The sequence below is a fragment of the Herbaspirillum sp. SJZ106 genome (genome assembly GCF_006715495.1).
Taxonomy (GTDB): domain Bacteria; phylum Pseudomonadota; class Gammaproteobacteria; order Burkholderiales; family Burkholderiaceae_D; genus Herbaspirillum.
In genome coordinates this window covers 1-56,269 of the sequence record NZ_VFNI01000008.1, presented here as the reverse complement: position 1 = coordinate 56,269, position 56,269 = coordinate 1, and the positions used below count along the sequence as shown (strand labels likewise).

Below are 56,269 nucleotides of genomic sequence, written 5' to 3'. Positions count from 1 at the left end.
AGTGCCACGGCAGCATCCATCATCTGCAATGCAGCGACGACTGCACCGGTGCGATCTGGCCTGCAGATGCGGTAACGCCGCAAGTGGACATGGCGCATTGCCGGTTGAGCTCGCCCTTGCCACTGTGCCTGTCATGCGGTGCGGTGGCGCGGCCGAATATTCTGATGTTCAACGACTACCGCTGGAACGAGCGCCGCACCGATGCGCAGTACGCCCGTATGCGCGCTTGGATGGATGCGGCAAAGCGCCCGATGGTGATCGAGCTTGGCGCCGGTACGGCTGTGCCATCCGTGCGGCGCATGAGTGAAAATTTGGGAGCGCCGCTGATACGCATCAATCCGCGAGAATGGTTGGTGAAAGGCGCAAACAAGGTCGGTTTGCCTTGCGGCGCACTAGAGGGTTTGAGATTGTTGCTCTCCTAACCGTCAACCTTCCGTAACACAGCCACAGCCTCCTCCTCCAACAACGGCCCCTCCACACTAACCCCAGGTACCGCCCCCACAACAACCCCAGCCGCCCGCAACGGCAACGTCGCCCCACCCAATATCTCTCCCATCAACGGCGTAGGCGCCCCAAACACCACCCTCTTCACCCCTCCCCAAAACATCGCCCCCGCACACATCGCACAAGGCTCCCCGCTTGCATATACGGTAGCACCGCGCATCGCCGCCAGCCCCAGTTCCTTCTGCGCCCGCCGCACCAGCACCATCTCCGCATGCCCCGTGCAATCCTGTGCGGTGTTCTGGTTATTCATCTCCACCATCAGCACTTCGCCGGCAGGCGAAACCAGCGTCGCGCCAAATGGCATGTCGCCGCGCTTCAATGCCTGTTCGGATGCGTCGATCGCCAGCCGCATCGCGGCAATATCCTGCTCGGTAAATCTAGTCACGGGTTTGTCGTTCATAGTGGCCTCACATTTCATCAATCTGGGTAGATGCGGTTTGCGCTTTGTCCAGCGTAAATCGCCCGCTGGAGTTGAGATAGAAGCTGGCGCCAAAGCGGCCGACCGGGTGGTAGTCCTGCAACCTTACCCGCCATTGCTCGGTGTCGACCAGGCCGTCGCGCGCGGCCAGCCATTGCACGCGGCCGATGAAGATGTAGCGGCTGGGCGTTTCCAGTTTCTCGTGCAGCACGCATTCGAAGGCGACCGGCGCTTCGGCGATGCGCGGCGGGGCGATGGTGCGTGATGGCACGGCGTGCAGTCCGGCATGCTCCAGCTCGCTCTGGTGCGGCGGCAGCGTGGCGCCGCAGGCGTCCATTTGCGTGCACATCGCTTCGTCGGTGAGGTGGACGACGAACTCTCCTGTGCGCAGGATGTTGGCGGCGGTGTCTTTCAGCGCGCCGTCGTGCAGGCGGTTGATGCTGACCATCATGATCGGCGGGTCTTCGCCCAGCATGTTGAACATCGAGAACGGCGCGGCGTTGACGGTGCCGTCTTGGCCCAGCGTGGTGATGAGTGCGATCGGGCGCGGCACGATCAGGCTGGCCATCAACTTGTAGCGCTGGTAGACGCCGATCTCGGAAAAGTCGATTTCAGTCATGGCGGTTCATGTGGATGCGGCCTGTTGCGGGGCGTGGCGGGCGGTCACGGTTGCTTGCCCTGGATGCCTTCCACGTACCATTTCATGGTCCACAGTTCGGATTCGGGGACGGCCTTGCCGGCGGCAACCTGCAGCTGGCCGGCCTGGTTGTTGATGGGGCCGGCGAACGGCTGCAGCGTGCCTGCGACGATGGCCTTGCGGCGTTCTTCCGCCTGCGCCACTACGTCCTTGGGCAGCGCGGCGTTGTAGGGGGCGAGCTGGACGATGCCTTCCTTCATGCCCCATTTGGTGTCCTCCGCTTTCCATTTGCCTTCCAGCGCCTGGCGCACCTTGTGCACGTAGTACACGCCCCAGTTGAGGGTGTTGCCGGTCAGGTGCGCCTTGGGGCCGAAGCGGCTCATGTCGGAGTCCTGGCCGAAGGCGTAGAGACCTTTGCTTTCCGCCACCTGTATCGGGGCCGGCGAGTCGGTGTTCTGGTAGAACACGTCGGCGCCCTGCCCGGCCAGCGTCTGCGCGGCGTCGCGCTCCAGGCTGGGGTCGTACCAGGCATTGATCCACACCACCTTGGCGTTGACCTTGGGGTTGACGCTGCGCGCGCCCAGCACGAAGGCGTCCAGGTTGCGGATCACTTCGGGGATGGGGATCGGCGCTATATAGCCCAGCGTGTTGGTCTTGGTCATGCGGCCGGCGATGGTGCCGAGCACGTAGGCGCCTTCGTAGAAGCGCGTCTGGTACAGGCCGACGTTGCGCGCCATGGTGTAGCCCGAGCAGTGTTCGAAGATCACGTCCGGGTTTTCCTTGGCCACGCGCAGCACCGGGTTCATGAAGCCGAACGAGGTGGCGAAGATCATCTTGCAGCCGTCGTCGATCAGCTGGCGCATGACGCGCTCGGCTTCCGGCGTTTCCGGCACGCGTTCGACGAACACGGTTTCGATGCGCGCGCCGAATTCCTTCTCCAGCATGCGGCGCCCAAGGTCGTGCTGGAACGACCAGCCGATGTCGGCCACCGGGCCGGGGTAGATGAAGCCGATTTTGAGCTTGGGTGCCGCGGCCAGCGCGGCGAAGGGTTGCGACGAGGCGGCCAGGGCGGCGCCCGTGGCGAGCAAGAATTGACGGCGGTTCATGGCGGCAAGACTCCTTGATTGGATGGATCGATCGGTGGCGAAAGATCGCCATTGATCGTATACATGCAAATTGGATGCCAGCCATGAAATGCAATTAACTAGTTGATTTAAAAGGGTTTAACGTATTTATATGGATTGTATACATTTTGGCATTCGCACGCAAAATGGGCAAGGGAGATGAGGTTGGCGGACGGATGCACCGCCAGCGGGCAGGCGCCGCATCGGTCGCATTGGCAGCACCAGCCGCATCGTCCGGAGATGGCGGGCGGGAAATCAGAACGCGCGGCGCAGCGCTTCGGTGTTGTCTTGCGGCAGGCGCAGCCGGGCTTCCAGCGCCAGCAGGTGGTTGTCCATTTCAGCGGCGGCGCCGTTGCCGTCGCGCAGCGCCAGCAGGTCGACCAGGCGCGCATGTTCGTCGTGCTCGCAACTGGCTTCGCCCGGTACTTCATAGAGCGCCACGATCAATGAGCAGCGCGTCATCAGCTCGGTCAGCATGCGTTGCAGGACCTGGTTGCCGGAGAGCTCGGCCAGCGCCAGGTGGAAGCCGCCGGCCAGCGCCACCCAGCGCGGGTGGTCGCCCTCGTGCAGGGCGGCGTGTTCGGCTTGCATGCGCTGCCTGAGTTTGGCGACGTCGCCGTGGTCGATGCTGCGCGCCACTTCGCGCACGATGGCGCTTTCGATGGCGCGGCGCGCGGCGAACACGTCGCGCGTTTCCTTCGGGCCCGGCGTGGCCACCGCGGCGCCCTTGTTGGGCACGATGTCGACGATGCGCAATTCCGCCAGTCGCCGCAGCGCTTGCCGCACCACCGTGCGGCTGACGCCGAACTGTTCGCACAGGCTGGCTTCCTGCAGCCGCGTGCCGGGCTTCAGCCGCCCGTGCATGACGGCGTTGAAGATCGCCTCGTACACGTTCTGGTCGAGGGTTTCCGGGTTGTCGGCGGGGGCGCGTTGGGGTTTCATGGACGGTGGACGACGGCGGGATGCATGAGGATGGGCGATATCATAACGTGTCGGTATTCGTTGCAGAGGTTCTGTCTATCGAAGCAACCGATCGCACACCCATCTAAAATTTACATGCTCCTGTTCCAGCCGCAGATTCTCACGGATGCTGTCATACCGAAGATCGTCGTAAAGAGATGCTTTTGCGGAAGTTGGCTGCTTCAAGTCGACGCGTAGATGTCGTTCTTTCATACCCGACAACGGCTGATGCGCTGTTAGCGTTTCACGATCCATCAGAAACGAAGAAACATGGCTGAAGTGGGATCGTAGTCCATCCAGAATGGCGAATCCGTGGGTGTCCGATGCGGCCATGGCCAGCATGAGCGCCATCAGCAGGCCGAATCCCAGCCATAAGCGTACGGATTGTTACGTTGGAATTTTGCCGGCGCTCAATCGCCCAGGTCGATGGTACCGGCCAGCGTCACGCCTTCCGGCGCTTCATACAAGGCCACCACCCAGGCTTGGCGCGGGTTGTCCGATTGCGCGTCGAGGGTTTGCGTGACGAAGTTGATCGAGGCGCGGTCCAGCCCGGCAAAGGGATCGTCCAGCAGGTTCAGCGCGGCGCCGGCGGCAAAGGCGGCGGCCAGGTAGACCTTGCGCTTGCTGCCGGTCGAGAGCATGAACAGTTTCTTTTCCAGGTGCGGCGCCAGCGACAGGCCGTCGATCAGCGCCGGCAGGCGCGCATGGTCGAAGCCGGGAAAGCGCTTCTCCATGGCGTCGAAAAATTCCGGCGGCGTCAATTGGTCGTAGGCCTCGGTACGCGGATCGACGTGGAATACGTGGCGCCGATAAGCTTCGCTGTCTTCATCCAGGCGGATGCCGTCCAGTTCCAGCACCCCGTCCTTGACCGGCATCAGCCCGCCCAGCAATTGCAGCAGGGTGGTCTTGCCGCGGCCGTCGCCGCCGCGCACCAGCGTGACTCCGGGCGGGATCGCGGCGGACAGGTCCTTGAAGAGTGCATGCCCGGGATAGGCGAAATTGAGTTTGCGGACCAGCAACAGCGCGGGGCGGTCTTGTGATGTCGTCATGGAAGTCTGGCGTGGAAGCGCCGGGCGGCGGAGCGGTCCGGCAATGCGGCTGGGGCGGGTCAGCGCCGGCGTTGCTGTGCGGCCTGTTTTTCCCGGCGAGCGTCGGCCAGCATGGCGATCGCCAGCGCGATTGGGGGATACAGCAGGATCAGGCCGCTCCAGTCATGGCCGGAGAGAAACATCAGGCCGGCGATGCACAGGTCGAGCGCCATCAGCAACATCAATGGCCAGCCCACGGGCGCGCCAAGGAAGGTCTTCGGTCTCTTGTTCTTGAAATACAGTGCCATGCCATTCACCGTCGTTGTTCGCGCCATGCCGTCTTGTCTGCCTGCCATCCATGCTGCCTGGTGGGCGCGATGGCGAAGCGGCAGGCATGCCGCGAGGGGTTGTCTCCTGTGGGCGATTATAAAAGATGTTGGCAGCGCGGGCGACGCTGGCGGGAGATATTCCTGCGCCGCATTCCCTGGCGGCAAGATGCGCGCAGCAAGGCGCGGCCGCGATGGCGCTCAGAAATCGACCTGTAGCGACAACAGCAACGTGCGCGGCGCCGCCACCGTGGCGTAGGGGCTGGCGAGCAGCCAATAGTCGCGGTTGAACAGGTTTTCCACGTTGGCGCGCAACACCACCGGCTTGCCGGCCAGGCGGGTCTGGTAGCGCGCGCCGATGTCGGCGCGGGTCCAGCCGGGCAGGCTCAGGGTGTTCTCGGCGTTGAAGTAGACCGACGAGGTATGGACTACGCGCGCATTCAGGGCCAGTCCGGCCAGCCATGGGGTATCCCAGTCGGCCGCCAGGCTGAATGCGTATCTCGGCACGCCGACGGCGTTCTTGCCGTCATTGGCGCCGTTGGCCGTGCGCGTCAGCTTGGCGTCGAAGAATGCGCCGCTGGCTATCAGGCGCAGGCCCGATGCCGCTTCGCCATAGGCCGAAAGCTCCAGCCCGCGGTTGCGCTGTTGGCCGTCGTAGCCGTAGAGGCTGGCGCCCGGCGGGTTGGGCAACATGGTGATGACCGCGCTCGGGTTGGTGATCTGGAATACCGACGCGCTGGTGGTCATGCGGCCCCAGTCGACCTTGACGCCGGCCTCGTATTGCCTGGAGCGGTAGGGCGGCAGGACCTGGCCGGCATTGAGCACGCCGGTCGGCACCACCGTGCCGCGGGTCAGGCCGGCCGTGTAGTTGGCATACAGCGAAACTGCTCCGGACGGCTTGAGCACCACGCCCAGCAGCGGCGAAACCGCGCCGGCGCTGTAGGAAGAGGTCTGCAGCCCGGTGACGGTATCGAAGCTGTCGTAGCGCACCTGCTGCTGGCGCGCCCCGGCGAAGATGTTCAGCCGGCCTTCCAGCATGGACAAGGTGTCGGCCAGCGTTACGCTGGTGAGCACCATGTCGTAGGACTTCCTGGGCGAGGTGCGCGCATCGGTGATGGCCGGCAGCGGCGTGGCGCCGTAGATGCTGTAGGTGGCGGTGCCGCCGGAGGGGATGTAGGCGTTGCCGGCTTCCTGCTGCAGCCGCGTCATGCCGATGGCCAGCGCATGGCCGATGCCGGCCGTGTCGAAGCGTATGCGCAGGCCGGCGTCGGCGGTGATGGTCTTGCTGTAGGTGTCGTAATAGCTGTTGCGCAGCGTGCCGATGCCGGCGGCATCGACCGCGCCGGTCGCCAGGTTCTGCCAGGACGCGCCGTAGCGATAGCCGATGGCGCCGTAGGCGGTCATGTCGCCATCGATGTCGTATTCGAGGCGCGACACCGTGGCCGCATCTTCCAGCCGCAACTGGCTGCCGCGATAGAAGTTCGCATCCGCCGGCGGCGGCGAAGGCAGCGATGTCACCTCAGGCAGGAAGCCGACCTGCGGGCGGAAATTGTCGGTGTCCTCATGCTGCGCATAGGTGTCCAGCGACCAGCGCAACTGGCGACCGCGGTAGTCCAGCGCCAGCGCGCCGACCGCCAGTTGCTGGTTGCCGTCCCTGATGCTGGCCTCCCCATCCTTGTAGACGCCATTGACGCGGATGCCCCACGCGTTGTCGGCGCCGAAACGGCGGCTGGCATCGGCCTGCACGCCGGCCTGCCCCTTGCCCTGGAAGGACGTGGTCAGGCGCGCGAGCGGCTCGTCGCCGGCGCGTTTGGTGACGATGTTGATGCTGCCGCCGATGCTGCCGTCGGGGTTGATGCCGTTCATCAGGGTGCCGGGGCCCTTGAGCACCTCCACTCTTTCCATGATGGCGGCCGGCATGTGGCTGGCCGACGCCAGGCCGAACAGGCCGTTGAAACCGACATCGCCGCTGGAAAGGCTGTAGCCGCGGATCTGGAAGGTATCGCCGAAGCCGCCGGCGGAAGTGAGCATGCGTACCGAGGCGTCGTTCTCCACCACGTCGGCCAGCGTGCGCGCCTGCTGGTTGTCCAGCAGGGCGGCGGTGTAGTTCACGGTGCTGAACGGAACATCCATCGCATTGCCGGCGCCGAGGATGCCCAGGCTGCCGCCTTTGGCGATCTGGCCGCCGGCGTAGGGCGCGGTGGCATCCTGGTCTGCGGTGGACATGATGGTGACCGTGGGCAGCGGCCGGCTGGCCATGCCGAAGGCGGGCTTGTCCAGCAGATAGCCGCCATTGGCCTGGCGGCGCGTCTGGATGCCGGTGTCGGCCAGCAGCGCGGCCAGGCCGCCGTCGACGCTATAACTGCCGCGCAGCCCGTTGCTGTGGAGGCCGGCGGCGATGTCCGGCCGGAACGACAAGAGGATGCCGGCATCGTGGCCGAAACGGCCCAGCACCTCGTCCAGCGGGCCGGCGGGAATGTCATAGGTGCGCACCGCGGCCATGGTTTGCGCGAAGGCGGGAGCGGGGATCAGCTGCGCCGACATGGCGGCGACGGCGGCAACGGCGCGGCAGATGAATGCCGCACGCCGCAGCCCCCGCTGCATTGCCTGCATGGCGTGTGCATAGCGCGCCCTCGCCTGCTCCATGTCGATGCGACCTTTCCGGATAAGAAATTGACGTCCCTGTTGCGATGACCCGCGAAAACCGGAAACGGATCAGCCGCGTTGCGGCCGCGGGTCCATGCGGATGCGGCGGCCGCCCCAGAAGCGGTGGCCGATGTCGGCCTGCACGTCCAGCGTGGCGGCCAGCGTTTCGATGACGCGGTCGATATCGTCCAGCGGAAACGAACCGGATACCCGCCGGTCGGCGATGGCGGGGTCGCAAGCGAGGGTGTCGCGGCTGTAGCGGCCCAGCTCCGCGATGAAATCGTCCAGCCGCATGCTGCGGGCGATGATGAAGCCGTCGGTCCAGCCGATGGCGCTGGCGTCCACCCGGCCGGCGGCATGGACGCCGGCGGCGTTGAAGCGCGCCTGCTGGCCGGCCTGCAAGACCAGGCTCCCGGCGGCAGCGTGGCGCGGCGCGATGCGCACCGCGCCTTCGAATACCCGCACTTCGGTGGCGTCGTCCATGTGCCTGACCGTATAGCGGGTGCCCAGCGCGTGGGCCGTGCCGTGCGCGGTCTCGACCATGAATGGGCGGTGCGCCGCATCCTTGGCCGTCGTTGCCAGGATCTCGCCGGCCACCAGCCGGATGCGCCGTTCGGCCGGGCTGAAGCCGACGTTGACGGCGCTGCCGGTGTTGAGCATGAGCCGCGTGCCGTCGGCCAGCGTGAGTGCGCGGCGTTCGCCGACGGCGGTGCGGTAATCGGCGTTCCACTCGCGCCAGGGCGTGTATTGCGCAGTGCCCCAGGCGGCGCCGCCGGCGCACAGCGCCACGGCCAGGCCCTTGACGATCCGGCGCCGATGCGGCGAACCGCGCGGCGCCAGCGCCGCCTGGGCGACAGCCGAATTGAGCGGCGAAGCCAGCGGCAGCAGGCGGCCCCGCACCGACTCGATGCGCTGCCATGCGCGCTCATGGTCGGCATGCTCGGCGCGCCAGCGGGTCCATGCCGCGATGGTCTGGGGCGGCACCGGCTGGGCTTGCAGTTCCACCAGCCATTCGAGCGCGCGCTCGGCCACATGCTGCGGCACCGCGGCGGCATCGGGCGTGTGCTTATACCAGTCGGAGGCAGGCAAGGTCGGCCTCATCCGGGAAAGGAAATGTCGGCAAAGTAGCAGCGCTGCAGGGCCTTGGCGAGATAGCGCTTGACGGTGGGAATCGAGATGCCGAGCGCCGCGGCGACCTGGGCATGGGTGTGCCCGTCGAGCTGCGACAGCAGGAAGGCGCGCTTGACGACGGCCGGCAGGCCGTCCAGCAAGCGGTCGAGTTCCAGCAGGGTTTCCAGCAGGATCGCCTGCTCTTCCGGCGATGGCGCCAGGCCGGCCGGGGCTTGCGCCAGCGCTTCGAGATAGGCCTTTTCCAACTTCTCGCGCCGCCAATGGTTGGATACCAGGTTCTGGGCGACCGTGGTCAGATAGGCGCGCGGCTCATGGATGGTGGCCGGCACGCGTTCGCTGCTGAGCAGGCGGATGAAGGTGTCATGCGCCAGGTCGGCCGCCTGCTCGGTATTGCCGAGCCGACGCAGAAGCCATCCCTTGAGCCAGGAATGGTGGTCGCAATAGAGGGCTTCGATGGACATGGGGAAAAGGCATCCCAGACAAGATGGCAACCGATCCGGCAAGCCGCCTGCGCGCTTCGATCGGCGCCTTGTCGGCGCGGCCAGGCCGGGAGTGAGAAAGCGTGATTATAAATGATAGTGATTACCATTAACAAACGGCGCCCGGCAGCCGTTGTTTTCGTGCCGGCCGGGTAAAAAGAAATACCGGCAACGCCGGTAGTACCGTCCAGCTCCCGTTCGCCCCGAGTCGCTGCGCAGCAGCGTATCGAAGGGCAGCAAGAGCGCTAACGGTGACACGCTGGCGTCGATACGGCCCGAACGGGTTCTGATGATTAGTCGAGAGTTGGCGCCATGCCGTCGACGGCCGTGCGCATGTCACGGTGGATGCGCACCACGCGGAAATCGGCCGGTTGCTCGACCATCACGCAGGTCTTGCCGGTGCGCTTGCAGTGGTCCTGCACGCGCCAGTAGGCGCCGTGGCTCAGGCAGCCGGTCTGGCAGATCACGAGATCGGCGGCGACGATGCTGGCCTCCAGCGCCGAGATGTCCGGCGTCGCCGCGCCGGCGGCGGCTTGCGGGCGTGCCGCTGGCGCCGGCGTCGATATGGTTGGGCGCAGCGTGTCGCGCATCAGCTCTTGCAGCCGCCGGCTCAGGTCCCTGACCTTGCGCGCCAGCGTGACGCGCGGCGCCAGGTCGGGGATGGCCGCCTCCAGCGCGGCGCGGTCTTCGCAAGCCCAGGCCAGCGCACTGTCGCGCGCGATGATGGCCGCGCGCATTTGCATCGCCTGCGCGCGCAGTTGCGCGATCTCTGCGGCTTGCCGCCGCATGGTCTCGCTGCAGCGCAGCTGGGCGGCAGCAAGGTGGCGCAGCAGTACCGCATGCTCATCGGCCTGCGTGCCATCCGGCCGCTGGATGGAGGGCGTAGGAAGCGTCGTGTCGTTCATGTGAGTCTCCCGTTGTGCATTGAATCCGTCATCCGGCGAGGAGGGGCTCGATTATAAATGAGAACGATTGTTATTTGACGCGGCTGGCGGCAGGGTTATTGCTGTCCGTGGCCGTTGGCCAGGCGTCGAGGTGCCGCTTCGGGCTTGTCCTCGGAAGCTGGAAACACCCGTTCGCACAGGAAGTCCACCAGCGCCCGTACCTTCGGCGAGGGATGCTTGCTCGCGGGCCAAAGTACATGGAAGACGCCGGCGCGCTCCACATGGTCCGCGAGGATGGGTTGAAGCCGACCATCGGCCAATGGCTCGCGGATAGCGAAGTCCGGCAGGTAGGCGATCCCCAGTCCTTGCAGTGCGAAACACACGCGCGTCTCGATGTTGTTGCAGATCATCGAGGTGGGCAATTGCAGTTCCGGCGCACCGGGTGCTTGCCGCAGCGCCCAGGTCTCCAGCTTGCCGCTGTTGGGGAAGCGGTAATGCAAACAGATGTGTTCCAGCAGGTCCGCTGGCACTTTGGGCGTACCTCGCCGCGCAAGATAGTCGGGTGAGGCGACCAACATCGAACGGAAGGTTCCCAGCCGGCGCGCAGTGAGGCGAGAGTCGGTCGGTTCGCCCGTGCGTACCACCGCGTCGAAACCTTCCTCGATCACGTCGACCATCCGGTCGGTGAAATCCAGGTCCAACTCGATCTCGGGGTATTCGCGCATGAACTCGCCGAGCACCGGCAGTACCAGCGAGCTGACCAGCGGAAGACTCACGCGCAAGCGTCCTCGGGGCGCCGTGCTGGCTTGCGACAATTCCAGTTCCGCCGCTTCGATCTCGGCCAGGATGCGGCGGCTGCGCTCCAGGAACAGCGTGCCCTCGGCCGTGAGTGTGACGCTGCGCGTGCTGCGGTGAAACAGGCGCACCCCCAGCTTCTCCTCCAGTCGCGCCACGCTCTTGCCGACGGCCGAGGCCGACACGCCCAGCAGCCGGCCGGTGGCGACGAAGCTGCGCGTTTCGGCCACCTGCACGAACACTACGAAGCCGTTCAGGCTATCCATTTTGCACCTCAATTGCGGACTTATATATCCGCACAAACAGGAACTGTAGCCTACTTTTTCTTTAATCGCAGGATTTCTATCATCAAGGTTTCACTCATTGAGTCGAGCAACTTGTCATGACGAATCCTCCACTTTTCCTGCGCCAAGGCGTTCCGCCGGCGCATCTCAGCACACGCATTCACAACACCGTTCAGCAAGCCCTGGACGACCAGCGGCTGGTCGGTGCCGTCATCCTCGTGGCGCGCGACGGCGAACTGATCCACCAGCAGGCCGCTGGCTTCGCCGACCGCGAAAGCGCGCGGCCGATGACCACCGAGACGGTGTTCCGGCTGGCTTCGGTGAGCAAGCCCATCGTCTCCACTGCGGCACTGGCGCTGGTGGCGCAAGGCCGGCTCGACCTGGACGCGGGCATCGAGCGTTGGCTGCCCGAATTCCAGCCCCGGCTTGTCGACGGCCGCTTGGCACGCATCACGGTGCGGCAACTGCTCAGCCATACGGCCGGTCTCGGCTATCGCTTCTTCGAGGCCGACGCAGCCGGCCCCTACGCACGGGCCGGCGTGTCGGACGGCATGGATGCGTCCGGTATCAGCCTGGAGGAGAACCTGCGCCGCCTCGCCAGCGTGCCGCTGCTATACGAACCGGGCGCGGCCTGGGGCTATTCATTGGCGACGGATGTGCTGGGTGCGCTGATCGCGTGCATCCACGGCACGCCGCTGGACGAGGCGGTGCACCGATTGGTGACCGGTCCGCTGGGCATGATCGACACCGGCTTTGCCGCTCGCGATCCCCAGCGGGTGGCGACCGTCTATGTGAACGACACGCCACAGCCGCATCGGCTGGCCGAGGGCGAGACGGTCGCGGCCTTCGACGGCACCGTAGGCATCACCTACAGTCCATCCCGCATCTTCGATCCGCAGGCATTTCCTTCGGGCGGCGCAGGCATGGCGGGGACGGCGCAAGACCTGCTGCGCCTCCTGGAAGCTTTACGCCAGGGCAACGGTGTGTTCCTGCCCAACGAATGGATCGCGGAGATGGCCCGGGATCAAACGGACGGTCGGGAACTGCCCGATGCGCCGGGCTTCGGCTTCGGCCTGGGATTCTCGATCTTGCGCGACCCGGTGCTCGCCGCTTCGCCCGAATCGGCGGGCACATGGCGCTGGGGCGGCGCCTACGGCCATTCCTGGTTCGTGGATCGGGCGCAGGGCCTGAGCGTCGTCGCCTTCACCAATACGCTGTACGAAGGCATGTCCGGCCGCTTCGTCACCGACCTGCGCGATGCCGTCTATGGCGCGCTGGAGGTGCGATGATGCAGACGATACCCGCACGCATGGCGGTCATCGCGTTTCGCCGCGGCTCCACGCTGGGCGACACGGCGCAACCCGCGCGGGAGACTGGACGATGAGCGCCGTTGCCCATGACCGCCTGCCGCTGGCATCGCTGCTGGCATTGGCGATGGCGGCTTTCATCACCATCCTGACCGAGGCGCTGCCGGCCGGACTGCTGCCGCAGATGGCGCAGGGCCTGGCAGTGTCCGAGGCCTGGGTCGGCCAGACCGTGACGATCTACGCTATCGGTTCGCTGGCGGCGGCGATTCCACTGACTGCCGCCACGCAGGGCGTGCGCCGCCGCCCGCTGCTGCTGGCGGCCATCGCAGGTTTCGTCGTCGCCAATACCGTCACGACGCTTTCCGGGAGCTATGTTCTGACGATGGCGGCGCGCTTCTTGGCGGGCGTGTCGGCCGGGCTGCTGTGGGCGCTGCTGGCGGGCTATGCCGCGCGCATGGTGCCCGAGCGCCAGAAAGGGCGCGCCATCGCCATTGCAATGGCCGGCACGCCGCTGGCGCTGTCGCTGGGTGTGCCGGCCGGCGCCTTTCTCGGCAATCTGGTCGGTTGGCGAATGTGTTTCGGCATCATGAGCGCTCTGGCGCTGGCGCTCATGGTGTGGGTGCGCGTCAAGGTGCCGGATTTCGCCGGGCAGCCGGCGGGCAAGCGGCTGTCTCTGGGTCGTGTTTTCAGGATCGCCGGCGTGCGCCCGGTGCTGTTCGTGGTTCTGGCCTTCGTGCTGGCGCACAACATCCTCTATACCTACATCGCGTCGTTCCTTGCGGCGGCGGGCATGGTCGAACGGACGGATTTGGTACTGCTGGTATTCGGCGTCACCTCGCTGCTGGGTATCTGGATCATCGGCGTGCTGATCGACCGCCATCTGCGTGCGCTGACGCTTGCCAGCACTGTCGTGTTCGGTCTGTCCGCGCTGGCGCTGGGCGTGGGGAGCGATGCGCCTGTCGTGGTCTATGCAGCGGTGGCCGCCTGGGGCCTGGCCTTCGGCGGTGCGGCGACGCTGTTCCAGACGGCGCTGGCCAAGACGGCAGGAGAGGCGGCGGATGTCGCCCAGTCCATGCTGGTCACCGCCTGGAACACGGCGATTGCCGGTGGCGGCATTGTCGGCGGCGTGCTGCTCGAACGGCTGGGCGTCGGCGCGTTCGCACCGGCCTTGCTGGTGTTGCTGGCGGCGACGCTGGCGGTAGTGTGGGCGGCCCGGCGGGATGGCTTTCCCGCACCGGTGGGTGCGGCCGGTTCATGCCCGGCAACGACGCCCGATAGACAGGCAGAGGCGCAACCATGAACGGCGCGCGCACTGCCCTGTACTGGCCCAAGGCAGGCTTGCGGCGCTTTCCCGCATTCGTGCGGTACCGGAGCCATCGTGAAATGAAAAAAGCGGCCCCGGCTGGCACCGGAACCGCTTCAGGAAAAGGCCGGGAGTAGCAGCCGGGCGTTCAGCGCGCCTGGGCGGCGCCCGGCCACAGGCGCACCGCCAGCGCCAGGATCGAGGTCAGCGTGGCCAGGCCGATCACGGCGATCCAGCCCCACTGCGCCAGCGCCAGGCTGCCCAAGGCCGCGCCGCTGGCCATGCCGATGAACATGCCCACGAACAGCACCGCGTTGAGGCGGCTGCGGGCGCCGGGTTCGATGCCGTAGACGATGGTCTGGTGCGCCACCAGCGTGGCCTGTACGCCCAGGTCGAAGCCGATGGCGGCCAGCGCGATCAGGGCCAGCTGGCCCTCCTTGGAAAACCACGGCGACAGCGCCATCGCAGCGAAGGATACGGTCGCCAGGCCGACGCCCAGGCGGGTCACCAGTTCAGGGCCCTTCTTGTCCGAGATGCGGCCAGCCAGCGGCGCGGCCAGGGCGCCGGCAGCGCCGGCTAGGCCGAAGGCGCCGGCGGCGGCGCTGCCCAGGTGGAACGGCGCGCCATGCAGCATCACCGCCAGGGTCGACCAGAAGGCCGAGAAACCGATCGACAGCAGGCCCTGGGCCAGGGCGGCGCGGCGCAGGGCGCCATGCTTTCTGACCAGGCTGGCCAACGAACCCAGCAGCGCGCCGTAGTGCATGCGGGTGGTCGGGTGGAAGCGCGGCAGGCCGCGCCACGCGGCCGCGCCGATCAAGGCGATGCTGGCGGCGGCGCCGACGAACATGGCGCGCCAGCCGAAGTTTTCGGCGACGAAACCGCTCACCACGCGCGACAGCAGGATGCCCAGCAACAGGCCCGTCATCACGGTGCCGACGATGCGGCCGCGGTGCTGTTCCGGCGCCAGGGTGGCGGCAGCCGGCACGATGTCTTGCGCCATGGTGGCCGACAAGCCGACCGCCAGGCTGGCGGCCAGCAGCATGCCCACGCCGGAAGCGGCGCCGGCCAGCAGCAGCGCGGCAGCCAGCACCGCGGCCTTGATCAGGATGATGCGGCGGCGGTCGTAGCGGTCGCCCAGCGGCGCCAGCAGCAGGATGCCCAGCGCGTAGCCGAGCTGGGTCGACATCGGCACCATGCCGACCACGCGCTCGGAAGCGCCGATATCGTCGGCCAGTATGCCCAGCATCGGCTGCGAGTAATACAGGGAAGCCACGGACAGGCCGGCGCCGGTGGCCAGCAGCAGGATCAGGGCCGGCGACAGGCCATGCGCCTGCGGATGCGCCTTGGCCGCCAGGTCGCCCGGGGCTATATGCGTGTTAGGAATGTTATTCATGATGAAACTCCCGAAATGTTTGCCATGGATTTGCGTCGAGCTGGTCTTGGAAAGCCTTGTATGCCAGCGTTGAGGCGGATTCTGCGCCACCCGGCTCGCATACGGTAGTAGCGCAATCAGCAGAATTGATATACGTTTGGCGTATGACCAAGCCACCCGCCTCCGCCCAGACAGCAGCGCTTGCCGCCGGCCTGACCGACCGCATCGAGCTCATGCAGACCTTCGTGCGCATCGTCGAAGCCGGCAGCCTGTCGGCCGCGGCATCCCAGCTGGGTATGACCCAGCCCACCATCAGCCGCCGCTTGCAGGCGCTGGAGCGTTCGCTGGGGGTGCGCCTGCTGCAACGTTCCACGCATGCGATGAAACTGACCGACGACGGCGAGCGCTGCTACGAGCGCGCCAAGGACTTGCTGGCGGGATGGGACGAGTTCGAAAGCGACCTGCGCGGGGCGCGCTTGCAGGCCGAGGGGGCGTTGCGGGTGGTGGTGCCGCACGCGTTCGGGCAGAAACAGCTGATCGGGCCGCTCACGGAATTCATGCGCCGCCATCCGCGGGTCATGGTGGAGTGGCTGCTGCATGACCGCGCCGCCGATTTCATTTCCCAGGGCATCGATTGCGCGATCCAGGTAGGCGAGGTGCATGACCCTTCCGTGGTGGCGATCCACCTGGCCGAAGTGCCGCGCATGACGGTGGCCGCGCCGTCGTTGCTGGCGGGCCGTCCGCTGCCGCAGCATCCGGCCGACCTGGCCGCCCTGCCCTGGATCGCCATTCCCGCCTTTTACCGGCGCGAGGTGACGCTCACCCATGCGCGCAGCGGCGAGCAAAAGCACATCTCGTTCCGTCCGCAGCTGGTCACCGACAGCCTGTACGCCTTGCGCAATACGGCCATCGAAGGCATGGGCGTGGCGGTGGGGTCGTCATGGATCCTGGCCGAGGATGTGGCGGCGGGCCGGCTGGTGCAGTTGCTGCCGGAATGGGAGCCGGCGCCGCTGCCGGTGTCGCTGCTGTATCCCTACGCGCGCTTTTACCCGGCGCGCCTGCGCCATTTCATCGACACCATGAAGGAAGCCATGCCCGGCGCCGTGCGCGGCGCGGTCGGCTGGGATGCGCTGGCGCGGCGCAAGACGCCGCCCGGTCAGGAAGATTGAGGTTCAGCGCAAACGCATGGTCTTGTGCTGCGCGTAATGCTGGTGCCAGGAGAAGGCTTCGCCCAGCAGGTGCGGCGTATGGCCGCCGGCCCGGCAGGCGCGCTCGAAGTAGTCGCGCAATTGCGCACGGTAATCCGGGTGGCAGCAATGCTCGATCACCTGCACCGCGCGCTCGCGCGGCGCCAGTCCGCGCAGGTCGGCCAGGCCCCACTCGGTGACCAGCACATCGACATCGTGCTCGCTGTGGTCCACATGCGTGGCCATCGGCACCACGCTGGAAACCGCCCCGCCCTTGGCCACCGACTTGGAGACGAAGATCGAGATCTGCCCGTTGCGGGCGAAGTCGCCCGAGCCGCCGATGCCGTTCATCATGTGCGTGCCGCCGACGTGGGTGGAGTTGACGTTGCCGTAGATGTCGAACTCCAGCGCGGTGTTCAGGCCGATGATGCCCAGCCGACGCACCAGCTCCGGATGGTTGCTGATTTCCTGCGGACGCAGCACCAGCTTGTCGCGGTAGCGGTCGAGGTGCTTGATGAAGTGCTCATACTTGGCCGACGACAGCGTGATCGACGAGGCCGAGGCGAACGCCAGCTGGCCCGAGTCGAGCAGTTCGATGGCGCTGTCCTGCAGCACTTCCGAATACATGGTCAGGCCGCGGAACGGCGAATCCACCAGCCCGTGCAGCACCGCGTTGGCGATGGTGCCGATGCCGGCCTGCAGCGGCGCCAGCGTGTGCGGCAGGCGCCCGGCCTCCACTTCGCCTTCGAGAAAACCGATCACATGGCGCGCGATGGCATTGGTTTCCTCGTCCGGCGGCAGCACCGAGGAGGGGCTGTCGGGCGTTTCGGTCAGCACGATGGCGACCACCTTGGCCGGATCGAACGCAATGGCCGTGCCGCCGATGCGCTGCTGCGGACTGGTCAGCGGGATCGGGCCGCGCGCCGGACGATCGCCAGGCAGGTAGATGTCATGCAAGCCTTCCAGCCCCAGCGGTACGCTGGTATTGAGTTCGATCACGATCTGTTTGGCCTGTTCGACGAAGCTGGCCGAATTGCCCACCGACATGGTCGGCACGATCCCGTGCTCGGTGATGGCCGCCGCTTCGATCACGGCGATGTCGATGCCTGACGGCGTGCCGCCGCGTAGCTGTTCGGCGGTCTCGGAAAGATGCTGGTCGATGAACATGACCTCGCCGGCATTGATCTTGCCGCGCAGCGTGGCATCCACCTGGAACGGCAGGCGCCGCGCCAGCAGGCCCGCTTCGGCCATCAGGCCATCGCTGCCGTTGCCCAGCGAGGCGCCGGTGATGACGGTAAAGCGCAATGGCTCGCGCCTGGCGCGTTCGGCCAGTGCGCGCGGCATGGCCTTGGCGTCGCCGGCGCGGGTGAAGCCGCTCATGCCGATGGTCATTCCATTGTGGAAGAAAGCGGCGGCCTCGTCGGCCGACATCAGTTTGCCGGCCAATTCGGGCTGGCGGATGCGCTGGTTGTCCATGGTGTGCTCCTGCTCGGTTTCTTTTGGAAAAGAGAAGTGCATCCGCGCCAGTGAGCGTTGCATGGCCTGCGGAACGGACTTCTTTCATTCTTGTTTTACTTCAGTATAGAAGTCCGCCTGCATGCACTGTATGATTTAAATTCTGCGATTCCAGTCGGAATCTGCATACTTTGATCTCCCTCGAATTCACCCTCGAAAGCCGGCCGACATGGATATCCGCGCCCTGCGCTATTTCACCGAAACGGTACGCCTGAACAGCTTCAGCCGCGCAGCCGACGCGCTGCATGTGACCCAGTCCACCGTCAGCAAGATGGTGCGCCAGCTGGAAGACGAGGTGGACGCCCCGCTGCTGATCCGCGACGGCCGCCGCCTGGCGCTGACCGACACCGGCCGCGTGGTCTATGAGCAGGGCCAGCAGATCCTGGCCTCGATGCAGCGCTTGCATGCCGAGGTGCGCGACACCAAGGCGCAGCGCCTGGGCCACCTGGACATCGGCATCCCGCCCATGATCAACATCCTGTGCACGCCGGTGCTCAAGGCCTTCCGCGAGCGCCATCCGGAAATCGCGCTCAACCTCAAGGAAGACACCGGCCCGCAGATCGAACAGCGGGTGGCCAATGGCGAGCTGGAGATCGGCATGACGGTGCTGCCCGTCGATCCCGAGCTGGAGCTGGAAGTCATGCCGGTGGCGCGCTATCCGATCTGGGCTGTGTCCCAGGCTGGCAGCTTCCAGAAGAACCGGGCCACCTTGCGCTGCGCCCAGCTGGACGGCATGCCGCTGGTGATGCTCAACAACGAATTCGGCCTCACGCGCAGCTTGCGCGGCACCTTCGGCGACATCGGCATCGCCCCGCAGATCGCCGCGCAAAGCGGCCAGTGGGACTGGCTGGTGGCCATGGCGCTGGCCGGCATGGGCGCCGCCCTGCTGCCCGAACCGTTCATCCACCGCATCGCCACCGACCAGTTGCAGGCGGTGCGCCTGGTCGAACCGGAGGTGCAATGGCAGGTCGCCTACGTGACGCGCGGCGGTTACCTGTCGCATGCGGCGCGGGCGTGGATGGGGATCAGCGGGGAATTGTTTGCCGGGGGGGTGAAATAAATGCCGTGTAGCCAGGGCGGCAACGACGACCCTCCCCCGTCGTCCTGACGAAAGTCAGGACCCAGCGTCGTTCAACGGCCATCGGGAGGCAACGAAAGACACTGGATCCCGGCATGCGCCGGGACGACGGGTTGTGGGCTGAAGCATGAAACAACATCAGGCGTCTGAATGTGCTTTTCAAACTATTCTGCTTTGGAATGAAATATAAGCACTTAAGTCATACAAAGAATATTTCGGCCTTCCTATACTGCCTCCTGCCGATGCCTGCAGCGCCTGCCGGCCGTGGCGGCGGAACCGGAATGACGCCGCTGCGGGAATAAAGCGCGCGGGCCTCGGCTTCCCCCTCCCCCACTTCAGACCGACCCGCCGCACCCTTAGCATGCCGCCGCCGCTATCCATCCCCGGTTTTTCCTTCTTGCGTGGTCTCGTCCGAACCCCCTGGCGCCATGCCCGCGCGCGGCTGGAGCGCTGGCAGGCGGATTTCCCGTTGCGCAACGCCAGCCTGTCCGAGGGCCTGCGCGCGGCCTGCGGTGCCAGCGCCATGTTGCTGCTGGGCGAATGGCTGGGCAATCCGTTGTTCTCGTGGGCGGCGATCGGCGCTTTCCTCACCTGCCTGGCCGACAGCGCCGGTTCCAACCGCGCGCGGTTGGCGTCGATGGGCGGCTTCGCCCTGGCCTCCACCCTGGGCGGCATGTTCGCGGCCACGGTCGCCGGCTGGAGCGTCGAGGCGGGTTTGCTGGCCATCATGGCCTGCGCCGGCGTGGCAGGATTCTCGCGTATCTACGGCGCTGCCGCCGGGCTGGTGCTGATGCTGGCGGCCGGGGTCTCGGCCATCATGGCCGACGCGCCGGTAGTGCTGTGGCCGCTGGCGCAAAGCCATGTGTTGATTTATTTCAGCGGTTGCCTGTGGGCCGTGCTGCTGGGGCTGACGGTCTGGCGTATCCACCCTTTCGCGCCGGCGCGCAAGGCGGTGGCGCGGGTCTATGGCGCGCTGGCGGAACTGGCGGCGATCGCCGCCGCAAGCCGCAATGACCAGGACCCCGCGCAATTGGCTCATGCCGCCGAACTGGCCGCGCATACGCGCCGCCATGCGCGCGTCGACATCGCCAATGCGCGCCGCGCGCTCGACGCGGTGGCCGGCGAGCGCACCGAATCGCGCCGCCTCTACGAAAACCTGCTGGTTCGGCTGGCGCGTGCCGGCGAGCTGCTCGACTGCATCACCGTGCTGGCCGACCTGCGCCTGACGCACTACCAGGAACCCGCTGCCGGCCGCCGCACCGCGCGCGTGCTGGAGGGCATGGCGCAACTGTTGCAAGGCATGCAGGCGGCGATGGCCAATGGCGACAGCATCGCGGCTGCCGATGACGCGCGCATCATGCTGCGGTTGCGGCAACTGGTGGCGCGCCTGCCCAGCGGCGCCGGGCGCGTGCTGCAATTGATGGAGGCCCCGCTGGCCGCGGGCGTCGGCGCTATCGACCCGGCCGGGCTGAAGCAGGCCGCACGCGTTGCCGGCGTAGACGCCGACGGCGTTTTGCGCGCGCTGTGGCATCGTGCGCGCGCCCTGTGGCGCAAGGCGGCGCTGCATACCAATGCCGGTTCAGCCGAGATGCATCACGCCTGGCGCTGCGCGGCGGCCGCTGGGGCCACCTACCTGATCGTGCATCTGCTGGAACTGCCGTTCGGCTATTGGGCCACCATGGCCACCATGCTGGTGATGCAGCCGAGCATTGCCGACAGCTGGGCGCGCAGCATGGAGCGCGCCATCGGCAGCATCGTCGGCGGCGTGCTGGCCCTGGCCTTGTGCCTGGTGGTGCATTCGCCGCTGGCGCTGGCGGTGCTGGTGTTTCCGCTGACGGTGCTGACCATGGCCTTGCGCCCGGTCAGCTATGGCTTGTATGCGACCTTCCTCACGCCGGTGTTCGTGCTGGTGGCCGATGTAGCGGTCGATCCCGCGCAGCAGTTGACCAACGCCGCGCTGCGCGCCGGCAACAACGTGATCGGCGCGGCGGTGGCGGTGCTGGCCAGTTACCTGTTCTGGCCGCGCCGCCAGCCGGTCGACGTGCGGGCGCAATTGCTGCGCATGGTGCAGCTCAACCTCGCGTATCTGGCCGACGCCATGTGCGCCGGGCACGACGGCGCCGAGGTCGCCCGCATGCATGCGCGGCGACGCGATGCCTGCGTGGCCAACGTCGAGGCCGGCCTGCTGCTGCAGCGCCTGATGCGTGAGCGCAGCCTGGCCGAGGGCGAAAGCGGCGCCGGCCGCACCGCCGTGGCGTTGTCGCGCCGCCTGGCGGCGGACGCCAGCCATGTGTGGACGCATCCGCAGCCGGGCGCGGCCGGCCTGGTTCCCTGGCTGCAGGAGATGGGCGCGGCGTTGGCGGCGCGGGACGGCGCGGCCTTGCATGAATTGTCGCGCCGGCGCCCCGCGCCGATCCAGTTGGCCCAGGCCGATGCGGTGGAAACCTTGTGCCTGCTGACGGCGGCGCTCTGCCCTGCCCCGGCGCGGCATTGAGCGCGGCCAGGCCAAGCAGCGGAAACAAAAAGCGGAAACAAAATCCCCCTTCCCGGTTCGAACGCGAACACAGCGTTTGCATCCACGGCATTGCCGTGGCCACCATATGGAAGGAGTGCGATGGACCTGGATTTCCTCTACAACATGAACGAAGGCCCGCTGCGTTCGGGCCTGATCGTGCTCGGCGCGGCGCTGGCGGCGGTGCTGGTGGCCGTCATCGCCCATCGCATCGGCATTGGCCTGATGCGCCGCCTGGCCCGCGGCCATCTGTTCACCATCACCGCCACCGAGGTGGCCTACAACGCCAGCCGTCTGTGTCTGATCCTGTTCCTGCTGCGCCTGGTGCTGACCGGCGCGCCGGACAATACGCCCGGGCTGACCTCGATCTCCTACCTGACCTCGGTGGCGCTGATCCTGGCGCTGACCTGGTTCCTGATCCGTTGCGTGAAATCGGTCAGCGTCGCCGTCATCAAGCTCAATCCCTACGACGTTGCCGACAACCTCAGGGCGCGCCGCATCCTGACCCAGACCCGGGTGCTCTCGCGCAGCGCGTATTTCATCATCGGGCTGCTGGGTTTGTCGTTCGTGCTCCTGACGCTGCCGGGCGCGCGCCAGTTCGGCGCCAGCCTGCTGGCTTCGGCAGGCCTGGCCGGCATCGTCGCCGGCATCGCCGCCAAGCCGGTGCTTGGCAATTTCTTCGCCGGGTTGCAGATCGCCTTTTCCCAGCCGATCCGTATCGACGACGTGCTCATCGTCAAGGGCGAATGGGGGCGCGTCGAGGAGATCACCGGCACCTTCGTGGTGGTGCGGATCTGGGACGAGCGGCGCATGATCGTGCCGCTGCAATGGTTCATCGAAAACCCTTTCGAGAACTGGACCCATACCTCTTCCACCATCCTCGGCACGGTGTTCCTGTGGATGGACTTCAGCGTGCCCACGCAGCAAGTGCGGGCCGAGTTCGAGCGCGTGTGCCGGACCTTGCCGTTGTGGGACAAGCGCGTATGCGTGATGCACGTGACCGACGCCGGCGAGCGCAACATGCAGATCCGCCTGCTGGTCTCCGCCGCCGACTCCGGCAGCGCTTTCGAGCTGCGTTGCCAGATCCGCGAACACATGATCGACTTTATCGCGAAGAACTATCCCCACGCGCTGCCGCGCCTGCGCGCCGAAGTGCAGGCGCACAACGATCCCGATGCCGACGCCGACGCGCCGGGCGCCATCATCGATGGCTCGCCCAGGGAAGGCGGCGTTTGAACCACGCTGGAAGAAGAGAAAACGGGAAGGCAAAAAGGTAGGCGGGCCACACTACTTGCGACCGAGGGGAGAGACTGTCGCTTTCATGGGGCCCGCCTGGGGAGAGCTTGGCACGCCGGGATCGCCGGCGTCCTCGGCAACGGGCGCGGATGGCGCGCGCTGCCGGTTACTGCGTACTGCGCCGGGGGATGCGCGGGCTTGCCGCGCATCAGGCCCGATTACAGCGGACGATACTGTTCGCTGCCGACGACATTGCCCTGGGAGCGGGCTTGTTGCAGTTCTTCCTGCACTTGCTGGCGGGTCAGGGTCGAACGAAAGGGCTTGTCCACGGGATATTGGTCGGTGACCACCATCTCGCCGTTGGCACGGGCTTCCTTCAGTTCGGCGACCACGTCGGCGCGGGTCTTGGTCGACACGAAAGGCTTGTCGATCGGGTATTGGTCGGTGACCAGGATCTCGCCGTTGGCGCGGGCTTGTTGCAGCTCGGCGATCACTTCGGCGCGCGACTTGGTCGACACGATCGGGGATTCCGGAGGATATGGGGCTTCAGCCATGGCGGCGCCGACGGCGCTGCTCAACAAAAGGCCTGCAATGAGGTTCCTGGCAATGTTCTTGGTGTTCATGATGGTTTCCTTGTGAGAGAGAAGATGCGCGATTCAGCCCGGCCCGACGTTTGTGGATCAGTCGCTTTTCGCTTTCATCGTGATACCAAGTGTAAGGATCGGAAGGCCCAAGAAAAAGGCGCAAAACCGGAATACATAATTCCCAAAAGTAGAACAATCAGTTTTTTCGTACAAGACCATTGAATCTATGGCAATTTTCCCCTATCGCGGCGACATGCGGGATTCCCGCAAAAACCGCCCGTGATCGCCTGGAAAGCCGCTGCAGCAAGGGATTGTGCCATCAATGGCAGCATGACCGCACGGACCGGTGCAACCAGGCCTCGGAGGCCGGACAAGAGGTTGCCTATTGCCGCGATACAAAATGCCAATGAACTTGTTCAATGGATTTGAGCAAGTTCTTCAAACATGTTCCTGTGTCATATCCCGGCAGGTGGGGGCGAATATCATCAACGCCAGCTCGCGCCGCGGTTGATGGCGGGCGGCTCTCGGGCGGCCGCCAGGGGAAGGAAAGAGCGGAATGGGATGCGGCGCACGGCATGAACCCGCGCGCCGCCAAGGGACGGTCCGGAACCTGCCTGCGGCAGGACCTCAGGCCGAAGGCGTCAGTTGCAGCGGCGACGGGGTGATGTCGCGTTCGCGCCGGGCGGCGCCTGCCGGCAATGGATGGCCCAGGCTGAACTTGCGTCCGGCCTCCGCCAATTTTTGCGCTTGCGCGCGCAGCATGTCGGAAGTGGCGGTGGCCTGTTCCACCAGCGCCGCGTTTTGCTGCGTGGCGTCGTCGATCTCGGTGACGGCGCGGCTGATCTGCTCGATGCCCGAGCTCTGCTCGCGGCTGGCGACCGAGATCTCGCCCATGATGTCGGTCACGCGCCGGATGCTGTCGACCACATCGCCCATGGTGGCGCCGGCTTGGTTGACCAATCTGCTGCCGGTGTCGACCTTGCCTACCGAGTCGTCGATCAGCTGCTTGATCTCCTTGGCGGCCGCCGCCGAACGCTGCGCCAGCGAACGCACTTCCGAGGCCACCACCGCGAAGCCCCTGCCCTGTTCGCCGGCGCGCGCCGCTTCCACCGCCGCGTTCAAGGCCAGGATGTTGGTCTGGAAGGCGATGCCGTCGATCACGCTGATGATGTCGACGATCTTGTTGGACGAGCGGTTGATCTCGTTCATCGTTTCCACCACCTGCGACACCACGCCGCTGCCCTTGCGGGCGACGTCCGAGGCATCCATCGCGAGCTGGTTGGCCTGCTGCGCATTCTCGGCGTTCTGCTTGACGGTCGAGGTCAGCTGCTCGATCGAGGCCGCGGTCTCTTCCAGCGAGCCGGCCTGCTGTTCGGTGCGCGAGGACAGGTCGAAATTGCCGGAAGCGATCTCGCCTGCCGCGGTGGTGATGGATTCGGTGCCGACCTGCACTTCGCTGACGATGGTGCGCAGCGATTCGTTCATCTCGTTCAGCGCGCGCATCAGTTCGGCGATCTCATCCTTGCCGTGCTGCTCGATGGTGGCCGAGAGGTCGCCCGCGGCCACCATCCTGGCCACGTCCAGCGCCCGCTTCAACGGCGTGGTGATGCTGCGCGAAATGATCACCACCGCCACCGCGCCGATGGCCACCAGCAGGATGCCCAGCACGATCATCAGTTGCATGCTGCGCTCGCTGCTCTGGTCGATGCTGGCGGCCAGCCGGTCGATGGCGTTGCGCTGCATCGCCAGCAGGTTGTTGACCTGCGCGCCATACGCCTTGGCCGCCGGGTCGAACACTTCCTTGTAGGCTTTTTCCGAAGCGGCGGCGTCGCCCGTCTTGCGCGTGTTCATCACCAGTTCCTTGGCGCCCTGGTATTTCTTGCGGGCCTCGATGATGACGGCCATCAGCGCCTTTTCCTCATCCGAAGACAGCAGCGGTTCGATCTTCTTGATGATGGCGCTGCCCTTCTTGACGCTTTCCTCGATGTCTTCCTTGAAGGTGTTGGAGAGCTCGGCATCGGTGCTGCGGGCGATCATCGAGGTGCGCACCACCGCGGAATAGGTGAGCACGAACCAGTCGGCCACCAGCCGCTCCTTGGCCAGCGGGACCTCCATCATCTGCCGCGTGGCGTCGGCGTTGCGCTTGGCGTTGTACAGCGCCATCGAGGTTGAAAGCACGGCCAGCACCAGCACGATGGCGAAGCCGAAGGTCAGGCGGTTGGAAATCCGCATGCGGGAGAGGATATTCATGATGTCGGCAAAATGGATGGTGGCTTGCGCCACAGGTCTCTGGATTATTGTTGTTGGTTGTTATTGGGCGTGGCCGCTGCCGCGGCGGATCGAGGCGACCCGGTGCGACAGCAGTTGCCGATCCAGATTACTGGCTTTTGGAGGCGGCGTGAATAGCCGTCGCACGCGGATGCGGGAAAGCAACAGAGTTGCCTCGCGGTATGTGGAGGCATGTGGCGGTCTGTGGCGATGCTGCCATGCGTCACACCCCGCCGCCAGGCAATGGCGTGGCCGCGTCAGCCTTTCTCAGTCTTTCGGCGCGAGTCCGGCGCGCGCCGCCATCACCTGCGCCAGCGCGCGCGTGCCGGCGGCGAAGTCGTCCAGCGCCATCGCCTCGTCCGGATTGTGGCTGCCGTTGCCGTTGCGGATGAACAGCATCGCGGTCGGGATGCCCTGGTTGGCGAACAGCGCGGCATCGTGCCCGGCGCCGCTGGGCAGGCGGCGATGCGCCAGTCGCAGGCGTTCGGCGGCGGCTTGCAGCTCGTCTTGCAGGGCTGCGTCCATGTGCGCCGGCTGGCTGCCGGTGCGCTCGCCCAGCGCGAAGCGCACGCCATGCTTCTGCTCGGCGGCGGCCACCGCATCCAGCAGGTGGCGTTCCATGCGCTGCAGGCTGTCCACGCTGCGCGAACGCACATCGACGCCGAAGCTGACCTGCCCCGAGACCTTGCTGATGTCGGCTTGCTGCGCATCGGTATAGACCTGGCCGAAGGTCAGCGTCAGCTCATGCCCTTGCGCTTCCATTTGCGCCCAGTCCTGCTGCAGGCGGGCGATCACTTCCGCCAGCGCGGCCACGGCATCGTGGCGATGGCTGCGCGGCGTGGCGCCGGAATGCGCATAGTTGCCCAGCACCTGTGCGTGCCGGTAGCGCAGGCTGCCGCAGATGCCGGTGACGATGCCTACCTGTTCGCCCGCTTCCACCAGCACCGGCCCCTGCTCGATATGCAGCTCGAGGAAGCCGGCGATGCGTTCCGCCTTCAGGTGCGCCTGGCCATCGGCGATGCCCGCGGGATGTCCGCCGCATTCGGCCAGGTGCTGGCGCAGGCTGCGCCGCGTATCCAGGCGCAGGATTTCCAGCGCGTCGGCGCCCAGCAGGCCGAACGCCGACTTGCTGCCGATGTAGGAGAGCGGGAACCATGCGCTCTCTTCCGCGCGCACGCCCATGACGGTGACGTCGCATTGCGGTTGCATGCCGGCCGCGATCCAGCCGGCCAGTATCGACAGTCCCGCCACCACGCCGGCGGCGCCATCGTAATTGCCGCCGCGCGGAACCGAGTCGAGGTGCGAGCCGGTCATCAGCGCGGGGGCGGCGCGATCGCGGCCGGGCAGCGTCAGGTAAAGGTTGAGCGCGGCATCGGTGCTCACTTCCAGGCCAAGCCGGCGCGCGGTAGATGCCATCAGTTCGTGCGCGCGCTGTTCCCCGGCGCCGTAGGTGTCGCGCGTGATGCCGTGGGCGGCGCCATGCAGGGCCTCGTTGTCGCTGCGCAGTTGTGCGAACAGCTGCTGCGCCAGCGGCACGTCGGGCTCGGCCGTCGCGGCCGGGATCTTGATATCCATGTCTGCTTCCAATGTGATGTGATGGCGCTAGAGCCGGCAGCCAGGGATGGCGCGCCATGGGGCATTCTGCTGTCCATTTATCCGTAGTGACAAGCAATTGTCATGCCGCGCCCGGCGGCGGCGGGCCCTGCTCCGGGCGCGCCAATGAAGAAACCGGAACGGGACCGGCCGGGTCGGTAATGCCGTTCAGTTAAGGCTAATTCTGAAGCACGCATCACCCGAGCCCGTTCGGGCTGAACAGGCCCGCCAGGGCCGTATCGAAGCCAGCGTGTCGGCCTTACCGGTCTTGCTTGCCCTTCGATACGCTGCTGCGCAGCTACTCAGGGCGAACGGAGCCTGGGCACCACAAACCTCCACAAACACAAATGCCGTTCAGCGCTTAACTGAACGGCATTACGGCCGGGGCGGGTGTTTTCTTGAACGTATTCAGGCCCGGCCTGGATGCCACAAGCGCCGGGCCAGCTGCTGGCGGCCGAGTGCGAGGTGAAGAAGCCGATGGTGAGCAGCACGATGCCCAGGATCGCCAGCGCCGCGAACCGACAGGAGTAAAGGGGCAGGGCGGGTGTGGCCGCCTGTCGCGGCGCGCGCGTCACTGCCGCTTGAAGCGGGCGAGCACCGAATTGGCTTGTTCCAGGAAGGCGGCCGGATATTGCTCCACCAGCTTTTCCAGCGAAGGGATCATGCGTTCCAAGGCGATGGTCAGCGCGATGTCGCTGATTTCCTCGCCCCACAGTACCTTTTGCACGAAAGCGGCCGGCCCGATCTCGGCGATCAGGCGCATGCTCATCTGGCGTTCGATGGTGTCGGTGCGCGGCCCGAAGATTTCCTCGAAGATGCGCACGATGGCGTGTTCCAGCTTGCGGCGGAAGGTCTCGACTTCGTCGATCAAGCGGCGCGGATCGTCCGGCGGCGGCATCTCGCCCCGCTCATACAGCTGGCGGGCCTCTTCGGCCATGCGGCCCAGCTCCTGGACATGCAGCGTCAGCGCGCCGATCTCATCGATCAGCGTGCGCACCCGCATCTGTTGCGGCATGTCGGACTCGGCCGAATCCGGTGGCGTTGGATTCATGTTGTTCTTGTTTGCGCAGGGCGCCGGTCCGACAAAGGCCCGCGCGACCTGCTTGAATCGAAATCAATCGCGGCGGAGAAGCCGCTCCCATGCGGTTTCCCTGCCACCCCTGCGAGCGCTGCCGGCCTTGCGGCCACTCCGGTTTCCCAGCCGGAATCGGCGGCGTCTCGTCCCTTGCCCTTGGCAGAACGCATCGCGCGGACAGCGAAGCCCGTGGATGGGATGCGTTCTAAAAATTTCCTTGTGGAAATTGATGGAAGTATAGTGCGCTGCAAAAAAAACGCATGAAAATTTTCTCCGGTCCGATGCGGAAGCGACAACGCCCGGCGTAATTATTGTCTGAATATTAAAAAAAAGGGCCGGAATTACGTTTCCTGGCATGCTGCTGGCCCGCCAGTTCCTCGATCTGGAACATGTCGGAAAACGCGCAGCACTCCTGCGCCAGCATCAGGATGGATGAAATGAAGCTGCTCTTGCGCTCGCTGCGGTAAAGCGCCACGTAGGGCACATCGGGCAGCTTGGGCGTGGTCTCGATGATTTCCAGCGTGCCGCTCTCGATCAGCGGGCGCAAGGGCTGGTAGGGCAGGTAGCTCACCCCCATGCCCGACACCGTCAGGCCGATCAGTGCCACCACGCTGCTGCAGCTCAAGGAATGGCCGGGGAAGATCGACTGCGACTTGATCCAGCGGTCGTAGATGATGCCGGTGCCCGATTTGTTGCCCTGGGTGAGGATCGTGTGCGAGGCCAGTTCATGCATGCGCAGCGGGCGTTTGCGCTCGCCGATCAGCCCCGGCCGCGCCAGCCATACGCTCTTGACGCTGGCCAGCGGCAGCGCCGACAGGCCGGGGTCGGTGAAGGCGTCGGGCACGATGATGGCGTCCATCTCATCGTTTTGCAGCTTGTCGCGCAGGTGCACGCTCAAGTCCACGTCGGGTTCGATCACCACGCGCGGATAGTGCTGGTGGATGCGCCTGACCAAGCGCGGCAGCCAGGTCATCGCGGTCAGTTCGGTCACGCCGATGCGCAGGCGGCGCTCGATCACCTCGGGCTTGCTGAACTGCTCGATGGCGATATCGCGCTGCTCCAGCAGGCGGCGCGCGATCAGCAGCATCTCTTCGCCTTTTTCGGTCAGGCGCGCCTGGCGGTGTTCGCGGTCGAACAGCGGGGTGTCGAAACTGGCTTCCAGTTCCTTGATGCGTTTGGAGACCGCCGATTGCGTGGTGTTGAGCTTGCGCGCGGCCGGCGCGAAACCGCCCAGGGTGGCGATCCAGTAGAGGGCTTCGAGTTGCTTGAACGAGAACATGGGGGCATTTCCTGGCAGGCCGCCGTGGCGCCACGGCGGATGGCGCATTGTAGTGCAAGCGGGGCATCGCTTTTGTTTTCTCCCGCCGGCCATCGCCGGCCCGTTGCCGCCGTGTTCCCTTTGTTTTCCTTGTTGTGCGAGAAGCCTTTCCCGTTGTCCGGGAGCGCGCCTGCGCCACCAAAGCCGTTTCATGCCGGATGTGCAATACATTCTTAAAAGCGATGATTTCTGATAATTAAATATCGCTTTTTTTGCGTTTTTATCGCTCCTATGATGCGGCCATCAACCAAAACAACATGCATCCGAGGAGATCGACATGGCGACCACTGTCCCTGTTTCCGCTTTGCCTTTCCAGATCAATCCCGTTGCCGCGCCGGCCCCGGCCGACATCGTCGCCGCCTTGCAGGACATTGTCGTCTCGCACCTCTCCGACAACTTGCAGCGCCTGAGCGGCATGGGCGGCCTGCGCCGTATCCATGGCGACAAGAAGCTGGTCGGCACGGCCGTCACGGTCAAGACCCGTCCCGGCGACAACCTGCTGATCTACAAGGCGCTGATGATGATGCAGCCGGGCCACGTGCTGGTGGTCGACGGCGGCGGCGAGACCAGCAATGCGCTGGTGGGCGAACTGATCATGCTGTACGCGCAGCAGCGCGGCTGCGCCGGCTTCGTGCTGGACTCGGCGGTGCGCGACACCGCGGCTTTTCTTGAGGCCGACTTCCCCTGCTATGCGCGCGCCGTCTCGCACCGCGGCCCCTACAAGAACGGCCCCGGCCACATCAACGTGCCGGTCACCATCGGCGGCCAGGTGGTCAATCCCGGCGACATCGTGGTCGGCGACGAAGACGGCCTGGTGTGCTTCCCGCAGGCGCAGGCCGAGTCGCTGATCGACGCCGCCCGCAAGACCCAGGCGTACGAAGAGGCCATCAAGGCTGAAATCGCCAACGGCCGCGTCGAGCAGGAATGGCTGGCCCGCGTACTGACGCCGTTCGGCCTGTGAACCGCGCCGGCATCGCCCCCTGTTTTCACCACATTGGAGTTTGCATTGGATTTCCTGCCTGCCCATCGGCTTGACAGCGTCAAGCCATCCCCCAGCATGGCTGCAAAAGCTCGCGTCGACGCCTTGCGCGCCGAAGGGCGCAGCATCATCGATTTCACCATCGGCGAGCCCGACTTCCCGACGCCGCAACACATCGTCGAGGCCGGCATCGCCGCGCTCGGCGCCGGCCACACCCGTTACACCGCAGCTACCGGCACCCCGGCGCTGCGCCGCGCGATCGCCGACAAGCTGCAGCGCGAGAACTCGCTTTCCTACGGCGTCGACCAGATCGTGGTCGGCATCGGCGCCAAGCACATCATTTACAATGCCTTCGCTGCAACCTTGAACGAAGGCGACGAAGTCATCATTCCGACGCCATTCTGGGTGTCTTATCCGGACATGGTGGCGCTCAACGGCGGCACGCCGGTCATCGTCGGCTGCGACGAAAGCTCCGGCTTCAAACTGACCGCCGCCGCACTCGAAAAAAGCATCACGCTGCGCACCCGCTGGCTGGTGCTCAATACGCCCAACAATCCCAGCGGCGCGGTCTACACCGCAAGCGAACTGAAAGCGCTGTGCGAGGTGCTCATGCGCCATCCGCAGGTGTGGGTGATGACCGACGAGATCTACGAGCATTTCGTCTACGCCGGCGCGCAGCACGTATCGCCGCTGCAGGTGCAGCCGGAACTGGCCGGACGCACGCTGGTGATCAACGGCGTTTCCAAGGCTTATGCGATGACCGGCTGGCGCATCGGTTACGGCGCCGGACCGCGTCCGCTGATGCAGGCGCTGGGCTTGCTGATGACGCAGAGCACCACCTGCGCCGCCGGCGTCAGCCAGGCCGCTGCCGTGGCGGCGTTGTCCGGTTCGCAGCAATGCGTGGCCGAAGGCGCGGCGCTGTTTGCGCAGCGCCGCGAGCGCATCGTCGCGCTGGTCAATGCCATCGACGGCATGCGTTGCCTGGCGCCGGATGGCGCCTTCTACATCTTCCCGAGCGTGCAGGGCCTGCTGGGCAAGAGCACGCCGCAAGGCAAGACGCTGGCCAGCGATGTCGACGTGATGATGTACTTCCTCGAACAAGCCGGGGTGGCCACCATCGATGGCACTTCTTACGGCCAGCCGGGTTACCTGCGTTTTTCGTTCGCGACTTCGCTGGAACAGATCGAGCAGGGATGCGCCCAGCTTGCCGCCGCGGTCGCGGCGCTGAAGTAAGCGCGGGTTCAGTAAAACTTGCCGGCCGGTCTTTACCGGCCGGCTTCACACAGCGGTCATTTGAAAGGCCGCGAACAAACCGGGAGCGTGCATCACGCGCTCCATCTAACCGGAGGGATCATGATGAACTTCAAGAAAACCGTTATGGCCGTCGCCCTGCTGGCGGCGAGCTTCTCCGCCGCAGCCGACCAGCTGGCCGACATCAAGCAAAAGGGCACCCTGGTGTGCGGCACCCTGGGCACTGCCGAGCCGTTCAGCTTCCCCAACCAGCAAACGCGCGAGATCCAGGGCTATGACGTCGACTTCTGCAAGGCCATCGCCAAGAACCTCGGCGTGAAGCTGGAGCTGAAGATGATTTCGGTCGCGGCCCGCATTCCCGAGCTGCAGCAAAACCGGGTCGACATCGTGATCGCCAACCTCGGCTGGACCGCCGAGCGCGCCGAACAGATCGCGTATTCCGACGCCTATTACGCCAGCCCGCAAAAGGTTGCCGTCAAGCGCAGCTCCGGCTACAAGTCGCCGGCCGACCTGGGCGGCAAGCGCGTTTCCGCGACCAAGGGTTCCACTTCGGAACTGGCCGTGCGCAAAGCCATCCCGACCGCTTCCGTGACCACCTTCCAGGATCCGCCGGCCGCTTTCCTGGCGATGCAGCAGGGCAAGGTCGAAGGTTTCGCCGTGTCCGAACTGATGCTCTCGAAGTTCCAGGCGCAAGTCGAAAGCAGCTCGCCGATCGACATCCTGAACCCGCCGCTGATCAATGAGCTGTGGGGCGTAGGCATGCGCAAGGAAGAGGGCGGCCTGATCAAGCAAGTCAACGCCACGTTGGAAGGCATGGAAAAGTCGGGCGAAGCGCAACAGATCTTCGACAAGTGGTTCGGCCCCTCGACCCAGTACAAGCTCAAGCGCGACTTCAAGATCGAGCCCATCAAGGGCTGATGCCAGGAACCTGTTCGCGATCCTGAAGGGCGGTCGGTCAACTCCCGGCAAGATCGTGAACAGGCTCTGAGAATGCACGGCGCCGGCATCGTCCGGGCGCCGGCATCACCGGACCGCGCAAGGCGGTCCCGACCGCGCCGGACCCAACAAGGTCCGGCGCAGCGCATTGCAGGAGTACTCCATGAAACTGGATTTTTCGGTGCTGCTGCGGGACGACTACCCGCGCATGATCATCGAGGGCGTGATCACCATGCTCAAGCTGACCGCCTATTCGTGGCTGCTGGCCATGGCGGTCGGCATCGTGCTGGCCGTGATCCGCATGACCAACAACCGCGTCGCCACCGGCTTCGTCGCCGGTTATGTCGAATACCACCAGAACGTGCCGATGCTGGTGCAGATCTTCCTCTGGTATTTCGGCGTGCCCACGCTATTGCCCGATTCCGTACAGCTGTGGTTCAACATGCACCGCAGCGATTTCCTGTTCGCCACCATCGCGGTCGGCCTGGCCATGGGCGCGTATATGTCCGAAGGCCTGCGCGCAGGCATCCGTTCGATCCCGCGCGCGCAGATGGAAGCGGCGCGCGCGCTGGGGCTGTCGTATCTCAAGGCTTCGCGCCTGGTGATCCTGCCGCAGGCGCTGCGGCTGGCGTTGCCTACGCTGGTCAGTTACAGCGTGCTGCTGTTCAAGAACACCAGCCTGGCGATGGTGATCGGCGTGGCCGAACTGACCTACGCCACCCGCGAGATCGAGAGCCAGTCTTTCCGCACGGTGGAAATCTACCTGCTGTCCACCACGATCTATCTCGGCATTTCGCTGCTGATCATGGCCATCGGCGCGGCGCTGGAAAACCGCTACCGCATCAAGACGCGCTGAGAGGAATGCCATGAACGATATCTACGACATCATCCGCGACAACTGGATGTTGCTGCTGGTGGGCCAATATCCGCACGGCCCGCTGGGCGGCCTGGCGATCACGCTGCTGCTCTCGGTGCTGGGCCTGGCGCTGGCCTTCCCGGTCAGCCTGCTGCTGGCGCTGGGGCGCGTCTCGCCGCTGCGGGTGTTTCGCGTGCCGGCCACCGTCATCGTCTACCTCGCCCGCGGCGTGCCGCTGGTGATGTTCATCTTCTGGGTGTACTTCTTCGTTCCCCTGCTGATCGGGCGCACGGTTTCCGGCTTCACCACCATGCTCATCACGCTGGTGATCTACGAGGCGGCCTACCTGGCCGAAGTGATCCGCGCCGGCATCGAGGGGCTGCCGCGCGGCCAGGTCGAGGCTTCGCGCGCGCTGGGCATGAGCTACCTGCAGACCATGTTCAAGGTGGTGCTGCCGCAGGCCCTGTACAACATGCTGCCGGCGATGATCAGCCAGTTCGTCTCCAACATCAAGGAAACCTCGCTGGGTTATGTGATCAGCGTCAACGAACTGACCTTCGCCGCCAACCAGATCAACAGCATGCTGCTGACCAAGCCGTTCCGGGTCTTCATCCTGCTGGCGCTGATGTACTTCGTGCTGTGCTTCATGCTCACGCGCATGGCGCGCGTGCTGGAAAAGCGCATCGCCGCCAAGCGTGCGGCCAACCCCGTGAACCCGACGGCGCAGGCAGCGCCGCCGGTCGCAGCCTGAACCCAACGAGGAGCAACGCATATGGCGAGCAACAACCCGTCCGCAACCAACACGGCCATGATTTCCTTCGAAGGCGTCAACAAGTGGTACGACAGCTACCACGCGCTGGCCGACATCAATGCCGAAGTCGCCAAGGGCGAAGTGGTGGTGATCTGCGGCCCGTCCGGCTCGGGCAAGTCGACCCTGATCCGTACCGTCAACCGCCTGGAAGAGATCCAGAAGGGGCGCATCGTATTCGACGGGCAAGACGTCCACGCCCCCAAGCTGGACGTGAACCACTTCCGCAGCCGCGTCGGTTTCGTGTTCCAGAGCTTCAACCTGTTCCCGCACCTGTCGGTGGCGGAAAACATCATGATGGCGCCCATCAACGTGCTCAGGAAAAAGCGCGCCGACGCCCGCGTGCGGGCGCTGGAACTGCTTGAGCGCGTCGGCCTGGCGGCCAAGGCGGAGGCTTTCCCGGGGCAGCTTTCCGGCGGCCAGCAGCAGCGCGTGGCGATCGCCCGCGCACTGGCGATGGACCCGCCCGCGATGCTGTTCGATGAGCCGACCTCGGCGCTCGACCCCGAGATGGTGGGCGAGGTGCTGCAAGTGATGAAGGGCCTGGCGCGCGAAGGCATGACCATGATGTGCGTCACCCACGAGATGAACTTCGCCCGTGAAGTGGCCGACCGCGTCTGGTTCATGGACCACGGCAAGCTGGTCGAGACCGGTACGCCGGAAGCGTTCTTCACCCGTGCGCAGAGCGAACGCGCGCGCAAGTTCCTGGCCGAACTGCGCGACCACTGAAGCCGGCGCCGGACACAAGGACCAACAAGGGGAAGCCAATGAAATGGAATGACGTGCGCGTCTCGACGCGCCTGTCGGCCTGCATTACCGGCCTGATGGTGGCGATGCTGTCGGTGGCGGCCGCCACCCAGTACACCACGGTGCTGACCATGGAGCAAGCGCAGGAGTCGGTGCGCGACTATGACCAGCGCATCATCACCGCGGTGCGCTGGCTGGGCACTGCCGAATTGACCAGCGAACGCATGGTGGGCGCACTCAACACTTCCGACGGCGACCTGGCGATGCGCTACGAACAGGAAGTGCAGGCCGGTCGCGAGCAGATGGCCAGGCTGGAAAAAGAGCTCGCTTCGCATGCGCTGAGCGACGGCGATCGCGCTTCGCTGGCCGCCATCGAGGCCGCCAGCGCCAGGCTGACCGGCATCTCCAAGGCCGCCTCCGAACTCTCCTACAAGGGCGATATCGGCGGCGTGCAGACCATGATCGATAATGAGCTCAAGCCGGCCATCGCCGCTTATCTCGGCGCGCTCAAGAAGTTCGTCGCCCTGGAAGAGCAGCAGCGCGACCAGGTGGTGACCGATGTCGGCGCGCAAAGCCGCCGGCTGATGAGCGCGGGCCTCATCGGCGCCGCCTTGCTGCTGGCCATCGGCTTTGCCACCGCGCGCCTGATCGCGCGCTCCATCACGCGTCCGTTGGCGCGCGCCGTCGAACAGGCCGAGCGTATCGCACACGGCAACCTGTTGCGCGGCCGGGATGATGGCATTGAAGATCGGCGCGACGAGTTCGGACAGCTGCAGCAGGCGCTGGAACGGATGGCCGATGGCCTGCGCACGCTGGTGGCGCAAGTGCGCAGCGGCGTCGGTTCGGTCTCGACCGCGACCTCGGAAATCGCCAGCGGCAACCAGGAGCTGGCGTACCGCACCGAGCAGACCGTGGGCAATCTGCAGGTCACCGCCGCTTCCATGGAAGAATTCGCCGGCACCATCGGACAGTCGGCCGATACCGCGCGCCAGGCCAGCCAACTGGCCACCCAGGCGGCGCAATCGGCCACCCGCGGGGGCAGCGTGATGGACGACGTGGTCGAGCGCATGGCGCAGATTTCCGGCTCCTCGCGCAAGATCGCCGAGATCACCGGCGTGATCGACGGCATCGCTTTCCAGACCAATATCCTGGCATTGAATGCGGCGGTGGAAGCCGCCCGCGCCGGCGAGCAGGGCCGCGGTTTCGCGGTGGTGGCCTCCGAAGTGCGTTCGCTGGCGCAACGTTCGGCCCAGGCCGCGCGTGAAATCAAGGAACTGATCGGCAGTTCGCTGGCCACGGTGGCCGCCGGCTCGGAACAGGTCGGCCAGGCCGGCGCCGCCATGCAGGAGATCGTCGGCGACGTCCATCGCGTCAGCGGCCTGATCGGTGAAATTACGGCGGCCGCAGTCGAACAGAACAGCGGCATCAGCCAGGTCAACGCCGCCTTGTCGGATCTCGACGCCATGACCCAGCAGAACGCGGCCCTGGTCGAACAGGCCGCGGCCGCCGCCGAGTCGCTGCGCGAGCAGGCGGCCGGTTTGGCGCAGTTGGTCAGCGTGTTCGAGGTCGAAAGGGATGACCGGCGGCCCGTCCTGGGGCAGTGAACGCTCTCCCAAAAGTTGGGCGCCGATCTAACCATTGGGGTGTTTTTCATGACGAAGTATGGCCAAGCAACACGGCGCAAAATTATAGATGAGTATTTGTCCGGGACTGGCGGTTTCAGAGAATTGTCCCAACGCCCCCTGGCGCAGCAGACCGGCGCGTCGATGCGCAGATGCTAGTGTGGCTGCTGTCGCCCAACATCCTCAAGAAGAACCCGTCGCCGGGTAATCTGCAGAGGTTCTCTGGCGTGAAGCCGGAAGACGTGCCGCCGCAGATCCCGCTGTAACCAATCGCATCGGGTCGGCTGATGCATAGCCATGGCCGCATACGACAAGCCCCGCGCTCGGATGAGCTGCGGGGCTTTTGTTTTTCCGGGACTTGTTTTCCCGCAAGTTTTTGCGGCCACAGGCAGCTTGCCGGCCATGAGACAGCCGTCTCAGGCGCCGTCCATGGTGCAGTGCAGGGTAGCGCGCCAAAACGCCTGTGTTAAAACTAAGCATGTGCCCGGTTCGCCAGCGACATGCATACAAACGCAGCGCCTGCGAACCGTTTCGAACCTTAAGGAGTTCGTCATGCCCTATGTTCCGCAGGTCGATCACATGCGCCGTGTGCGCAACCTGATCGAAGGCCGTTCGCCGCAGGCCGGCGCCGATGTCCAGCGGTTGGCGTCGTCTTACCGGCGTTCGCTCGACCAGCACCATCTCGATCCCGCCAATACCGCCGGCCCGCGCGTGCTGAGCGCGTCCGAGCTGCGCCAGATCCAGCACCAGGAAGAGCGTTTCCTGCGCGCCTCGGGGCAATGCCTGTCCATGTTGCACCAGACGGTGCGCGAGGCCGACTACTGCGTGATGCTGACCAATGCCAGCGGCGTGACCATCGATTACCGCGTGGACCGCGACCGCCGCGGCGACTTCAAGCGCGCCGGCCTGTATCTCGGTTCCTGCTGGTCGGAGCGGGAGGAAGGTACCTGCGGCGTGGCCAGCGTCTTGCAGGATCGCATGCCGATCACGGTGCACAAGACCGACCATTTCCGCGCCGCCTTCACCACATTGACCTGCAGCGCGTCTCCTATCTTCGCGCCGGACGGCGGGCTGATCGGCGTGCTGGATGCATCGGCCATCCGTTCGCCCGATGCGCGCGACAGCCAGCGCCTGGTGAACCGGATCGTGCGCCAGAGCGCGGTGCTGATCGAAGACGGCTATTTCCTCAATGCCACCGCCGGAGACTGGGTGCTGCTGGCGCACCGCAGCCGGCATTACGTGGAAGCGCAGCCGGAAATCCTGATCGCTTTCGACGCGGTGGGCAATATCACCGCCGCCAACCGCTGCGCCCGCGCCTGTATCCCGGCGCTGAAGCACTTGCCGTTGCCGCTGGAACAGGTGTTCGATATCCGTCCGGAACGCCTGCTGGGCGCACGCGCGGAACAGGCGCTGGTGAGCCTGCGTTTGCTTGACGGCGGTGCGTTGCTGCATGCCCGCGTCCGCATCCCGGCGCGCCGCGCGTCGGCGGTGGCTGCTGCTGCTTCTTCCGGCATGTCCGGCGCAGCCATGCCGGCCGACCGGGCCCAGCCGGCGGGCGCGAGCGAGCCTGAACTGCTGGAGCGCAAGCACATCATCGCCGCCCTGGACGAATGCAAATGGCGGCCGGTGCCGGCGGCCGAGCGCCTGGGCATTTCGCGCGCCACGCTGTACCGGCGCATGCGCAGATTCGACATCGTGCCGCCGCACCGACGTTAGCGGCGCCGGCCTTCTTTCCCCAGGCGGGCGCAGACCCGCTTTCCCAAGCAAGTAATCACTATCTATTTTTATAGAGGAGACATCATGTCCAAAACAAACCCGGACCAGGCCGTCGCCGGCATGCTCGAAACGCTGCAAAGCCATTTGCGCAACGGCAAGGCCGAAGCCGCCGCAGGGCTGTTCCTGGAGGACTGCTACTGGCGCGACCTGGTCGCCTTCACCTGGAATATCAAGACGCTCGAAGGACGGGCCCAGATCGCCGCGATGCTGGCGCAGCAGTTGCCGGCGCTGGGCGAGATCGGCCTGCGCCTGGCCGAGGGCGAAGCCGCCAGCCAGGCCGATGGCGTCACGCAGGCATGGATCACTGTGGAAACCGGCACCGCGCGCGGCAGCGGGTTGATCCGCCTGAAGGACGGCAAGATCTGGACCCTGCTCACGACCATGTCGGAGCTCAAAGGACATGAGGAAAGCAAGGGCGTGCGGCGGCCGATGGGCGCCGTGCATGGCGTGCATACCGGACGCAAGAGCTGGAAGGAGGAGCGCGAGCAGGAACTGGCCGAACTGGGCCGCAGCGAGCAGCCCTATTGCCTGATCATCGGCGGCGGGCAGGGCGGGCTGGCGCTGGGGGCGCGGCTGCGCCAGCTCAAGGTGCCGACCATCATCGTCGAACGCAACGAGAAGCCGGGCGACAGCTGGCGCAAGCGCTACAAGAGCCTGTGCCTGCATGACCCGGTCTGGTACGACCACATGCCTTACATTCCCTTCCCGGACAACTGGCCGGTATTCACGCCCAAGGACAAGGTGGGCGACTGGCTGGAGATGTACGCCAAGGTCATGGAGCTCAATTTCTGGGGTTCCACCGACTGCAAATCGGCTTCCTACGACGAGGCGGCCGGCGAGTGGCGCGTGGTGGTCGAGCGCGGCGGCGAACGGATCACCTTGCGGCCGAAGCAGCTGGTGCTGGCCACCGGCATGTCCGGCAAGCCCAACCTGCCGAAGTTCAAGGGCATGGATGTGTTCAAGGGCGAGCAGCAGCATTCGTCGAAACATCCCGGCCCCGATGCTTACCGCGGCAAGAAGGTGGTGGTGATCGGCGCCAACAATTCCGCCCACGACATTTGCGCGGCGCTGTGGGAAGCGGGCGTCGACGTGACCATGGTGCAGCGTTCGTCGACGCACATCGTCAAGTCGGACTCGCTCATGGAGCTGGCGCTGGGCGACCTGTATTCCGAGCGCGCGCTCCAATCAGGCATGACCACCGCCAAGGCCGACCTTACCTTTGCCTCGATCCCGTACAAGGTCTTGCCGCAAATGCAGACCAAGGTGTTCGACGCCATCCGGGAGCGCGACGCCGGGTTCTATGCGCGGCTGGAGAAGGCCGGCTTCATGCTGGACTTCGGCGACGACGGTTCCGGCCTGTTCATGAAATACCTGCGGCGCGGCTCGGGCTACTACATCGACGTCGGGGCTTCCGAACTGGTCGCAGACGGCAAGATCAAGCTCAAGAGCGGCGTCGACGTGAAGGAGCTCAAGGAACATTCGGTGGTGTTGAGCGACGGCAGCGAATTGCCGGCCGACCTGGTCGTCTACGCGACCGGCTATGGCTCGATGAACGGCTGGGCCGCCGACCTTATTTCGCAGGAGGTGGCCGACAAGGTCGGCAAGGTGTGGGGACTGGGCTCGGATACGCTCAAGGACCCGGGCCCATGGGAAGGCGAACAGCGCAACATGTGGAAGCCGACGCAGCAGCCGGCGCTGTGGTTCCACGGCGGTAACCTGCACCAGTCGCGCCATTACTCGCAGTACCTGTCGCTGCAGTTGAAGGCGCGCATGGAAGTCATCGCTACGCCGGTGTACGGCTTGCAGGAAGTGCACCATCTTTCCTGATGCCGGAAAGATGGGCGGCGCGCAGGGTCAGCGTTCGATCTTGCGCGCCAGCACGATGGAGGTGGTGGTGCGGGTGACGCCGTCGATCTCGCCGATCTCGTCGAGCAACTGGTCGAGCCGTTCGGCCGAAGAGGCGCGCAGCCAGGCGACGTAGTCGAACTCGCCGGAGACCGAGCACAGCAGTTCGATCTCGGGCATGCGCCTGAAGCGCTTCAAGACGTCGCGCGCGGCCTTGGCCTCGACGGTGATGCCGACATACGCGCGCAGTGCATTGTCGGTCACTTCCTGGCCCAGCTTGACGGTGTAGCCGGCGATGATGCCGTTCTTTTCCAGCCGGGCCAGGCGCGCCACCACGGTGGTGCGCGCCACGCCCAGCTTGCGCGCCAGGTTGGCCACGCTCTCGCGCGCCGACACCTGCAGCAGCGCGATCAGGTTGCGATCGGTGTCGTCGAGGGTGTCGAGCCGCGTTTTCATGTGGTCGCCGTGTGGTCGATGTATGGCCGATCAGGCGTTGAAGCGCGCCAGGAACGCCTGGGTCGCCGCCTGTTGCGGGTTGTCGATGACCTGCGACGGCGGGCCGGCTTCCACCACCACGCCGTCGCGCATGAACACCACCTGGTCGGCCACTTCGCGCGCGAAGGCGATCTCGTGGGTGACCAGGATCATGGTCATGCCGTCGGCCGCCAGGCTGCGGATCACGTTCAGGACTTCGCCCACCAGCTCGGGGTCGAGCGCCGAGGTGGCTTCGTCGAACAGCATCACGTCCGGCTGCATGGCCAGCGCGCGGGCGATGGCGATGCGCTGCTTCTGGCCGCCGGAAAGCTTTTGCGGATACATGTCGGCGCGTTCGGCCAGGCCGACTTTCTGCAGCAGCGCCAGGGCCTTGGCGCGGGCTTCGGCCTTGGGCGTGCGCAGCACGGTGAGCATGCCTTCCATCACGTTCTCGAGCGCGGTCATGTGCGGGAACAGGTTGAAGTGCTGGAACACCATGCCGGTGCGGGCGCGGAAGCCGGCCAGTTCCTTGTCCTTGGGCAGGCGCGCTTTCTTCCCGTTCTTGCCGTCGAAATCGAAGTGGCGCTCGCCGATGCGCACCGAACCCTGGTCCGGCACGGTCAGCAGGTTCAGGCAGCGCAGCAGGGTCGACTTGCCCGAGCCGGACGGCCCGATCATGGCGACCACGCAGCCGCGGTCGATCTGGATGGAAATATCCTTGAGCACCACATGGTCGCCGAAGGCCTTCTTGAGGTTGCTGATCTGGATCATCGAATTGCCGTTGCTCATCATTGGTTCCTTAAGCGTTGCTTAACCGTGCTGCGCCGACAGGCGGGTTTCCAGGCGCTTGGCCCAGATGGTGGCGGGCAGCAGGATCAGGAAATAGATGATCGCGACCAGGGTGTAGATTTCCAGCGGGCGATAGGTCTCGTGGGCGATGATCTGGCCCTGGTAGAGCAGGTCGGGCACGGCCAGCACTGACAGCAGCGAAGTGTTCTTCAACTGCATGATGGACTGGTTCACCAGCGGCGGGGTCATGCGCTTGAACGCCTGCGGCAGGATCACGCGCTTCATCAGCTGGAAGCGGGTCATGCCCAGCGCCCAGCCGGCTTCGGACTGGCCGACGTCGATCGAGACGATGCCGCCGCGGATGATTTCCGAGTAGAACGCGCCGCCATACAGCGCCAGCGACAGCATGGCGGCGGTGCCGGCCGACATCTCGATGCCCAGCAATACCGGCAGCGCGTAGTAGAACCACACCAGCTGCACCAGCACCGGCGTGCAACGGAACACTTCCACGAAGGCGCGCAGCGGCCCCGAGACGAACGGGTTGGAAGAGAGGCGGCCGAGGCCGACCACCAGCCCGACCAACAGGCCCAGCGCGATACAGGCCACGGTATAGCCCAGCGTGTAGACGAAGCCGATGCCGATGATGCTCCTGAATTGCCAGAGCGAGCCGAAGTCCCATTGATACATCTGCGGTTTTCCTTCAATACGATTCAATATGGACCAGAGGCCTGGTCCGGGGCGGATGGGATACGAAATTTCCAAGCACGATCCATGCCCCGGCGCCATGGTTTCGGGCAGGGGCCGCCGCTGTCGCTGGCAAGTGTCGGGAAGGCATGGGGGAGGGCACGGATATCTTTTATAAGGATTGCATGGTCGCAACCCGCGAATCCGGCAATTGTAATGGAGAACGGCCGGCGGCGGACAGATCCGGGCCATGCCGGATCGGCCTGGCGCCCCACGCTGCTGCTGCGTTTGGTGGCGTTCGGTTGGAACGCATCCCGCCCCTGTTGATGAAATGAGTTCTAAAATAGCGCACTCGCGGCGATATGCTTGAATACGCCGCCCACCGGCTTTCCCAGCGATTGGGAATGCGCCCAATCCGACAACGACAATGAATCAGGTTTCCCCTTCCGTCACTTCCGCCGAGCCGCACCGTACCATCCTCATCACCGGCGCCGCGCGCGGCATCGGCGCGGCGGTCGCCGCCTCGGTAGCGGGGCCGGGCGTGTCGCTGGTGCTGCATGCGCGCAGCGACTCCCCGGAACTGCAAGCCACTGCGCAGCGCTGTCGCGAGCAGGGCGCGCGCTGCGTGCTGGCCTTGGGCGACATGGCCGAGCCCGGCACCGCGGCGTTGCTGCGCGATACCGCGCTGGATGAATTCGGCCGGCTCGACGCGCTGGTGGCCAATGCCGGCTTCGCCGACCGCAAGCGTATCGGTGAACTGTCGGACGCCGACTGGTCGCGTTCGCTCGATGCGCTGCTCTCGGGATTCTTCCGGCTGACGACCGCCTGCAAGGAGGCATTGGAGGCGTCCGGCTCGGGGCGGGTGGTGGCGGTCAGCTCCTTCGTGGCGCATGTATTCCGCCTGGGCGAATCGGGCTTTCCGGCGTCGGCCGCGGCCAAGGCCGGCATCGAGGCGTTGGTGAAATCGCTGGCGGTGCAGCTGGCGCCGGCTGGCGTCACGGTCAACGCGGTCGCGCCCGGTTATGTGCAAAAGAGCGACCCGGTCAAATCGGCCATCGACCCGGCGGCCTGGCAGGCCGCACTCGACCGCATCCCGCTGCGCCGTTTGGGGCAGCCGCAGGAGATCGCCAATGTCATCGGCTTCCTGCTCAGCCCGGCGGCGTCCTATGTCACCGGCCAGGTCTGGCACGTGGATGGCGGACTGACGCTGTAACGCGCTCTTAATTCATCTGACCTATCTCTGGGAACACCATGCGCATCATCGTGCTCGGCGCCGGCATCGTTGGCGTCACCACCGCTTATTTTCTCCGCGAGCGCGGCCATGAAGTCACCGTGGTCGAGCGTCGTGCCGACGTGGCGGCCGAGACCAGTGTCGGCAACGCCGGCCATGTCTGCCCTTCCTACGCCACGCCCTGGGCGGCGCCGGGCATGCCGGCCAAGTCGCTCAAGTGGTCGCTGCAGAGCTGGCTGGGCATCGAGGCCGCGTTGCGGTTTACGCCGCGGCTGGACGCGCACCAATGGAAGTGGCTCAAGACCTTCCTGGCGCAATGCACGCCCGAGCGCTATGCCGTCAACAAGGCGCGCATGGGCCGCCTGGCGCGTTACAGCCACTCGCAGCTGAAGCAGATCCGCGAGCGCCTGGACATCCAGTACGAGCAGACCAGCGGCGGCAACCTGCAATTGTTCCGTACCCAGGAAGGGGTGGACAACGCGGGCTTGTCGACCAGGGTGCTGGCCGAGGCGGGGGTGCCGTTCGAGTTGCTCGATGGCGACGGCTGCGTGGCTTTCGACCCGGGTTTGCGCGCGGCGCGCAACGAGTTGAAGGGCGGGCTGCTGCTGCCCATGGATGAAACCGGCAACTGCCCGCTGTTCGCCCGCGCGCTGGCGGCGTGGCTCAAGACGCAGGGCGTGGCGTTCCGCCTGTCGACGACGGTGGAAGGCATCGAGGTCGCCGGCGGCCGGGTGGCGGGGGTGCGCACCAGCGCCGGCACGCTGCAGGCCGATGCCTATGTGGTGGCCTGCGCCGCCGCATCGGTGCCGATGTTGAAGCCTTTGGGCCTGGATCTGCCGATCTATCCGGTCAAGGGCTACGCCATCACGGTGCCGGTGGCCGACCCCGAGGGCGCGCCCAGGAGCGGCGTCATGGATGAGTATTACAAGGTGGCGATCACCCGCATGGGCAACCATATCCGCGCGGCCGGCACGGCCGAGATCGGCAGCTGGGATACCAGGGTCGCGCCGCGCGACTGCGCTACCGCGATCAAGTCCTTGAAGAACCTTTATCCCAACGGCGCAGACCTGGCCAAGGTCGAATACTGGGCCGGCTTGCGGCCGATGACGCCGGACGGCGCGCCGCTGATCGGCAAGACGCCCTATGCCAACCTGTGGCTCAACGCCGGGCATGGTTCGAACGGCTGGACCACGGCCTGCGGTTCCAGCCGCATCATCGCCGACAAGATCGCCGGCGTGGCGACCGATATCGAAAGCGCCGACCTGGAGCCGCAGCGATTGATCTGATCAGGTCGTTGGTAACGCCGATGTATAACGTCCCGTTTCTGTCGCTAGCCAGGATGTAGACGTAGTAGCTCATGCCGGCCATCGTATGGGCAAGCAGGCCTTTGAAGAATCGATGAATTTGGATTTGCGAAGATTTATTCGCTACGCAAACGCCGTCGTCCTGACGAAGGTCAGAATCCGATGTCGTTCAACGGCCGTCGATACACAACGAAAGCCACTGGATTCCGGCCTTCGCCGGGATGATGAAAAGAAATCGAGGGTCAGCGCTCGAACAGCGCGTCGACGTTGTCGCCGTTGCTGAAAGCGCTGATGGCCCAACCGGCCGGCGTCTTGTAGAAGATGAACTGCCAGGGGATGGCCTGCTTCTCGGTCTTCTCGATGTAGGTCAGCTTGAGCAGCGAGTCGCCGACCTTCTCTGAACGGATGAACTCGTAACCGACCGAATTGCCGACCTGCGCTTCGATCGCCATGCGCGTGCTGCGCGCGTTGACGCGGGCCGCTTCCAGCGCGCGGATGTCGATCAATGCGTAAGGCGACATCGCGGCGTAGGCGTCATCGGTGCGGCCGGCGCCGGCCTGGGCCATGATCTTGTCGGTCAGCGGCCGGATCTGGCTTTCGGAGGCCAGCGTATCGGCGTGGGCGGTGTGGCAGATGCCGGCCAGCGCGAGGGCGGCGAACAGCGGGCGCGGGAAGGATGGCTTCATTCGGATCTCCAATGGTCAAGGGAACATCTGCGGGGGCATTGTGCCATGGCGCGCGCAGGCGGGAAATGCAGGCGAAAAATGCAGGTGGGAAGCGCCGGGTGTAAAGCATGCGCAAGGGCAGCGTAAATCAAGGTAAAACAAGCCTGGCGCGGGAATCCGCGCGGCTATGATGTCCAGCCTGGAGCCCGTGTCTGTCGAACCGGGTTCCGTTCCGGGGGGAGCATCATGCGCACCATCATTTCCGCTACATTGCTGGCATCGTCATTGTCGGGTTGCATCGTGATGTCGTCCAATCCGCTGGTCGATGCCGCCAGCGTGATCGGATACGCCGCCTCCGGCGTGAAGGGGATGACGCCCAATCCGCCGATCAATCCCGTCGTCTACAACAAGGATCCGATCCGCGAAGTCTGCATCGAGTGGAACGGCGCCGTGGCCCTGAGCGACTTTGTGCCGGGCCTGCAGGCTGAGCTGCAAAGGCACGGCGTGTCGAGCCGCGTGTACGACGCCGGCACCCAATCCCCCGGCTGCCCGGTGACGCTGACCTATGTCGGCTACGTCAAATGGGACACCAAGGTGTTCTCCGATGCCTATACTCCTTACCTCACCTATGCCGCCCTGACGCTGCGCCGCGATGGCCGCGTGCTGGGGTCGGCCCAATACCGCATCGGCTCCTTCGCTCAGGACAAGTGGGCCAGCGTCAACGACAAGCTGGGTCCGCTGGTGGATGCGCTGTTGCCGGGCAACCCGCCGATCATCGCCGACAACTCGCCGCAAGACGCCAAGAGCGCCACCGGCGGCTACTGAACCGATACTTCGCAGGCGACATAAAGAACGGCAACCGAGGTTGCCGTTCTTGTGCACGCCATCGCGGCGCGCATGCGGGCCACACGCCGGCTTACCAGATCGTCAGCAGGCGGCGGAAAAACCCTTTGTCCGTGCTGGCGTCCGCGACCGTGCCGCCGCCCACTTGCTCCAGGCGCGCATCGGCCACGTTGGCCGAGGCCACCACCCCGCCGCGGATGTCGCGCGTGCGCACCACGCCGGAGAAGCGCAGCGTATTGACGTTGCTGTTGATGCCGATGCGCTTTTCCCCCGCCACCACCAGGTTGCGGTTGGGCAGCACTTCGACGATGGAGACCATCAGCGTGCCGGTCATGGTATTGCTGTTGCTGGTGTCGCCGGAGCCCTTGAACGAATTGCTGCCGGAGGCCGAATAGTTGGCGTCGTACAGCGCGGTAAACAGCCCGCCCAGCGGCGCCGATGAGCCTGGACCCTTCTGCGACAGGGTGGTGTCGGTGCTGTTGTTGGTGGCCGACTTGTTGCTGCCGCTGATGGATTCGGAGATGTCGATCTTGATGATGTCGCCGACGTTGTAGGCGGTCGGCTCCTCGAACAGCTGCGCGCTGGAGACGCGGAAGATGGCGCCGTTGTTCTCGACGTTGGCCACCGGATAGGATGGCCGCACGCTGGTCGGGCCGCTCACCATGGGCGCCGGGCTGTAGCAGGCTGACAGCGATGCGGCCAGCGCGCATGCGCCGGCCAGACGATATTGGAACTTCATGGCGATCCCCCCGAGAATTGGCAGCCGGACTGGACTGTCTGGCTCTGCCGAGCGCCGGCGGCATATGTGCAATACGCGGCGGCTCGTGTGCGGATGATGTGCGCCAACGGTGTAAGCGGCGGTTAATCCGGTGTAAATGCCTGCAAACAAAAATCAGCCATGGTCAAGCCGCAGAGATGCCGGGTATTCATGCCTCATTTCCCATGCAGGCGCGGCGGCCGCGCGTCATGCGATGCTCCTTTTCGGGGCATAATGGCGGTTATTCCACCGATACGGCGGGCCCGTCCGGGGCACCCGCACCCAATCATGGCAACAGAAAAAAACCAGCCCAGCGTGCATGAGCAACTCGTGTCGGCACGCATCCGCGAGCGCATCAAGGCCGCCGGCGTGCGCTTTCACGCCAACGACAATATCGCCGCCTTCATTGAAGACGGCGAGCTTGAGCAATTGCAGGCCGAAGTGCAGGGCAAGCTGGCGGAGGTGCTGGAAAGCCTCGTCATCGATGTCGAGAGCGACCACAATACCCAGGACACGGCCAGGCGCGTGGCCAAGATGTATCTCAATGAGGTCTTCCGCGGCCGTTACCAGGCGCCGCCGGCGGTGACCGAGTTTCCCAACATCGAGCGTTTGAACGAGCTGATGATTGTCGGCCCGATCACCGTGCGCAGCGCCTGCTCGCACCACCTGTGCCCGATCATGGGCAAGGTGTGGGTGGGGGTGATGCCCAACGAGCATTCCAACCTGATCGGCCTGTCGAAGTACGCGCGATTGCTGGAATGGGTGATGAGCCGCCCGCAGATCCAGGAGGAGGCGGTGTCGCAGGCGGCCGACCTGCTGATGCAGAAGCTGCAGCCGGACGGCCTGGCCATCGTGATGGAAGCCGACCATTTCTGCATGCACTGGCGCGGCGTGAGGGATATGGAGTCGAAGATGATCAACAGCGTCATGCGGGGTTCCTTCCTGCGCGACGCCAACCTGCGGCGCGAATTCCTGGCGCTGATTTCCCAACGTCAACGAGGTTAGAACGCATTGCGTGAACAGGCGTGAGATGTGTTCTGTCCAAGAAGGGTGCTGGCGGCGTTGCGCTCCTTGCACTTCATCCCAAATGGGGTAAGCTCGCACTCAGGCCTATTCATCAAATGAGTTCTCATCATGTTAGTTCGTCTGATCTATGCAAGCCGTGCGCGCAGCCCGATTTCCCACGAGGTGGTCGAGGCCATCCTGGCCAGCGCGCGCAAGCACAATCCCCAGAAGGGGATCACCGGCGTGCTGTGCTACAGCGATGCCATCTTCGTGCAGGTGCTGGAGGGCGGGCGCGACCAGGTGAACCAGATGTATGGCCAGTTGCAGCGCGACGAGCGCCATCACGACCTGGTGTTGCTGGGGTATGAGTCGATCGACGAACGGCAGTACTCGTCATGGACCATGGGCAAGATCCGCCTGGACAAGATCAACCGTTCGCTGCTGCTGAAATATTCGGTGTGCGGCGAACTGAATCCTTACCTGGTCTCCAACTGCGCCACCGTGGCGCTGCTCAACGAACTGGCTTCGACCGCGGCCTTCGCCCAGCGCGACTGAGCCCGGTCATGCCGGAGGGCGTTGCCGCCATCGGCTTGCCTGCCTTATTTTTTCAGCGGCGGCGCATACGGGTTCTTGGTCAGCAGGCGCAGGAAGCTGGCCAGGCAGGCCGCCCCGGCGAAGGCGGCGCCGCAACCCAGCGCGAAACGCGATCCCTGGCTTTCCGACAGATTGAAGCACAGCGCCACCAGTGCCGCGCCGATGCTTTGGCCCAGCAAGCGCGCCGTGGCCACGATGCCGGAAGCGCCGCCGCTGCGGTGCGGCGGCGCGCTGGTCATCAGGGCTTTCAGGTTGGGCGACTGGAAGAAGCCGAAACCCATGCCGCACAACAGCATGCGCCAGCTGATTTCCCACACGCTGGGCGCGGCCGGCATGAAGGTCATCGACAACAGGCCCGCGCATAGCAGCGCCAGGCCGACGCCGCCGAGGATGCCGGCCGGATAGTGGTCGGACATGCGGCCCGCGATCGGCGCCATGATGGCTACGGCCACCGGCCACGGGGTCATCAGCAGGCCGATCTCGACCTGGCTGCGGCCGAGGTCGTGGTGGAAGAAGAAGGGCAGCGAGACAAAGGCCAGGCCTTGCGCGGCGAAGGAACACACGGCGGTGATCGCCGATAGCGAGAACATGGGGTGGCGGAACAGGTCGACCGGCAGCATCGGCGCCGGGTGCGAGGCTTCGCGGCGCAGCAGGAACAGGCCGCACACGATGGCCGCCGCCAGTTCGATGCCGACCACGCTGGCCTGGGCCTGGTGCGCGCCTTCGCCGATGGCCAGGATCAGCAGTCCGAAGGCGGCGGCATTGAGCAGCGCGCTGCGCACATCGAATGTATGCTTGGACAGCGCGGTGTGCGGCAGCGAAGGCAGCGCCAGCACGATGGCGACGATGCCCAGCGGCACGTTGACCGCGAACAGCCACGGCCACGGCGCGATGGCGAGGATGCCGGAGGCGACGCTGGGGCCGACGGTGAAGGCGATGGCCACGATCAGCGTGTTCAGGCCAACGCCCCGGCCCAGCGAGCGCGTGGGGTAGATGAAGCGGATCAGCGCGGTGTTGACGCTCATGATTCCGGCCCCGCCCAGCCCTTGCAGGAAGCGGGCCATGACCAGCGTGGGCAGCGACCACGCGACCGCGCACAGCAGCGAGGCGGCGGTAAACAGCACCAGTCCCCAGATATAGATGCGGCGGTAGCCGACGATTTCGCCCAGCGCCGCCAGCGGCAGCAGCGACACCATCATGGCCAGCTGGTAAGCGGTGACGATCCAGACCGAGCCCGCCGGCGTGGTGTTGAGGTCCAGCGCCATGGCCGGCAGGGCGGTGTTGGCGATGGCGGTGTCCAGCGTGGCCAGGCCGACGGCGATGAGCAGCGTCATGATGGCGCGGCCGCGTTGTTCGGGCGGCAGGCCTTCGCCGGCGATGACCAGGTGACGGGTGGGTTCGGCGGCGCCGGTGGATGAAGGCTGCGATGACATGTGCTTGGGCGAGGTAGGGGCGGTATGCCTGCTAACGGCAAGGTGCGCCGCTTGTCTGTTTATATATATAAGAGCCTGTTTCCGGCACAGGCTCCGGCCGGCCCCCGGTTGAGGCGGCGTTCAATGATAGCGGGGAAACGCGGGGTTTGCTGGCGACGGTGCCTGCTGGCGGGATGGTGCGCTATGATGGCGGTTTGCGCCGGCGCGGCCGGCGCGTTTTGATGACGGAGTCGCGAGCATGTCCAATAAGCAGTTGTCGCAGCGCCTGTGCGCATGGATCGACCAGCATTTCGATGAGGAAGTCGGCGTCCTGCAGCAGCTGATCCGCATACCCACCGATACCCCGCCCGGCAACAACGCGCCGCATGCGGATGCGGTGGCCGAGCTGGTCAAGGCCTGGGGCTGGAGCGCCGAGAAGCATGCGGTGCCGCAGCAGCAGGTGGCCGACTACGGCATGCAGAGCGTGACCAACCTGATCGTGCGCCGTCCTTACGCCGCCGGCGGGCCGACCGTGGCGCTCAATGCCCATGGCGACGTGGTGCCGCCGGGCGAAGGCTGGCGCCACGATCCTTACGGCGGCGAGATCGACGACGGCCGCATCTACGGCCGCGCGTCGGCGGTGTCCAAGAGCGACTTCGCCAGCTATATCTTCGCGGTGCGCGCGCTGGAGGCGCTGGGCGTCGATCTGCGCGGCGCGCTGGAACTGCATTTTACTTACGACGAAGAGTTCGGCGGCCTGCTCGGTCCCGGCTGGCTGCTGGAGCAGAAGCTGACCAAACCTGACTTCGTGATCGCGGCCGGCTTCAGCTACAACATCGTCACGGCCCACAATGCCTGCCTGCAGTTTGAAGTCACCGTCAATGGCAAGGCGACCCACGGCTCCATGCCTGAAACCGGCCACGACGCCTTGCAGGCGGCAACTGCCATCCTCAATGCCATCTATGCGGCGGTACCGGGCCTGAAGGATATCCGTTCATCGATCCCCGGCATCAGCCACCCGACCATGATCGTCGGCCGCATCGACGGCGGCACCAACACCAACGTGGTGCCGGGCAAGGTGGTGCTGAAGATGGACCGCCGCATGATCCCGGAAGAGGATCCGGCGCAGGTCGAAGCCGGCGTGCGCAAGATGATCGGGGACGCGGTGGCCGGTTTGCCCGGCATCCGGGTCGAGATCCGTCGCCTGCTGCTGGCGCGCGCGCTGCGTCCGCTGCCGGGCCACGAGAAACTGGTCGACAGCCTGTTGCGCAATGCGCAGGAAGTCATGGGCGAGACGCTCACCACCAACGGTTCGGCGCTGTATACCGACGCGCGCCTGTATGGCGAGCATGGCATCCCGGTGGTGCTGTTCGGCGCCGGCCCGCGCACGCTGATGGAATCCAATGCCAAGCAGGCCGATGAGAACCTGGCGCTGGACGATTTGAAGAAGGCCACCAAGGTGGTGGCCATGACGCTTCTGGACTTCGTCGGCCCGCAGGCTTGAGGGCGCCGTCTGGCGCCATCGGTCAATGGGGCCATCGTCATGGCGGCCTCGCCGCTTCGCAAGGGATTCATGTGTTGTCGATATGGCAACGCATAGAAATTTTTCCGATAAGCTCATCTTGATTACAATGGGAGCCCGCATCAGGCTTTCCTGCGGCAGCCGTCGGCCGATAACAAACAAAAGAGCGATGGTGTGTTGCCGATGGGCGGCCCGGATGCGGGAAGGGCATGAAGCCATGTCCGCGCTCCCTGCTGGAACCATTGGACAATTCTTTCAGGCCGGTGCAGCATTCCGGCTCTACGGTTTGCCTGAGCCTTGCGCCATGCCCTTATCCTGAACGCATATGTGTACGGCTTGCGGAGCGGGCGTAAGCAGGTTTCCGAGAAGGCCTGAGCGCCAGGATTACACCGAAAGTCTTGTGAGGACCCTGATCAATCGCATGCAGAACGCCATCGAGCACACCTCTGATCTGGCAGGACAGCCTGCCGCCCGGCAGGGCTATCTTGGATTGTCGTTCCGGCAGTTGCTGCTGGCCGCGTTCCTGCTGATCGCCGCGCTGTTGAGCGCGACATCCGTCCATGCGTTGTTTACGCTGGATCGCATGGCCACCAACAGTAGCGACACCGCGCGCCAGGCGGTGCAGCTGACCGAGGCCGCGCAACGCCTGGCTGAGCGCACCGTGGCGATGGAACGCAGCGCGCGCCAATACCTGGTGCTGGACGATCCGGCCTTCCGCGACCGTTTCGTGGAGGCGCGGGACCAGGCCAGGGAAGCGTTGGGCGAGCTGTCCGATTCGTTGCCGATGGCGCCGCGCGATATCTTCAGCCAGTGGGGCGTGTATGCCGACGAGGCGGCGGCAGTGCTGGATTCCGAATCGCGCAAGGACAAGTCCGAGCAGTTGAAGGTGTTCCAGGATTTTGCGCGCCTGCCGCCGTTGAACGAGCGCATGACGCAGGAAAGCCGGCTTGAGGTCGACCGCCGCAACAATGCGCTCTCGGCCGCGCTTGAACAGCAGCGCCAGATGCTGACGTTGCAGGTGGTCGGCGCCATCCTGCTGGCGGTGTTGCTGGCGTTCGGCTTCGGGCTGTGGCTGTCGCGCCCGCTGGCGCAGCTGGAGCAGGCCATCGGCCGCCTGGGCGATAACCGGTTCGACCAGCACATCGAGGTGCACGGCCCGGCCGACATTCGCCGCCTGGGCCAGCAACTGGATTGGTTGCGCCAGCGCCTGGCGGATCTGGAGGCGGAGAAATCGCGTTTCCTGCGCCATGTATCGCACGAGTTGAAGACGCCGCTGTCGGCCTTGTGCGAAGGGGCGGCGCTGCTGGACGATGGCGTGGCCGGCGAGCTCACCGACAACCAGCGCGAGATCGCCCGCATCCTGCGCCAGAATACGCAGGCGCTGCAAACGCAGATCGAGGACCTGCTGCGCTATAACGAGGTTTCCTTCGATGCCCAGCATATCCAGCCGGTGCCGGTCGACCTGCGCGCGCTGCTGCACAAGGTGATCGACGACCAGCGCCTGCAATGGCTGGCGCGCGAGCTGAAGGTGGAGATCGAAGGAGCCGCGCGCACGGTGGTGGTCGATCCGGAAAAGATGGCGATTGTCTTGGGCAACCTGCTGTCGAACGCCGTGCGTTTCAGCCCGAAAGGCGGCTTCATCCGTTTCTTGCTGTCCGATGCGCCGGGGATGGTGCGCATAGAATGCATCGACCAGGGCCCCGGCGTGGCGCCGACCGACGCCAACCGCATCTTCGAACCGTTCTACCAGGGTTTGCACCAGCCGACCGGCGCGCGCCGCGGCAATGGCATCGGCCTGTCGGTGGTGCGCGAGTACGTGCAGGCGCACAGCGGCTATGTGCAGTTGATGCCGTGCGAAAGCGGGGCGCATTTCAGAATCGAGTTGCCTGATGAAAAATAAAATCCTGCTATTGGCCTGCTGTCTTTTGCTGGCGGCTTGCGCCGCGCAGCCGGATGCGCCGACCGCCAATATCAAGCTGATCCACGCTGCCAGCAACATCGATGAGCTGCTGGCCTATAACGCCGTGCTGCGCAAGATGCCGGCGGCCGAGCTGGGGCGCGAACTGCAGCGCATCAATGCTTATCCGGCCAGTCCTTCCAACAACGTGCGGCGCGCCATGGCGCTGTCGATGACGCGCGATCCCATCGACCTGGCCAAGGCCGAAGCCCAGTTGTGGAACGTCATGGCCGATAACAGCGTCGAAGCGGAGAAGCTCAAGCCGTTGGCTCAACTGTTGGTCAGCTCTTACGCCGATCTGCGCCGCGTGGCCGACAACGCCGAGAAGTCATCCATCCAGCTCAAGGATGCGCAACGCAAGGTGGACCAGCTCAACGACAAGCTTGAGGCCCTCAAGAACATAGAGCGGAGCCTGCCGGCCGGCGGCAAGTAACAGCGCCATCACCCGTCGGGCCCGTTCCCCATATCAGGAACAGGAGCCCCGATGGGACATTCTTCCCCCTTATTGCTGGTCGACGACGATCCCGACCTGTTGCGCCTGCTGACGCTGCGCCTCAACGCCAGCGGCCACCGCGTGGTCGCCGTGGAAAGCGCCGAGGCGGCGCTGGCACAACTGGCCATCGCGCTGCCGTCGCTGGTGATCACCGACGTCCGGCTGCCGGGCATGGACGGCCTGGCGCTGTTCGATGAGATCCGCAGCCGCCATCCGACCTTGCCGGTGATCCTGCTGACGGCCCACGGCACCATTCCCGACGCGGTCGAGGCGACCACGCGCGGGGCCTTCGCCTATCTCACCAAGCCTTTTGACGGCACGCTGTTGCTGGACAAGGTCGCCCAGGGCCTGAGCCTTTCCGCGCCGGCATGCGAAACGGAAGACCAGGCCTGGCGATCCGACCTGATCAGCCGCAGCCAGCGGGTCTCGGAATTGCTGGCCGAGGCGCGGCTGGTGGCGGCATCGGATGCCAGCATCCTGATCCGCGGCGACAGCGGGACCGGCAAGGAACTGCTGGCGCGCGCCATCCACCGCGCCAGCCAGCGTGCGGAGAAACCTTTTGTCGCGGTCAATTGCGGCGCCATTCCCGAGCAGTTGCTGGAGTCCGAACTGTTCGGCCACGTGAAGGGCGCGTTCACCGGCGCGATGGACAGCCGGGAGGGCCTGTTCCAGGCTGCCGATGGCGGCACGCTGTTCCTGGATGAGATCGGCGATATGCCGATGCCCTTGCAGGTCAAGCTTTTGCGCGTGCTGCAGGAGAAGACGCTGCGCCAGGTCGGGGCCAACCAGCCCAGCAGCGTGGATGTGCGCATCATCTCGGCGACCCATCGCGACCTGGAGGCGGCCATGGCTGAAGGGCAGTTCCGCGAAGACCTTTATTACCGGCTCAATGTGGTGGCGCTGCACCTGCCGTCGCTGGAGGAGCGGCGCGAAGACATCGCGCTGCTGGCCAACCATTTCCTCAAGACGACCGCGGCCAGGTACGCCAGGCACCTGACCGGCTTCGCTCCCGATGCGCTGGAGCTGTTGAGCCTGGCGCATTGGCCGGGTAATGTGCGGCAGCTCTATAACGTCGTGGAGCAGGTTTGCGCCTTGTCGACCACACCGCTGATTCCGGCGTCGCTGGTGCAGCGCGCCTTGCGCGCGCCGACGCTGGATCTGCTGCGTTATGCCGAGGCCAAGCAGAAGTTCGAGCGGGATTACCTGATCCGCCTGTTGAAGCTGACCGACGGCAATGTGTCGGATGCCGCCCGTCTGGCTGATCGTAATCGCACCGAGTTCTATCGGCTGTTGCAGAAGAATGGGCTCGATCCGCGGATGTTCCGGGGCGGAGAAGAGAGCGTCATCGCAGAGCGACAGACATGATTCCTTATAAATCAATGACTTACCAATTTCGGGTGGCGGAATTGTCGCCCAGAGGCGACGAAAACCGGGTCTATGGGCCGGGTTGGCGCGTCTACATAGGCGAAGATTGTTTTCCAAACCATTGAAAACATTGAAGAAATGGATGGGTGGCACGGGGATTGCGAAGAACAGGGCAGGCGGTGCCGTTAAGGCGCCTACCGTTTTTCTTCTCTCTATATAAGGAACCCATCATGGAAAAGACTGCATTCATTGCCAAGCTGGTTGCCGCATCCTTGTTTGCCGCCGTTGCCGCGGCGCCGGCCGTGCGGGCGGCCGATACCGGCGATTCGCCCAAGGCGACCCAGAAAGCCGGCGCCTATATAGACGACTCGGTCATCACCACCAAGGTGAAGGCGGCACTGGTGGGAGACAAGCAGGTCTCGGCCATGAAGATCAAGGTGACGACCAAGGATGGCGTGGTGACGCTCAAGGGAACGGTGCCCAACGCTGAGGTCGGCCAGCATGCATTGCAGTTGGCCGCCGGGATCGAAGGTGTGAAGGATGTGAAGAGCGAGCTTACCGTCAAGGCCAGCTAAGCCGTTGATGGCGGCGCTTGAAGCCGTTATTTGAGCGGGCAGAAAAAGAGCCGGGGCCGCCCCTGACGGGACGGCCCCGGCTCTTTTGAATTATTTCCGTACAACGGGGAATGCTGTAAAGCCAGTGCTGGCGCGGGTTTGGCGGTGGAGGTTGGGTGCGGTGGAGGTGATTGGATAAATTATTTTTCATTATTTTTAAAAAAGTACTTGCGCGG

General features: G+C 65.3%; 52 protein-coding genes (1 of these 52 cut by a window edge). 26 read left to right on the top strand and 26 right to left on the bottom strand.

What is annotated here, in order from left to right; all coding sequences use genetic code 11:
* Positions 1-422, top strand: the 3' portion of a protein-coding gene (locus FB598_RS19775) for a Sir2 family NAD-dependent protein deacetylase (RefSeq protein ID WP_141918030.1). Its footprint begins 412 nt before the window's first position; 422 of the gene's 834 nt are visible here — the last part of the coding sequence; its start codon lies off the left edge, out of view; it ends in the stop codon at positions 420-422.
* Here FB598_RS19775 and FB598_RS19770 read toward each other — a convergent pair.
* From FB598_RS19770 to FB598_RS19715, 12 genes are all read right to left on the bottom strand, one after another.
* Positions 419-904 carry a nucleoside deaminase gene (locus tag FB598_RS19770; protein ID WP_141918033.1) on the bottom strand — a complete coding sequence of 162 codons (486 nt, stop codon included), beginning with the start codon at positions 902-904 and terminating at the stop codon, positions 419-421. The genes FB598_RS19775 and FB598_RS19770 overlap by 4 nt on opposite strands.
* A gap of 7 nt (positions 905-911) precedes the next feature.
* The gene (locus FB598_RS19765; protein ID WP_141918036.1) at positions 912-1,541 is read right to left on the bottom strand and encodes a flavin reductase family protein; all 630 of its coding nucleotides are present in this window, start codon (positions 1,539-1,541) and stop codon (positions 912-914) included.
* Positions 1,542-1,585: 44 nt separating this feature from the next.
* The gene (locus FB598_RS19760; RefSeq protein WP_141918041.1) at positions 1,586-2,665 is read right to left on the bottom strand and encodes a BMP family ABC transporter substrate-binding protein; all 1,080 of its coding nucleotides are present in this window, start codon (positions 2,663-2,665) and stop codon (positions 1,586-1,588) included.
* 273 nt (positions 2,666-2,938) lie between these two features.
* Complete coding sequence (locus tag FB598_RS19755; protein WP_141918046.1) at positions 2,939-3,625, bottom strand: GntR family transcriptional regulator; 687 nt, start codon at positions 3,623-3,625, stop codon at positions 2,939-2,941.
* A 75-nt stretch (positions 3,626-3,700) separates the two neighbouring features.
* On the bottom strand, positions 3,701-3,976 hold the full coding sequence (locus FB598_RS21005) for a Wadjet anti-phage system protein JetD domain-containing protein (RefSeq protein WP_370511661.1): 276 nt from the start codon (positions 3,974-3,976) through the stop codon (positions 3,701-3,703).
* A gap of 77 nt (positions 3,977-4,053) precedes the next feature.
* On the bottom strand, positions 4,054-4,692 hold the full coding sequence (locus FB598_RS19745; RefSeq protein WP_141918053.1) for an ATP-binding cassette domain-containing protein: 639 nt from the start codon (positions 4,690-4,692) through the stop codon (positions 4,054-4,056).
* A 59-nt stretch (positions 4,693-4,751) separates the two neighbouring features.
* Positions 4,752-4,979, bottom strand: a complete 228-nt coding sequence (locus tag FB598_RS19740) for a hypothetical protein (RefSeq protein ID WP_141918058.1) — start codon at positions 4,977-4,979, stop codon at positions 4,752-4,754.
* Between the two features lie 219 nt (positions 4,980-5,198).
* Positions 5,199-7,643: a TonB-dependent receptor gene (locus tag FB598_RS19735; RefSeq protein ID WP_255464115.1), complete on the bottom strand. Its 2,445-nt coding sequence runs from the start codon at positions 7,641-7,643 to the stop codon at positions 5,199-5,201.
* 69 nt (positions 7,644-7,712) lie between these two features.
* Positions 7,713-8,732 (bottom strand): FecR domain-containing protein, encoded by a 1,020-nt coding sequence (locus FB598_RS19730; protein ID WP_255464114.1) that lies wholly within the window; start codon positions 8,730-8,732, stop codon positions 7,713-7,715.
* 8 nt (positions 8,733-8,740) lie between these two features.
* Positions 8,741-9,235: a sigma-70 family RNA polymerase sigma factor gene (locus FB598_RS19725; RefSeq protein WP_141918063.1), complete on the bottom strand. Its 495-nt coding sequence runs from the start codon at positions 9,233-9,235 to the stop codon at positions 8,741-8,743.
* Positions 9,236-9,546: 311 nt separating this feature from the next.
* Positions 9,547-10,158, bottom strand: coding sequence for a DUF2325 domain-containing protein (locus tag FB598_RS19720; RefSeq protein ID WP_141918066.1), 612 nt, complete (start codon positions 10,156-10,158; stop codon positions 9,547-9,549).
* 95 nt (positions 10,159-10,253) lie between these two features.
* Positions 10,254-11,198, bottom strand: a complete 945-nt coding sequence (locus FB598_RS19715; RefSeq protein WP_141918205.1) for a LysR family transcriptional regulator — start codon at positions 11,196-11,198, stop codon at positions 10,254-10,256.
* Positions 11,199-11,314: 116 nt separating this feature from the next.
* Here FB598_RS19715 and FB598_RS19710 point away from each other — a divergent pair, with 116 nt between their 5' ends.
* The gene (locus FB598_RS19710) at positions 11,315-12,505 is read left to right on the top strand and encodes a serine hydrolase (RefSeq protein ID WP_141918071.1); all 1,191 of its coding nucleotides are present in this window, start codon (positions 11,315-11,317) and stop codon (positions 12,503-12,505) included.
* 91 nt (positions 12,506-12,596) lie between these two features.
* Positions 12,597-13,823, top strand: coding sequence for an MFS transporter (locus tag FB598_RS19705; protein WP_141918075.1), 1,227 nt, complete (start codon positions 12,597-12,599; stop codon positions 13,821-13,823).
* A gap of 151 nt (positions 13,824-13,974) precedes the next feature.
* On the opposite strand, the gene FB598_RS19700 is transcribed toward FB598_RS19705, so the two are convergent.
* Complete coding sequence (locus tag FB598_RS19700; protein WP_141918078.1) at positions 13,975-15,219, bottom strand: MFS transporter; 1,245 nt, start codon at positions 15,217-15,219, stop codon at positions 13,975-13,977.
* 143 nt (positions 15,220-15,362) lie between these two features.
* Here FB598_RS19700 and FB598_RS19695 point away from each other — a divergent pair, with 143 nt between their 5' ends.
* Positions 15,363-16,367: a LysR family transcriptional regulator gene (locus FB598_RS19695; protein WP_141918083.1), complete on the top strand. Its 1,005-nt coding sequence runs from the start codon at positions 15,363-15,365 to the stop codon at positions 16,365-16,367.
* Between the two features lie 3 nt (positions 16,368-16,370).
* Here FB598_RS19695 and FB598_RS19690 read toward each other — a convergent pair whose 3' ends face one another.
* On the bottom strand, positions 16,371-17,861 hold the full coding sequence (locus tag FB598_RS19690) for an acetyl-CoA hydrolase/transferase family protein (protein WP_141918088.1): 1,491 nt from the start codon (positions 17,859-17,861) through the stop codon (positions 16,371-16,373).
* 208 nt (positions 17,862-18,069) lie between these two features.
* Between FB598_RS19690 and FB598_RS19685 the strand changes: the two genes are divergently transcribed.
* From FB598_RS19685 to FB598_RS19675, 3 genes are all read left to right on the top strand, one after another.
* A complete protein-coding gene (locus FB598_RS19685; protein ID WP_141918090.1) occupies positions 18,070-18,960 on the top strand; it encodes a LysR substrate-binding domain-containing protein in 891 nt (296 codons plus the stop codon).
* A gap of 415 nt (positions 18,961-19,375) precedes the next feature.
* Positions 19,376-21,472: an FUSC family protein gene (locus FB598_RS19680; RefSeq protein ID WP_255464113.1), complete on the top strand. Its 2,097-nt coding sequence runs from the start codon at positions 19,376-19,378 to the stop codon at positions 21,470-21,472.
* Positions 21,473-21,592: 120 nt separating this feature from the next.
* The gene (locus FB598_RS19675) at positions 21,593-22,726 is read left to right on the top strand and encodes a mechanosensitive ion channel family protein (RefSeq protein WP_141918099.1); all 1,134 of its coding nucleotides are present in this window, start codon (positions 21,593-21,595) and stop codon (positions 22,724-22,726) included.
* A gap of 218 nt (positions 22,727-22,944) precedes the next feature.
* Here the strand turns inward: FB598_RS19675 and FB598_RS19670 are convergent, their stop codons facing one another.
* The 5 genes from FB598_RS19670 to FB598_RS19645 all read right to left on the bottom strand — a co-directional run bounded on the left by FB598_RS19670 (position 22,945) and on the right by FB598_RS19645 (position 29,525).
* The gene (locus tag FB598_RS19670; RefSeq protein ID WP_141918104.1) at positions 22,945-23,349 is read right to left on the bottom strand and encodes a DUF4148 domain-containing protein; all 405 of its coding nucleotides are present in this window, start codon (positions 23,347-23,349) and stop codon (positions 22,945-22,947) included.
* A 588-nt stretch (positions 23,350-23,937) separates the two neighbouring features.
* Positions 23,938-25,560 (bottom strand): methyl-accepting chemotaxis protein, encoded by a 1,623-nt coding sequence (locus FB598_RS19665; protein WP_141918108.1) that lies wholly within the window; start codon positions 25,558-25,560, stop codon positions 23,938-23,940.
* Positions 25,561-25,845: 285 nt separating this feature from the next.
* Complete coding sequence (locus tag FB598_RS19660; RefSeq protein ID WP_141918111.1) at positions 25,846-27,153, bottom strand: Zn-dependent hydrolase; 1,308 nt, start codon at positions 27,151-27,153, stop codon at positions 25,846-25,848.
* A 589-nt stretch (positions 27,154-27,742) separates the two neighbouring features.
* On the bottom strand, positions 27,743-28,222 hold the full coding sequence (locus FB598_RS19650) for a hypothetical protein (RefSeq protein WP_255464111.1): 480 nt from the start codon (positions 28,220-28,222) through the stop codon (positions 27,743-27,745).
* Positions 28,223-28,568: 346 nt separating this feature from the next.
* Positions 28,569-29,525 carry a LysR family transcriptional regulator gene (locus FB598_RS19645; protein WP_141918119.1) on the bottom strand — a complete coding sequence of 319 codons (957 nt, stop codon included), beginning with the start codon at positions 29,523-29,525 and terminating at the stop codon, positions 28,569-28,571.
* Positions 29,526-29,841: 316 nt separating this feature from the next.
* Between FB598_RS19645 and FB598_RS19640 the strand changes: the two genes are divergently transcribed.
* The 9 genes from FB598_RS19640 to FB598_RS19600 all read left to right on the top strand — a co-directional run bounded on the left by FB598_RS19640 (position 29,842) and on the right by FB598_RS19600 (position 40,366).
* Complete coding sequence (locus tag FB598_RS19640; protein WP_141918123.1) at positions 29,842-30,525, top strand: RraA family protein; 684 nt, start codon at positions 29,842-29,844, stop codon at positions 30,523-30,525.
* Between the two features lie 96 nt (positions 30,526-30,621).
* Positions 30,622-31,776, top strand: coding sequence for a pyridoxal phosphate-dependent aminotransferase (locus tag FB598_RS19635; RefSeq protein ID WP_141918128.1), 1,155 nt, complete (start codon positions 30,622-30,624; stop codon positions 31,774-31,776).
* Positions 31,777-31,896: 120 nt separating this feature from the next.
* Positions 31,897-32,712 (top strand): ABC transporter substrate-binding protein, encoded by an 816-nt coding sequence (locus FB598_RS19630; protein ID WP_370455045.1) that lies wholly within the window; start codon positions 31,897-31,899, stop codon positions 32,710-32,712.
* 181 nt (positions 32,713-32,893) lie between these two features.
* A complete protein-coding gene (locus tag FB598_RS19625) occupies positions 32,894-33,586 on the top strand; it encodes an amino acid ABC transporter permease (protein WP_141918131.1) in 693 nt (230 codons plus the stop codon).
* A 10-nt stretch (positions 33,587-33,596) separates the two neighbouring features.
* Positions 33,597-34,337 (top strand): amino acid ABC transporter permease, encoded by a 741-nt coding sequence (locus FB598_RS19620; RefSeq protein ID WP_141918134.1) that lies wholly within the window; start codon positions 33,597-33,599, stop codon positions 34,335-34,337.
* Between the two features lie 57 nt (positions 34,338-34,394).
* Positions 34,395-35,123, top strand: a complete 729-nt coding sequence (locus tag FB598_RS19615) for an amino acid ABC transporter ATP-binding protein (protein WP_141918211.1) — start codon at positions 34,395-34,397, stop codon at positions 35,121-35,123.
* 38 nt (positions 35,124-35,161) lie between these two features.
* The gene (locus FB598_RS19610) at positions 35,162-36,745 is read left to right on the top strand and encodes a methyl-accepting chemotaxis protein (protein ID WP_141918138.1); all 1,584 of its coding nucleotides are present in this window, start codon (positions 35,162-35,164) and stop codon (positions 36,743-36,745) included.
* A 570-nt stretch (positions 36,746-37,315) separates the two neighbouring features.
* Positions 37,316-38,479 (top strand): sigma-54-dependent Fis family transcriptional regulator, encoded by a 1,164-nt coding sequence (locus tag FB598_RS19605; RefSeq protein WP_141918142.1) that lies wholly within the window; start codon positions 37,316-37,318, stop codon positions 38,477-38,479.
* A gap of 84 nt (positions 38,480-38,563) precedes the next feature.
* Entirely contained in the window at positions 38,564-40,366 is a 1,803-nt protein-coding gene (locus tag FB598_RS19600; protein ID WP_141918145.1) for an NAD(P)/FAD-dependent oxidoreductase, read from the top strand.
* A 27-nt stretch (positions 40,367-40,393) separates the two neighbouring features.
* Here FB598_RS19600 and FB598_RS19595 read toward each other — a convergent pair whose 3' ends face one another.
* The 3 genes from FB598_RS19595 to FB598_RS19585 are packed head-to-tail and all read right to left on the bottom strand — an operon-like array spanning position 40,394 to position 42,334.
* Positions 40,394-40,840, bottom strand: a complete 447-nt coding sequence (locus FB598_RS19595; RefSeq protein WP_141918149.1) for an Lrp/AsnC family transcriptional regulator — start codon at positions 40,838-40,840, stop codon at positions 40,394-40,396.
* 30 nt (positions 40,841-40,870) lie between these two features.
* A complete protein-coding gene (locus tag FB598_RS19590; RefSeq protein WP_141918152.1) occupies positions 40,871-41,647 on the bottom strand; it encodes an amino acid ABC transporter ATP-binding protein in 777 nt (258 codons plus the stop codon).
* Positions 41,648-41,668: 21 nt separating this feature from the next.
* Positions 41,669-42,334, bottom strand: coding sequence for an amino acid ABC transporter permease (locus FB598_RS19585; protein WP_141918155.1), 666 nt, complete (start codon positions 42,332-42,334; stop codon positions 41,669-41,671).
* Positions 42,335-42,758: 424 nt separating this feature from the next.
* Here FB598_RS19585 and FB598_RS19580 point away from each other — a divergent pair, with 424 nt between their 5' ends.
* Positions 42,759-43,544 carry an SDR family NAD(P)-dependent oxidoreductase gene (locus tag FB598_RS19580; protein WP_141918158.1) on the top strand — a complete coding sequence of 262 codons (786 nt, stop codon included), beginning with the start codon at positions 42,759-42,761 and terminating at the stop codon, positions 43,542-43,544.
* 38 nt (positions 43,545-43,582) lie between these two features.
* Entirely contained in the window at positions 43,583-44,848 is a 1,266-nt protein-coding gene (locus FB598_RS19575; protein WP_141918162.1) for a D-amino acid dehydrogenase, read from the top strand.
* Positions 44,849-45,108: 260 nt separating this feature from the next.
* Here the strand turns inward: FB598_RS19575 and FB598_RS19565 are convergent, their stop codons facing one another.
* Positions 45,109-45,552, bottom strand: a complete 444-nt coding sequence (locus FB598_RS19565; protein WP_141918166.1) for a hypothetical protein — start codon at positions 45,550-45,552, stop codon at positions 45,109-45,111.
* A gap of 225 nt (positions 45,553-45,777) precedes the next feature.
* Here FB598_RS19565 and FB598_RS19560 point away from each other — a divergent pair, with 225 nt between their 5' ends.
* Complete coding sequence (locus FB598_RS19560; protein ID WP_141918170.1) at positions 45,778-46,356, top strand: cell division protein FtsI; 579 nt, start codon at positions 45,778-45,780, stop codon at positions 46,354-46,356.
* A 91-nt stretch (positions 46,357-46,447) separates the two neighbouring features.
* On the opposite strand, the gene FB598_RS19555 is transcribed toward FB598_RS19560, so the two are convergent.
* Complete coding sequence (locus tag FB598_RS19555; protein ID WP_141918172.1) at positions 46,448-47,113, bottom strand: flagellar basal body L-ring protein FlgH; 666 nt, start codon at positions 47,111-47,113, stop codon at positions 46,448-46,450.
* A gap of 306 nt (positions 47,114-47,419) precedes the next feature.
* Here FB598_RS19555 and folE point away from each other — a divergent pair, with 306 nt between their 5' ends.
* Positions 47,420-48,136: a GTP cyclohydrolase I gene (gene folE, locus FB598_RS19550; RefSeq protein ID WP_141918175.1), complete on the top strand. Its 717-nt coding sequence runs from the start codon at positions 47,420-47,422 to the stop codon at positions 48,134-48,136.
* Positions 48,137-48,265: 129 nt separating this feature from the next.
* Positions 48,266-48,691, top strand: coding sequence for a BLUF domain-containing protein (locus tag FB598_RS19545; RefSeq protein ID WP_141918177.1), 426 nt, complete (start codon positions 48,266-48,268; stop codon positions 48,689-48,691).
* A gap of 44 nt (positions 48,692-48,735) precedes the next feature.
* Here the strand turns inward: FB598_RS19545 and FB598_RS19540 are convergent, their stop codons facing one another.
* Positions 48,736-50,163: an MFS transporter gene (locus FB598_RS19540; protein ID WP_141918179.1), complete on the bottom strand. Its 1,428-nt coding sequence runs from the start codon at positions 50,161-50,163 to the stop codon at positions 48,736-48,738.
* 238 nt (positions 50,164-50,401) lie between these two features.
* Between FB598_RS19540 and FB598_RS19535 the strand changes: the two genes are divergently transcribed.
* From FB598_RS19535 to FB598_RS19515, 5 genes are all read left to right on the top strand, one after another.
* Positions 50,402-51,646, top strand: a complete 1,245-nt coding sequence (locus tag FB598_RS19535; protein WP_141918181.1) for an ArgE/DapE family deacylase — start codon at positions 50,402-50,404, stop codon at positions 51,644-51,646.
* Positions 51,647-52,085: 439 nt separating this feature from the next.
* On the top strand, positions 52,086-53,564 hold the full coding sequence (locus FB598_RS19530; protein WP_141918214.1) for a HAMP domain-containing sensor histidine kinase: 1,479 nt from the start codon (positions 52,086-52,088) through the stop codon (positions 53,562-53,564).
* Positions 53,554-54,054 (top strand): hypothetical protein, encoded by a 501-nt coding sequence (locus tag FB598_RS19525; protein ID WP_141918184.1) that lies wholly within the window; start codon positions 53,554-53,556, stop codon positions 54,052-54,054. Before FB598_RS19530 ends, FB598_RS19525 begins: the two co-directional genes overlap by 11 nt.
* Before the next feature lie 51 nt (positions 54,055-54,105).
* Positions 54,106-55,479 carry a sigma 54-interacting transcriptional regulator gene (locus FB598_RS19520; protein WP_141918187.1) on the top strand — a complete coding sequence of 458 codons (1,374 nt, stop codon included), beginning with the start codon at positions 54,106-54,108 and terminating at the stop codon, positions 55,477-55,479.
* Between the two features lie 230 nt (positions 55,480-55,709).
* The gene (locus FB598_RS19515; RefSeq protein ID WP_141918189.1) at positions 55,710-56,054 is read left to right on the top strand and encodes a BON domain-containing protein; all 345 of its coding nucleotides are present in this window, start codon (positions 55,710-55,712) and stop codon (positions 56,052-56,054) included.
* On the opposite strand, the gene FB598_RS20850 is transcribed toward FB598_RS19515, so the two are convergent.
* Positions 56,041-56,269: hypothetical protein (locus FB598_RS20850; protein WP_221292553.1), on the bottom strand; the 229-nt coding region annotated here is incomplete at its 5' end. The two genes, FB598_RS19515 and FB598_RS20850, sit on opposite strands and share 14 nt — an antisense overlap.

Coding starts and splice junctions, on each gene's coding strand:
- FB598_RS19725 (WP_141918063.1), bottom strand. CDS start 9,235: ATGTCCATCGAAGCCCTCTATTGCGACCACCATTCCTGGCTCAAGGGA.
- FB598_RS19525 (WP_141918184.1), top strand. CDS start 53,554: ATGAAAAATAAAATCCTGCTATTGGCCTGCTGTCTTTTGCTGGCGGCT.
- FB598_RS19665 (WP_141918108.1), bottom strand. CDS start 25,560: ATGAATATCCTCTCCCGCATGCGGATTTCCAACCGCCTGACCTTCGGC.
- FB598_RS21005 (WP_370511661.1), bottom strand. CDS start 3,976: ATGGCCGCATCGGACACCCACGGATTCGCCATTCTGGATGGACTACGA.
- FB598_RS19765 (WP_141918036.1), bottom strand. CDS start 1,541: ATGACTGAAATCGACTTTTCCGAGATCGGCGTCTACCAGCGCTACAAG.
- FB598_RS19595 (WP_141918149.1), bottom strand. CDS start 40,840: ATGAAAACGCGGCTCGACACCCTCGACGACACCGATCGCAACCTGATC.
- FB598_RS19745 (WP_141918053.1), bottom strand. CDS start 4,692: ATGACGACATCACAAGACCGCCCCGCGCTGTTGCTGGTCCGCAAACTC.
- FB598_RS19615 (WP_141918211.1), top strand. CDS start 34,395: ATGATTTCCTTCGAAGGCGTCAACAAGTGGTACGACAGCTACCACGCG.
- FB598_RS19685 (WP_141918090.1), top strand. CDS start 18,070: ATGGATATCCGCGCCCTGCGCTATTTCACCGAAACGGTACGCCTGAAC.
- FB598_RS19675 (WP_141918099.1), top strand. CDS start 21,593: ATGGACCTGGATTTCCTCTACAACATGAACGAAGGCCCGCTGCGTTCG.
- FB598_RS19565 (WP_141918166.1), bottom strand. CDS start 45,552: ATGAAGCCATCCTTCCCGCGCCCGCTGTTCGCCGCCCTCGCGCTGGCC.
- FB598_RS19580 (WP_141918158.1), top strand. CDS start 42,759: ATGAATCAGGTTTCCCCTTCCGTCACTTCCGCCGAGCCGCACCGTACC.
- FB598_RS19560 (WP_141918170.1), top strand. CDS start 45,778: ATGCGCACCATCATTTCCGCTACATTGCTGGCATCGTCATTGTCGGGT.
- FB598_RS19645 (WP_141918119.1), bottom strand. CDS start 29,525: ATGTTCTCGTTCAAGCAACTCGAAGCCCTCTACTGGATCGCCACCCTG.
- FB598_RS19735 (WP_255464115.1), bottom strand. CDS start 7,643: ATGGAGCAGGCGAGGGCGCGCTATGCACACGCCATGCAGGCAATGCAG.
- FB598_RS19610 (WP_141918138.1), top strand. CDS start 35,162: ATGAAATGGAATGACGTGCGCGTCTCGACGCGCCTGTCGGCCTGCATT.
- FB598_RS19720 (WP_141918066.1), bottom strand. CDS start 10,158: ATGAACGACACGACGCTTCCTACGCCCTCCATCCAGCGGCCGGATGGC.
- FB598_RS19650 (WP_255464111.1), bottom strand. CDS start 28,222: ATGAATCCAACGCCACCGGATTCGGCCGAGTCCGACATGCCGCAACAG.
- FB598_RS19600 (WP_141918145.1), top strand. CDS start 38,564: ATGTCCAAAACAAACCCGGACCAGGCCGTCGCCGGCATGCTCGAAACG.
- FB598_RS19710 (WP_141918071.1), top strand. CDS start 11,315: ATGACGAATCCTCCACTTTTCCTGCGCCAAGGCGTTCCGCCGGCGCAT.
- FB598_RS19700 (WP_141918078.1), bottom strand. CDS start 15,219: ATGAATAACATTCCTAACACGCATATAGCCCCGGGCGACCTGGCGGCC.
- FB598_RS19590 (WP_141918152.1), bottom strand. CDS start 41,647: ATGAGCAACGGCAATTCGATGATCCAGATCAGCAACCTCAAGAAGGCC.
- FB598_RS19585 (WP_141918155.1), bottom strand. CDS start 42,334: ATGTATCAATGGGACTTCGGCTCGCTCTGGCAATTCAGGAGCATCATC.
- FB598_RS19635 (WP_141918128.1), top strand. CDS start 30,622: ATGGCTGCAAAAGCTCGCGTCGACGCCTTGCGCGCCGAAGGGCGCAGC.
- FB598_RS19540 (WP_141918179.1), bottom strand. CDS start 50,163: ATGTCATCGCAGCCTTCATCCACCGGCGCCGCCGAACCCACCCGTCAC.
- FB598_RS19555 (WP_141918172.1), bottom strand. CDS start 47,113: ATGAAGTTCCAATATCGTCTGGCCGGCGCATGCGCGCTGGCCGCATCG.
- FB598_RS19605 (WP_141918142.1), top strand. CDS start 37,316: ATGCCCTATGTTCCGCAGGTCGATCACATGCGCCGTGTGCGCAACCTG.
- FB598_RS19630 (WP_370455045.1), top strand. CDS start 31,897: ATGATGAACTTCAAGAAAACCGTTATGGCCGTCGCCCTGCTGGCGGCG.
- FB598_RS19660 (WP_141918111.1), bottom strand. CDS start 27,153: ATGGATATCAAGATCCCGGCCGCGACGGCCGAGCCCGACGTGCCGCTG.
- FB598_RS19770 (WP_141918033.1), bottom strand. CDS start 904: ATGAACGACAAACCCGTGACTAGATTTACCGAGCAGGATATTGCCGCG.
- FB598_RS19715 (WP_141918205.1), bottom strand. CDS start 11,198: ATGGATAGCCTGAACGGCTTCGTAGTGTTCGTGCAGGTGGCCGAAACG.
- FB598_RS19760 (WP_141918041.1), bottom strand. CDS start 2,665: ATGAACCGCCGTCAATTCTTGCTCGCCACGGGCGCCGCCCTGGCCGCC.
- FB598_RS19740 (WP_141918058.1), bottom strand. CDS start 4,979: ATGGCACTGTATTTCAAGAACAAGAGACCGAAGACCTTCCTTGGCGCG.
- FB598_RS19520 (WP_141918187.1), top strand. CDS start 54,106: ATGGGACATTCTTCCCCCTTATTGCTGGTCGACGACGATCCCGACCTG.
- FB598_RS19670 (WP_141918104.1), bottom strand. CDS start 23,349: ATGAACACCAAGAACATTGCCAGGAACCTCATTGCAGGCCTTTTGTTG.
- FB598_RS19640 (WP_141918123.1), top strand. CDS start 29,842: ATGGCGACCACTGTCCCTGTTTCCGCTTTGCCTTTCCAGATCAATCCC.
- FB598_RS19575 (WP_141918162.1), top strand. CDS start 43,583: ATGCGCATCATCGTGCTCGGCGCCGGCATCGTTGGCGTCACCACCGCT.
- FB598_RS19620 (WP_141918134.1), top strand. CDS start 33,597: ATGAACGATATCTACGACATCATCCGCGACAACTGGATGTTGCTGCTG.
- FB598_RS19695 (WP_141918083.1), top strand. CDS start 15,363: ATGACCAAGCCACCCGCCTCCGCCCAGACAGCAGCGCTTGCCGCCGGC.
- FB598_RS19625 (WP_141918131.1), top strand. CDS start 32,894: ATGAAACTGGATTTTTCGGTGCTGCTGCGGGACGACTACCCGCGCATG.
- FB598_RS19530 (WP_141918214.1), top strand. CDS start 52,086: ATGCAGAACGCCATCGAGCACACCTCTGATCTGGCAGGACAGCCTGCC.
- FB598_RS19705 (WP_141918075.1), top strand. CDS start 12,597: ATGAGCGCCGTTGCCCATGACCGCCTGCCGCTGGCATCGCTGCTGGCA.
- FB598_RS19545 (WP_141918177.1), top strand. CDS start 48,266: ATGTTAGTTCGTCTGATCTATGCAAGCCGTGCGCGCAGCCCGATTTCC.
- folE (WP_141918175.1), top strand. CDS start 47,420: ATGGCAACAGAAAAAAACCAGCCCAGCGTGCATGAGCAACTCGTGTCG.
- FB598_RS19535 (WP_141918181.1), top strand. CDS start 50,402: ATGTCCAATAAGCAGTTGTCGCAGCGCCTGTGCGCATGGATCGACCAG.
- FB598_RS19690 (WP_141918088.1), bottom strand. CDS start 17,861: ATGGACAACCAGCGCATCCGCCAGCCCGAATTGGCCGGCAAACTGATG.
- FB598_RS19515 (WP_141918189.1), top strand. CDS start 55,710: ATGGAAAAGACTGCATTCATTGCCAAGCTGGTTGCCGCATCCTTGTTT.
- FB598_RS19755 (WP_141918046.1), bottom strand. CDS start 3,625: ATGAAACCCCAACGCGCCCCCGCCGACAACCCGGAAACCCTCGACCAG.